At 37.4% G+C, this 57,671-nt stretch carries 57 protein-coding genes and 1 riboswitch (2 of these 58 cut by a window edge); of the genes, 39 read left to right on the forward strand and 18 right to left on the reverse strand.

What is annotated here, in order from left to right; all coding sequences use genetic code 11:
- The 3 genes in view from pnuC to AC3QLY_RS02815 are tightly spaced (at most 4 nt apart) and all read left to right on the forward strand, a layout consistent with a single transcriptional unit that may run on beyond the window.
- On the forward strand, window positions 1-239 hold the end of the coding sequence (gene pnuC / locus AC3QLY_RS02805) for a nicotinamide riboside transporter PnuC (protein WP_081301432.1). 400 nt of this gene lie to the left of the window's left edge; only the last 239 of its 639 coding nucleotides appear in the window; its start codon lies beyond the left edge, outside the window; the stop codon is at window positions 237-239.
- 4 nt (window positions 240-243) lie between these two features.
- Window positions 244-804, forward strand: coding sequence for a DNA-3-methyladenine glycosylase I (locus tag AC3QLY_RS02810; protein WP_074421216.1), 561 nt, complete (start codon window positions 244-246; stop codon window positions 802-804).
- Entirely contained in the window at window positions 786-1,334 is a 549-nt protein-coding gene (locus AC3QLY_RS02815; protein ID WP_287101010.1) for an AAA family ATPase, read from the forward strand. The genes AC3QLY_RS02810 and AC3QLY_RS02815 overlap by 19 nt, the downstream gene beginning before the upstream one ends.
- 34 nt (window positions 1,335-1,368) lie before the next feature.
- Here AC3QLY_RS02815 and mtgA read toward each other — a convergent pair whose 3' ends face one another.
- The 5 genes from mtgA to AC3QLY_RS02840 form a co-directional block, all read right to left on the reverse strand.
- Complete coding sequence (gene mtgA / locus AC3QLY_RS02820) at window positions 1,369-2,082, reverse strand: monofunctional biosynthetic peptidoglycan transglycosylase (protein WP_074421217.1); 714 nt, start codon at window positions 2,080-2,082, stop codon at window positions 1,369-1,371.
- Between the two features lie 12 nt (window positions 2,083-2,094).
- The gene (locus AC3QLY_RS02825; RefSeq protein WP_074421218.1) at window positions 2,095-2,643 is read right to left on the reverse strand and encodes a hypothetical protein; all 549 of its coding nucleotides are present in this window, start codon (window positions 2,641-2,643) and stop codon (window positions 2,095-2,097) included.
- Window positions 2,644-2,689: 46 nt separating this feature from the next.
- Entirely contained in the window at window positions 2,690-3,322 is a 633-nt protein-coding gene (locus tag AC3QLY_RS02830) for a LysE family translocator (RefSeq protein ID WP_074421219.1), read from the reverse strand.
- A 28-nt stretch (window positions 3,323-3,350) separates the two neighbouring features.
- The gene (locus AC3QLY_RS02835) at window positions 3,351-4,886 is read right to left on the reverse strand and encodes a GH3 family acyl-acid amido synthetase (RefSeq protein ID WP_074421220.1); all 1,536 of its coding nucleotides are present in this window, start codon (window positions 4,884-4,886) and stop codon (window positions 3,351-3,353) included.
- Between the two features lie 73 nt (window positions 4,887-4,959).
- Entirely contained in the window at window positions 4,960-6,885 is a 1,926-nt protein-coding gene (locus AC3QLY_RS02840; protein WP_218331122.1) for a glycosyltransferase family 2 protein, read from the reverse strand.
- A 104-nt stretch (window positions 6,886-6,989) separates the two neighbouring features.
- Between AC3QLY_RS02840 and AC3QLY_RS02845 the strand changes: the two genes are divergently transcribed.
- From AC3QLY_RS02845 to AC3QLY_RS02860, 4 genes are all read left to right on the forward strand, one after another.
- The gene (locus AC3QLY_RS02845) at window positions 6,990-7,769 is read left to right on the forward strand and encodes an inositol monophosphatase family protein (protein ID WP_218331123.1); all 780 of its coding nucleotides are present in this window, start codon (window positions 6,990-6,992) and stop codon (window positions 7,767-7,769) included.
- An 18-nt stretch (window positions 7,770-7,787) separates the two neighbouring features.
- Window positions 7,788-8,819 carry a thiamine-phosphate kinase gene (gene thiL, locus AC3QLY_RS02850; RefSeq protein WP_074421281.1) on the forward strand — a complete coding sequence of 344 codons (1,032 nt, stop codon included), beginning with the start codon at window positions 7,788-7,790 and terminating at the stop codon, window positions 8,817-8,819.
- Complete coding sequence (locus tag AC3QLY_RS02855) at window positions 8,812-10,326, forward strand: S41 family peptidase (protein WP_218331124.1); 1,515 nt, start codon at window positions 8,812-8,814, stop codon at window positions 10,324-10,326. The genes thiL and AC3QLY_RS02855 overlap by 8 nt, the downstream gene beginning before the upstream one ends.
- Window positions 10,327-10,642: 316 nt before the next feature.
- The gene (locus tag AC3QLY_RS02860) at window positions 10,643-11,872 is read left to right on the forward strand and encodes an MFS transporter (RefSeq protein ID WP_492990541.1); all 1,230 of its coding nucleotides are present in this window, start codon (window positions 10,643-10,645) and stop codon (window positions 11,870-11,872) included.
- A 52-nt stretch (window positions 11,873-11,924) separates the two neighbouring features.
- On the opposite strand, the gene AC3QLY_RS02865 is transcribed toward AC3QLY_RS02860, so the two are convergent.
- Both AC3QLY_RS02865 and AC3QLY_RS02870 read right to left on the reverse strand, forming a co-directional pair.
- Complete coding sequence (locus tag AC3QLY_RS02865) at window positions 11,925-14,468, reverse strand: helix-turn-helix domain-containing protein (protein ID WP_492990543.1); 2,544 nt, start codon at window positions 14,466-14,468, stop codon at window positions 11,925-11,927.
- A gap of 644 nt (window positions 14,469-15,112) precedes the next feature.
- Window positions 15,113-15,463, reverse strand: coding sequence for a single-stranded DNA-binding protein (locus tag AC3QLY_RS02870; RefSeq protein ID WP_074418216.1), 351 nt, complete (start codon window positions 15,461-15,463; stop codon window positions 15,113-15,115).
- A 216-nt stretch (window positions 15,464-15,679) separates the two neighbouring features.
- On the opposite strand from AC3QLY_RS02870, the gene AC3QLY_RS02875 reads away from it, so the two are divergent.
- From AC3QLY_RS02875 to AC3QLY_RS02915, 9 genes are all read left to right on the forward strand, one after another.
- Entirely contained in the window at window positions 15,680-16,060 is a 381-nt protein-coding gene (locus AC3QLY_RS02875) for a hypothetical protein (protein WP_074418207.1), read from the forward strand.
- A 441-nt stretch (window positions 16,061-16,501) separates the two neighbouring features.
- Window positions 16,502-16,592: riboswitch (TPP riboswitch) on the forward strand.
- 67 nt (window positions 16,593-16,659) lie between these two features.
- The gene (thiS, locus tag AC3QLY_RS02880) at window positions 16,660-16,863 is read left to right on the forward strand and encodes a sulfur carrier protein ThiS (RefSeq protein ID WP_068243955.1); all 204 of its coding nucleotides are present in this window, start codon (window positions 16,660-16,662) and stop codon (window positions 16,861-16,863) included.
- Between the two features lie 39 nt (window positions 16,864-16,902).
- On the forward strand, window positions 16,903-18,768 hold the full coding sequence (gene thiC / locus AC3QLY_RS02885) for a phosphomethylpyrimidine synthase ThiC (protein ID WP_074419447.1): 1,866 nt from the start codon (window positions 16,903-16,905) through the stop codon (window positions 18,766-18,768).
- 2 nt (window positions 18,769-18,770) lie between these two features.
- A complete protein-coding gene (locus AC3QLY_RS02890) occupies window positions 18,771-19,538 on the forward strand; it encodes a hydroxymethylpyrimidine/phosphomethylpyrimidine kinase (protein WP_074418215.1) in 768 nt (255 codons plus the stop codon).
- Window positions 19,535-20,167, forward strand: a complete 633-nt coding sequence (locus AC3QLY_RS02895) for a thiamine phosphate synthase (RefSeq protein ID WP_141676780.1) — start codon at window positions 19,535-19,537, stop codon at window positions 20,165-20,167. Before AC3QLY_RS02890 ends, AC3QLY_RS02895 begins: the two co-directional genes overlap by 4 nt.
- 20 nt (window positions 20,168-20,187) lie before the next feature.
- Window positions 20,188-20,964, forward strand: coding sequence for a thiazole synthase (locus tag AC3QLY_RS02900; protein ID WP_068243963.1), 777 nt, complete (start codon window positions 20,188-20,190; stop codon window positions 20,962-20,964).
- Between the two features lie 11 nt (window positions 20,965-20,975).
- Complete coding sequence (gene thiH / locus AC3QLY_RS02905; protein WP_074418214.1) at window positions 20,976-22,079, forward strand: 2-iminoacetate synthase ThiH; 1,104 nt, start codon at window positions 20,976-20,978, stop codon at window positions 22,077-22,079.
- Between the two features lie 12 nt (window positions 22,080-22,091).
- The gene (gene moeB, locus AC3QLY_RS02910) at window positions 22,092-23,153 is read left to right on the forward strand and encodes a HesA/MoeB/ThiF family protein (RefSeq protein ID WP_288072632.1); all 1,062 of its coding nucleotides are present in this window, start codon (window positions 22,092-22,094) and stop codon (window positions 23,151-23,153) included.
- A 98-nt stretch (window positions 23,154-23,251) separates the two neighbouring features.
- Window positions 23,252-24,211: a hypothetical protein gene (locus AC3QLY_RS02915; protein ID WP_074418212.1), complete on the forward strand. Its 960-nt coding sequence runs from the start codon at window positions 23,252-23,254 to the stop codon at window positions 24,209-24,211.
- A gap of 10 nt (window positions 24,212-24,221) precedes the next feature.
- Here AC3QLY_RS02915 and AC3QLY_RS02920 read toward each other — a convergent pair whose 3' ends face one another.
- The gene (locus AC3QLY_RS02920) at window positions 24,222-24,857 is read right to left on the reverse strand and encodes a thiamine phosphate synthase (protein ID WP_074419628.1); all 636 of its coding nucleotides are present in this window, start codon (window positions 24,855-24,857) and stop codon (window positions 24,222-24,224) included.
- A gap of 65 nt (window positions 24,858-24,922) precedes the next feature.
- Between AC3QLY_RS02920 and AC3QLY_RS02925 the strand changes: the two genes are divergently transcribed.
- The 8 genes from AC3QLY_RS02925 (at window position 24,923) to AC3QLY_RS02960 (ending at window position 32,097) form a co-directional block, all read left to right on the forward strand.
- Window positions 24,923-25,852 (forward strand): helix-turn-helix domain-containing protein, encoded by a 930-nt coding sequence (locus AC3QLY_RS02925; RefSeq protein ID WP_074419629.1) that lies wholly within the window; start codon window positions 24,923-24,925, stop codon window positions 25,850-25,852.
- Between the two features lie 190 nt (window positions 25,853-26,042).
- Window positions 26,043-26,732, forward strand: coding sequence for a hypothetical protein (locus AC3QLY_RS02930; RefSeq protein WP_074419630.1), 690 nt, complete (start codon window positions 26,043-26,045; stop codon window positions 26,730-26,732).
- 252 nt (window positions 26,733-26,984) lie between these two features.
- A complete protein-coding gene (locus tag AC3QLY_RS02935) occupies window positions 26,985-27,257 on the forward strand; it encodes a DUF4242 domain-containing protein (RefSeq protein ID WP_074419631.1) in 273 nt (90 codons plus the stop codon).
- 114 nt (window positions 27,258-27,371) lie between these two features.
- On the forward strand, window positions 27,372-27,731 hold the full coding sequence (locus AC3QLY_RS02940) for a cupin domain-containing protein (protein WP_074419632.1): 360 nt from the start codon (window positions 27,372-27,374) through the stop codon (window positions 27,729-27,731).
- A gap of 38 nt (window positions 27,732-27,769) precedes the next feature.
- Window positions 27,770-27,877 (forward strand): Pr6Pr family membrane protein, encoded by a 108-nt coding sequence (locus AC3QLY_RS02945; RefSeq protein WP_218331127.1) that lies wholly within the window; start codon window positions 27,770-27,772, stop codon window positions 27,875-27,877.
- Between the two features lie 217 nt (window positions 27,878-28,094).
- Window positions 28,095-28,604, forward strand: a complete 510-nt coding sequence (locus AC3QLY_RS02950; protein ID WP_074421121.1) for a peroxiredoxin family protein — start codon at window positions 28,095-28,097, stop codon at window positions 28,602-28,604.
- A gap of 78 nt (window positions 28,605-28,682) precedes the next feature.
- The gene (locus AC3QLY_RS02955) at window positions 28,683-29,072 is read left to right on the forward strand and encodes a DUF302 domain-containing protein (RefSeq protein WP_218331128.1); all 390 of its coding nucleotides are present in this window, start codon (window positions 28,683-28,685) and stop codon (window positions 29,070-29,072) included.
- Window positions 29,073-29,229: 157 nt separating this feature from the next.
- A complete protein-coding gene (locus tag AC3QLY_RS02960) occupies window positions 29,230-32,097 on the forward strand; it encodes an alpha-galactosidase (RefSeq protein ID WP_218331129.1) in 2,868 nt (955 codons plus the stop codon).
- Between the two features lie 65 nt (window positions 32,098-32,162).
- On the opposite strand, the gene AC3QLY_RS02965 is transcribed toward AC3QLY_RS02960, so the two are convergent.
- Window positions 32,163-32,924, reverse strand: coding sequence for an SDR family NAD(P)-dependent oxidoreductase (locus AC3QLY_RS02965; RefSeq protein WP_074421258.1), 762 nt, complete (start codon window positions 32,922-32,924; stop codon window positions 32,163-32,165).
- A 71-nt stretch (window positions 32,925-32,995) separates the two neighbouring features.
- A complete protein-coding gene (locus AC3QLY_RS02970) occupies window positions 32,996-33,919 on the reverse strand; it encodes a sugar phosphate isomerase/epimerase family protein (RefSeq protein WP_074421257.1) in 924 nt (307 codons plus the stop codon).
- 357 nt (window positions 33,920-34,276) lie between these two features.
- On the opposite strand from AC3QLY_RS02970, the gene AC3QLY_RS02975 reads away from it, so the two are divergent.
- Window positions 34,277-35,635 carry a 3-keto-disaccharide hydrolase gene (locus AC3QLY_RS02975; RefSeq protein ID WP_288072737.1) on the forward strand — a complete coding sequence of 453 codons (1,359 nt, stop codon included), beginning with the start codon at window positions 34,277-34,279 and terminating at the stop codon, window positions 35,633-35,635.
- Window positions 35,636-35,732: 97 nt separating this feature from the next.
- Window positions 35,733-37,046 carry a Gfo/Idh/MocA family protein gene (locus AC3QLY_RS02980; protein WP_492990552.1) on the forward strand — a complete coding sequence of 438 codons (1,314 nt, stop codon included), beginning with the start codon at window positions 35,733-35,735 and terminating at the stop codon, window positions 37,044-37,046.
- A gap of 43 nt (window positions 37,047-37,089) precedes the next feature.
- On the opposite strand, the gene AC3QLY_RS02985 is transcribed toward AC3QLY_RS02980, so the two are convergent.
- The gene (locus AC3QLY_RS02985; RefSeq protein ID WP_492990554.1) at window positions 37,090-38,166 is read right to left on the reverse strand and encodes a cbb3-type cytochrome c oxidase N-terminal domain-containing protein; all 1,077 of its coding nucleotides are present in this window, start codon (window positions 38,164-38,166) and stop codon (window positions 37,090-37,092) included.
- Between the two features lie 266 nt (window positions 38,167-38,432).
- On the opposite strand from AC3QLY_RS02985, the gene AC3QLY_RS02990 reads away from it, so the two are divergent.
- Complete coding sequence (locus AC3QLY_RS02990) at window positions 38,433-40,829, forward strand: alpha-L-rhamnosidase-related protein (RefSeq protein WP_492990556.1); 2,397 nt, start codon at window positions 38,433-38,435, stop codon at window positions 40,827-40,829.
- A 49-nt stretch (window positions 40,830-40,878) separates the two neighbouring features.
- Here AC3QLY_RS02990 and AC3QLY_RS02995 read toward each other — a convergent pair whose 3' ends face one another.
- Genes AC3QLY_RS02995 through AC3QLY_RS03005 form a run of 3 tightly spaced genes read right to left on the reverse strand, consistent with a single transcriptional unit; the run spans window position 40,879 to window position 43,490 of the window.
- Window positions 40,879-41,628 (reverse strand): ABC transporter ATP-binding protein, encoded by a 750-nt coding sequence (locus tag AC3QLY_RS02995; protein ID WP_492990558.1) that lies wholly within the window; start codon window positions 41,626-41,628, stop codon window positions 40,879-40,881.
- Window positions 41,629-41,640: 12 nt separating this feature from the next.
- Window positions 41,641-42,519, reverse strand: coding sequence for an ABC transporter permease (locus AC3QLY_RS03000; RefSeq protein WP_288096046.1), 879 nt, complete (start codon window positions 42,517-42,519; stop codon window positions 41,641-41,643).
- Window positions 42,519-43,490 carry an ABC transporter substrate-binding protein gene (locus tag AC3QLY_RS03005; protein WP_492990561.1) on the reverse strand — a complete coding sequence of 324 codons (972 nt, stop codon included), beginning with the start codon at window positions 43,488-43,490 and terminating at the stop codon, window positions 42,519-42,521. The genes AC3QLY_RS03000 and AC3QLY_RS03005 overlap by 1 nt, the downstream gene beginning before the upstream one ends.
- Before the next feature lie 297 nt (window positions 43,491-43,787).
- Here AC3QLY_RS03005 and AC3QLY_RS03010 point away from each other — a divergent pair, with 297 nt between their 5' ends.
- From AC3QLY_RS03010 to AC3QLY_RS03050, 9 genes are all read left to right on the forward strand, one after another.
- On the forward strand, window positions 43,788-44,159 hold the full coding sequence (locus tag AC3QLY_RS03010) for an ArsR/SmtB family transcription factor (protein ID WP_492990563.1): 372 nt from the start codon (window positions 43,788-43,790) through the stop codon (window positions 44,157-44,159).
- The gene (gene merTP / locus AC3QLY_RS03015; protein WP_492990565.1) at window positions 44,156-44,773 is read left to right on the forward strand and encodes a mercuric transport protein MerTP; all 618 of its coding nucleotides are present in this window, start codon (window positions 44,156-44,158) and stop codon (window positions 44,771-44,773) included. Before AC3QLY_RS03010 ends, merTP begins: the two co-directional genes overlap by 4 nt.
- Window positions 44,774-44,894: 121 nt before the next feature.
- The gene (locus AC3QLY_RS03020; RefSeq protein WP_492990567.1) at window positions 44,895-45,116 is read left to right on the forward strand and encodes a hypothetical protein; all 222 of its coding nucleotides are present in this window, start codon (window positions 44,895-44,897) and stop codon (window positions 45,114-45,116) included.
- A 156-nt stretch (window positions 45,117-45,272) separates the two neighbouring features.
- On the forward strand, window positions 45,273-46,976 hold the full coding sequence (gene merA / locus AC3QLY_RS03025) for a mercury(II) reductase (protein WP_492990569.1): 1,704 nt from the start codon (window positions 45,273-45,275) through the stop codon (window positions 46,974-46,976).
- Between the two features lie 290 nt (window positions 46,977-47,266).
- A complete protein-coding gene (locus tag AC3QLY_RS03030; protein ID WP_288072366.1) occupies window positions 47,267-47,644 on the forward strand; it encodes a metal-sensing transcriptional repressor in 378 nt (125 codons plus the stop codon).
- A 53-nt stretch (window positions 47,645-47,697) separates the two neighbouring features.
- A complete protein-coding gene (locus AC3QLY_RS03035; protein ID WP_288072364.1) occupies window positions 47,698-47,982 on the forward strand; it encodes a thioredoxin domain-containing protein in 285 nt (94 codons plus the stop codon).
- 45 nt (window positions 47,983-48,027) lie between these two features.
- Window positions 48,028-50,424: a heavy metal translocating P-type ATPase gene (locus AC3QLY_RS03040; RefSeq protein ID WP_492990571.1), complete on the forward strand. Its 2,397-nt coding sequence runs from the start codon at window positions 48,028-48,030 to the stop codon at window positions 50,422-50,424.
- A gap of 37 nt (window positions 50,425-50,461) precedes the next feature.
- The gene (locus tag AC3QLY_RS03045) at window positions 50,462-50,827 is read left to right on the forward strand and encodes a heavy-metal-associated domain-containing protein (RefSeq protein WP_081300511.1); all 366 of its coding nucleotides are present in this window, start codon (window positions 50,462-50,464) and stop codon (window positions 50,825-50,827) included.
- A complete protein-coding gene (locus AC3QLY_RS03050) occupies window positions 50,824-51,510 on the forward strand; it encodes a cytochrome c biogenesis CcdA family protein (protein WP_074418481.1) in 687 nt (228 codons plus the stop codon). The genes AC3QLY_RS03045 and AC3QLY_RS03050 overlap by 4 nt, the downstream gene beginning before the upstream one ends.
- 391 nt (window positions 51,511-51,901) lie before the next feature.
- Here AC3QLY_RS03050 and nagA read toward each other — a convergent pair whose 3' ends face one another.
- The 4 genes from nagA to AC3QLY_RS03070 are packed head-to-tail and all read right to left on the reverse strand — an operon-like array spanning window position 51,902 to window position 55,225.
- Entirely contained in the window at window positions 51,902-53,035 is a 1,134-nt protein-coding gene (nagA, locus tag AC3QLY_RS03055; protein WP_228733184.1) for an N-acetylglucosamine-6-phosphate deacetylase, read from the reverse strand.
- Window positions 53,004-53,795 (reverse strand): amidohydrolase, encoded by a 792-nt coding sequence (locus tag AC3QLY_RS03060; protein WP_074419876.1) that lies wholly within the window; start codon window positions 53,793-53,795, stop codon window positions 53,004-53,006. Before AC3QLY_RS03060 ends, nagA begins: the two co-directional genes overlap by 32 nt.
- Window positions 53,796-53,804: 9 nt before the next feature.
- Entirely contained in the window at window positions 53,805-54,746 is a 942-nt protein-coding gene (locus AC3QLY_RS03065) for a lipid A-modifier LpxR family protein (protein ID WP_074419877.1), read from the reverse strand.
- Window positions 54,743-55,225 carry a regulatory protein RecX gene (locus AC3QLY_RS03070; RefSeq protein WP_228733185.1) on the reverse strand — a complete coding sequence of 161 codons (483 nt, stop codon included), beginning with the start codon at window positions 55,223-55,225 and terminating at the stop codon, window positions 54,743-54,745. Before AC3QLY_RS03070 ends, AC3QLY_RS03065 begins: the two co-directional genes overlap by 4 nt.
- A 142-nt stretch (window positions 55,226-55,367) precedes the next feature.
- Here AC3QLY_RS03070 and dnaN point away from each other — a divergent pair, with 142 nt between their 5' ends.
- The 3 genes from dnaN to kdsB all read left to right on the forward strand — a co-directional run.
- Window positions 55,368-56,483: a DNA polymerase III subunit beta gene (gene dnaN / locus AC3QLY_RS03075; RefSeq protein WP_074419878.1), complete on the forward strand. Its 1,116-nt coding sequence runs from the start codon at window positions 55,368-55,370 to the stop codon at window positions 56,481-56,483.
- A gap of 100 nt (window positions 56,484-56,583) precedes the next feature.
- A complete protein-coding gene (locus tag AC3QLY_RS03080) occupies window positions 56,584-57,411 on the forward strand; it encodes a sterol desaturase family protein (RefSeq protein ID WP_081301272.1) in 828 nt (275 codons plus the stop codon).
- Between the two features lie 35 nt (window positions 57,412-57,446).
- Window positions 57,447-57,671 carry the 5' end (the start) of a 3-deoxy-manno-octulosonate cytidylyltransferase gene (gene kdsB / locus AC3QLY_RS03085; RefSeq protein ID WP_074419879.1) on the forward strand. It continues 510 nt past the right edge of the window, so the window shows 225 of its 735 coding nt (coding positions 1-225); its start codon is at window positions 57,447-57,449; its stop codon lies beyond the right edge, outside the window.

Here is a 57,671-nt window from a genome sequence, read left to right on the forward strand (position 1 = left end):
ATAGTACAGTACCGCAAGCCGATGCCTTTACCTCTGCTGCAGCTTTTACCGGTATGTATTTAATGAATAAAAAGAAAGTAGAAAACTGGTGGTGGTGGATTATTACCAATGTTGCCTCCATTCCCTTGAATTTTTATAAAGGATTGGTGTTTACCAGTTTTCAATACCTTGTTTTATTAATTTTGGCCATCATGGGTTTAACGAGTTGGATAGCCAAAGCAAAACAAACCCGTTTATAATAATATGTTGCCTTATTGCTCTTTTATTGATTCCGGCGATGAAAATGCCAATGGTTATGCTTTGCATAAATACTATCATGATCATTTGTATGGATTTCCGATTGATAGTGATGATGAATTATTTTGCCGGTTGGTTTTAGAAATTAATCAGGCGGGTTTAAGCTGGACGACCATTTTAAAGAAAGAGGTAGCGTTTAGAGCAGCCTACCATCAATTTAATATTGCAAAAGTGGCTGCTTATGGGCAAAAAGATAAAGAACGCTTGTTACAAAATGCCGGTATAATCAGAAATCGCTTAAAAATTGAGGCTGCCATTTACAATGCACAGGTCATATTGACGCTTCAGGAAGCTTTTGGATCTTTTAAACAATGGATAGAACATCATCACTCAAAAACAAAACAGGAGTGGGTGTTGTTGTTTAAAAATACATTTCGGTTTACCGGCGGTGAAATTGTGAATGAGTTTTTAATGAGTACGGGCTATTTACCAGGCGCACACGATGCAGATTGTATTATTTATAAAAAATTAATGAAAAGCAAACCGGCTTGGAGCAGAAAAACATAAAAAAAATAGTAGTGATAGGCCCGGAAAGCACCGGAAAAACAACACTATGCCAAAATTTGGCACATCATTTTAATACCCTTTGGGTTCCCGAATTTGCACGGGAATATTTAGAGGTGCATGGAAAGGAATATACCTTGGATGATTTGGAAAAAATTGCAGCCGGACAATTAGCACTGGAAGATGAAATTACCTTGAAACTTCAAACACAGTTACCGAAAGCATCTTGCCTATTGATAGATACCGATATGTATGTTATGAAAGTGTGGAGCGAATATGTATTTGGGCAATGCAGCCCGTTTATTTTAGAAGCCATAGCGGAACGCAGCTACGATTTGTACTTATTGTGCGATGTAGATGTGCCCTGGGTGAAAGATGATTTGAGGGAATATCCCGATGAGGGACCGAGGATAGAATTATTTGCTATTTATAAAGATATTTTAATACATCAACAAACCCCCTGGCAAATTATTTCGGGTAGTTATGCAGAGCGCACCGAAAAAGCCATTCAGGCAGTGAGATCAATATTATGAATTTGTGGTATGTATAAACGGAATGTCATTGCTGTTACTGTATAATTTTTTGAATATCCGCATCATCTTCAATATTCCGCATTTGCTGTACAATTTGCGGATAACGCCAGGCCACCCTGGTACTCATGGGCACTACCGTAAATTTTTTTGGATTGGGCAGACAGGCAATAATCATGGCGGCTTCGGTTCGGGTTAAATTTTTGGCAGGTTTATGAAAATATTGTTGTGCGGCAGCTTCAATACCAAAAATACCGGGCCCCATTTCAATGGTATTTAAATACACATCTAAAATGCGTTGTTTACCCCAAATTTTTTCAATTAAAAAAGTAAAATAAAACTCTAACCCTTTGCGCAGGTATTTAGAAAAGCCACTGCCCTGCCATAAAAAAACGTTTTTTGCCGTTTGTTGCGAAATGGTACTGGCAGCACCACCGAGCGGTATGCGGGTTTTCTTTTTCTTTTTTGGGTGCAGGCTTTTTTGAATGGCATCCCAGTCAAAGCCATTGTGGTCGGCAAACGACTGATCTTCGCTGGCAATTGCCGCCAGCTTTGCATTGTAAGAAATATTGTTCCAGGAAATATAATCTCTTTTCAATCCATAACTAAACACATTGCCCAACTGCGTAAGGGTAATGGGGGGCATGATCCATTTGCACGCAATTACATACAGCAGGGAAGAAAGAAATAAAAACAATACTACCCTTGTGGTCCATTTCCAACATTTGGATATCAACTTGTTTGCCGCCATGCTGGCAAGATACTATTTTGCCGGTGGCAGATGAATATATTCCAGCGTAAATTTTTTTCCGATTTTGTAACCCGGGGGATGTTTGTTTTTAAAAGGTTTAATGTATTGTGTGGCAAAATTAATGGCTAATGCTGAAGCAAACTGCGCCAGATAAATGGTAGGGACAGGAATGTTGAATTGGTTAACAACAGCAATGCCGCCAATAATAAATCCGGCTTTAAAAACAAGGTTGCCAATATCGGCCCCTGTCATTCTTTTGGCGGGAATTATGGCAATATCTTTTACTGCTATGGTAATAAAACCCATAAAAATACTATCTATGGTACTGCCAAACATGGTTGGTTTTAAACCCATGTAACCAAGGTGGATAATGATGCTGTCATCCCTGCAAAAAAACACAAAGCCCGAGTAGGTATTTTGGTTTTTGGTATAAACGGTGATGGGCTTGTCGTTGTAAAACCGATCAATGGTGTAGCCGTTTTTTTTCAATAATACAAAATCGTTTTGGCTAAACGATGGTAGGGTATTGATGCAAAAAATGAAGAGTAAAATATATTTCATCGAAGTAAATTAAGTTGCAAATTTTTATGATACAACTAAATTTTGGTTAAAAGCGATTGCTAAATTCCAAAGTACCCCAAATTAATGCCAGACCAAAGCCTATTAAAATTAAACCGGATATTTTATTGATGAGATGAATATTGTGTGGGGTTAATTTTTGGCGAAGTTTTCCTGCTAATAATACTTTGGCTATATCTGTACTTAGTACAAACAATAAGCAGGTACTAAACATAATGATACGGTAACCGCGGGAAAGGTCAACTACCGAAGTGGCTATCACCAACCAAAAACCAATTACGCCGGGATTCAGGGTATTCATAAAATATCCTGAGAAAAAAGTTTTAACATAGTCGCGTTTACTCATGGCAATCATCTGGCTGCCATCTTCATTTATTTTTACTTTTTTGAAGAAAAGAACAAAAATGCCAATGGCAATTAAAAGCATGCTGCCACCAATGCCAATTTCTTTTTTAAAATCGAGCAGGTACCGAAACAATTCTGTAAACAACTGGCTAATCAGCACAAGGGTAATATCGCTGGCACTTACGCCGGCAACGAAAGTAAAACCGCCTTTATGACCATTGTTAATGCTTTGTTTAATGATGGAAAAAATAACCGGGCCAACCGATATAGCCAGCATAATTCCCAAAACCAGTCCTTTTAAAAACGGTGCAATCATATCATAAAACTGGCTACTAAGATAATTCTTATTTACTGTGGGCCATTTGCTGTTGCATATATTCCTGCCATTCTTTTAACATATTGCCCTTTAAAACCCTTGGAAATTTGTGTTGTCCGCCCATTTTGCCTTTTTGTTGCATAAAATCAAGAAACTGTTGTTCACTTAACACATCCACAAAAACTTCTTTTAAAGCACTTCTTCGCTCAACAGCATAATCATCGTTTAATGTTTTCAGGTTCTCATCTATACAGCGTTTCAATTCATTTGCATCTACAGGTTCGTTACACGCTATGTACCAATGGTGCGCAAAAAAACTTTGGTAAGGAATGCCGGCTACGGTAAATTCAGGAATACAAATATTTAATTGTTCGCCTGCCAGTTGAATGGCTTTATTCATATTATCTACACTCAGGTGTTCGCCAACTAAGCTTAAAAAATGTTTGGTGCGGCCGGTAATAATAATTTCGCAGCGTTTTTTATCAACAAATTTCACGGTATCACCAATCAGGTAACGCCATGTGCCGGCACTGGTGCTAATGAGCAGCGCATATTCTTTCCCTTCCTCTACTTCATGAATCATGAGGGTTTCCGGGTTTTGAATCATGTCGCCATTACTATCAAAATTTTGTTCGTTAAAAGGCACAAACTCCAGAAAAATATGTTCATTGGTAACCAAACGCATGCCTTTAGCATATTGCCGATCCTGATATGCAATAAATCCCTCACTGGCCAAATAAGTTTCAATGTAAGTAATGGGTTTGCCCAACAATTTTTCGAAGCCTTTTTTGTAAGGTTCAAAACTTACACCGCCATGTACAAAAAATGCAAGATTGGGCCACATTTCATGAATGTTGTTGAGTTGATATTTTTTAATAATCATCTCAATGCACATTTGTATCCATGCAGGTACGCCTACAATAAAACCAATATCCCATTCCGGGGCTTTTTCTACTATTTCTTCTAATTTTTTATTCCAGTCGCGTTCTTTTGCAATTTTTTTACCCGGTTTATAAAAAGGTTGAAACCAAAGGGGTAACTTTTTTGTGGTAATTCCACTTAAATCGCCGGCATAATAACCCAGGTTTTTTTGCAGATCGGTACTGCCACCTAAGGTTAACCAGCCTTTTCCAATAGAACTAAAAGGAATGTTTTCGTAATTACGCAGGGTAAGTAATTGTTTAACCATCACCATTTTATTTCCCGCTAACAAATCGTTGGTAATGGGAATGTATTTGCTGGCAGCTTCTGATGTGCCGGAAGAAAGGGCATAATATTTTATTTTTCCGGGCCAGCAAACATCGGGTATGCCATCTAAAGTTTTGTGCCACCAATCGCGGTAAATGCTGCTATAATTAAAGGTGGGTACCTGTTGTCGGAATTTTTTGGCAGGGTTTTTACAAAGCAATATTTCATCGAACCGGTAAAACTGGCCAAACTCGGTAAAACGAGCCCTTCGTAATAATTTTTTTAAAACGCGAATTTGTTGGCGCTCCGGACTATTGCTGGGAAGGCGCAAAGCTTTTGCAACAGATTTAGGCAAGTGTATATCAATGATAGCCATTAATGGGGATATAATTTATTGATTCATAAATACATATATACAACCCATTCCAATTGGGTTCGTATGCTGTAAGTTAAGTATTTTTGAACAGTGCATTCAGGTGCTGAAACATAAAGATAATATCATTTGGCCATTCATATTGCTGGGCATAGACTTCATCTGTTTTTTGTATCAGGGTTAATGGCAAAGTTAGGGATTGACTGTTATTTCTGCCAAGTGTATTTATTACACCGGGTTTAAGCAGCGGCAGGCTGTTTGGTGTAGAGGCATATCCAATCCAGGTTTTTTTACCGATGAATACCAGCCATGCATTATGCAGTAAACTCAGACCCTGAGCACCTTTTAGTAAAATTAATATGCTGATACAAAAACAAGAAAAGGCAAACATAATATCCATACCTCGCTTCATTCTTTTTTGAGCGGGGAGGGCAATGTTATATTTTTTTTCAGATAAAAAAACAGCGCCTTTTTCTTTCCTGGTATCGCTGCCAATCATGGCATTGGCGCTTTTGTTGAAAAAGCGAAAGTAAAACCGCCCCGGCATGCTTTGCATCTGTTGCAGAATTAATTGAATGGGCAACCCATGACCCCAGCCAAAAATGAGGGTAGCTGCAGGCAGATATGCCCAGTCAGCTGCATCAGAACTTGCTATTTCCTGTGGTGTAAAAATTGCCAAAACGGAAGGGTGATGGGTAGATGAATTTAAAAATTGCTGTAAAGCGGGTTTTGTATCCGGCGAACAGAGGGCAATAGCCGAATTGCTTATTGAACCGGTCACCGAAATCCATTTGAGTTCTTGCAACAGCCTTCGGAACAAAAGAATAAATAATAAACCAATAAAACCTGACAGCACCACTACGCCTCTTGAAAAACGAATCTGCTCGGGCAATAAGGCATACAATGCTAAAAGTATCAGTATTGCCAATACCCCCGAACTTAAAGTTTGTGCAGGTTTATAAACGCCATCATACAACCCACCCATCCATAAAATACCTGCAAAAACAAATGCATACAATATTACAGCATAAGGCACAAAAAATGTGTGAAAGGGGATACCGTTATGAAAGGCATTTTTCCAAAAATAGAGGGCAGTAATATTGGCTGCTATCAACAATATAATATCAAAAAATACTATAGTATATTGGCGCAATTGTTTTACAATGATTGAGAAAATAGCGCTGCCAATAATTGCTATTTGCAGCAATACTGCCATCAATACCGCACGACTACCCCTATAATGCTTTTTTACAAATACTTGCATGGCTCCATAAAATTGCTGCACATGCTGCAGATAATCAGTTGGTTTGCTTTCGCCTTTAAAATGCAGAATGGTAACTTTTCCAAAATAATAATTATGAAATCCTACCTGTTCAATTCTATAACTTAAATCAATATCTTCCCCATACATAAAAAATTGTTCATCAAAACCACCGGTTGTGTCTAATACTTTTTTTGGAATGAACATGCAGGCACCCGATAAAACCGGTACGCGATGCAGTTCATTTTCCGGAAGATGGCCAAGTGCATAATAGTTAAAAAAGGACGATTTTGGGAAAATGGCTGCCAGACCACACAACTTAAACAGGGCATAGAGGGGCGATGGAAATGAACGTTTGCTTTCGGGTAAAAAATAACCGGCGCCATCAATCATTTTTACGCCTACAGCCCCGCAATTCGTTTGGCGTGATACAAAAGTCAATATTTCTTTAAAAAAATTTTCCGGCAACAAAGTATCAGGATTCAAAAAAAGGATAAATTCTCCGGAAGCTGCTGCCAGGCCTTTGTTATTGGCCTTGGCAAATCCTTCATTTTCGGTATTCGCCATCCAGTGTACATGCGGAATCTGTGGTTGTAGATCGGCAACCGTATCATCGGTTGAAGCATTGTCCACCACAATAATTTCTCCTTCAATACCCTGCAAAGCATTGTGAACAGAAAGCAGGCATTGTGCTAAAAAATAACGAACATTATAACTAACTATAATAACAGAGATGGTCATATATCAGCTAAACAGGATACACCCGTTATGTAAAAATAGGGTTTCGGGGCGTCCCCACCTGAATATGCCACAAAAATGAATGCAGGGAAGGTTATCTTTGTTGCATGTTAAAAGAAACACTTCTTCAAGCAGCACAGGCAGGTGCACGAGTTATGAAAATGTATTTTGAGCAACATTTTTCCGTTGCCTTTAAAAGTGAAGGGATGAATAATCTGGTAACGGAAGTAGATACCAAGAGTGAAGTGGCCATTATTGATGTTATTAAAAATGCGCATCCCATGCATGCTATTTTAAGTGAAGAAGCGGGCGCTTTGGTGCAAGACTCAAACTATAAATGGATAATTGACCCCATTGATGGCACTATTAATTATGCCAACGGCATACCTATTTGCTGTATAAGTATTGCCATTGAAAAAGAAGGTGAGATGATTTTAGGTGCTGTGCTGAACCCCTTTATGAATGAATTATTTGTTGCAGAAAAAGGAGAAGGTGCCACCTTAAACGGCAAAAAAATTCAAGTAAGTACTAAAGCAGCATTGTTAAACAGTTGTCTGGTTACCGGCTTTCCGTATAGTTATATAGACACCCCCAATGGTCCTATTCAGGTTTTTGAAAAATTAATACGCAAGGGGGTTCCCGTTAGAAGACTGGGTAGTGCCGCTATTGATTTGTGTTGGGTGGCTGCGGGTCGGTTTGATGGGTTTTATGAACACAAACTCAATGCATGGGATAGTGCAGCAGGATTTTTAATGGTGGAAGAAGCTGGCGGTAAGGTTACTGACTTTGCTGGCAACCCCTACAGTCCATACCAGCCCCATATTATAGCTACCAATGGTGTTATACACGAGGCATTGCAACAAGTAGTAAACGGTGGCACTTTATAAAAATGAATAAAAAATTATATGGAAAACAGAACTGAAATTTCGGAGTTAGGAGAATTTGGCCTGATAGAACATTTAACCAAAAATTTTGAGATTCAAAATGCATCTACCATTGTGGGTGTTGGAGATGATGCTGCCGTGATTGATCATTTCGGAAAACAAACGGTTATTACAACCGATTTGTTATTAGATGGCGTACATTTTGATTTAATGTATACCCCATTAAAACATTTGGGGTATAAAAGTATTGTAGTAAACCTGAGTGATATTTATGCCATGAATGCACAGCCTACACAGGTTACCGTAAGTATTGGAATCAGCAATCGTTTTAGTGTGGAAGCATTGAACGAATTGTATGAAGGCATTTATGCAGCCTGCGAAAAATATGGGGTTGATTTAGTAGGCGGCGACACTTCTACTTCTAAAAAAGGAATGGTAATATCTGTTACCGCCATAGGTGAAGTTGCGCCTGATAAATTTGTAAAAAGAAGTACCGCTCAAAAAGGCGATTTAATTTGTGTGAGTGGCGATTTAGGTGGCGCTTTCTTAGGCCTTACCCTCATGGAAAGAGAAAAGCGGATTTTTTTAGAAAACCCTAATATTCAGCCCAATTTAGAAGGCGAAGATTATATCGTGGGGCGTTTATTAAAGCCTGATGCTCGCCGAGATATCATCACTTTCTTTGAAAAAAATAATATAACACCCACTTCCATGATGGATGTTAGCGATGGGTTGAGTAGCGAGATTTTGCATTTATGCAAACAAAGCAATCTCGGCTGCAGGTTGTATGAAGATAAATTACCGATCAATGAACTTTCCCGTGCAGCTGCCTTTAAATTTGGTTTAGACCCAACGGTTTGTGCACTGAATGGTGGAGAAGATTATGAACTGGTATTTACGCTGAAGCAAGAAGATTACGAAGCCATTACCATTAATGAAGAAATTGCTGTAGTGGGTTATATGACCGGACCCGAAGAGGGAAAGAAAATGATTAGCCGCGGAGGAAATTTATTTGATATTACAGCACAGGGATGGAATGCTTTTCATGGGTAAGCAAGGCTACATAAAAAAAGAGATACCGCTCAAGCGCAAAATACCATTGTATGGTCTGCTGTTGATTGTATTACTACAAGGCTGTTCCGTTAGTAAGTATGTTCCCCAACAAAAAATACCTCCGCAACGTTTACAAAAAGATGTGGCTATTTTAAAAAAAACGTTGCAACAAAACCATCCGGGATTATATTGGTATGCCGATAAAACTAATATTGATGCAGCTTTTACAGCATTGCAACAATCGGTAATCGATTCATTAACCGAGCTGGCTTTTCATAACAAAGTGGCACAAATGGTAGCTACCATTGAATGTGGCCATACGGCAGTAAGATTTTCTAAACTATATATTCATTATTTGATGAACAACCGGTTCCCGATGTTTCCACTCTATTTGTATAATTGGAAAAATCATTTGTATGTATTTAAAAATATGCATGCAAAAGATACAATGCTCATTAAAGGCATGGAGGTATTGACCATCAATCAATTTTCGGCTGCACAAATTATCGACTCCCTTTATCAGTTCATCAGTGCCGATGCCAATAATCCATATTTTAAAGCACAGGTAATCAGCAACAATTTTCCAGCTTGGTATCGGTTGGTATTTGGTTTAGATAGTACCTATCAATTACAATATATTGATACCTCCGGAGCAAAAAAAACGGTATGCCTCAAAAATTATGTTCCTGAAAAAGATACAAGTGCGCTTCATGCTACTACCATAAGAAGCAATAAGGCCTATCCGTTACCTGCTAAAAAAATATCTGCATTGCAATTAAAACGTTCTTTGCAAATAGATACCCTGCATCGCTTTGCTTATATGTATGTAAGCAGTTTTAGCGGTGGCAGGTTAAGGAGGTTTTTCCGCAAATCTTTTCGCACCATAAAACAACAAAAAATTACTCATTTAATAGTTGATGTAAGGGGTAATGGAGGTGGTAATGTTAATAAATCGGTTTTGCTTACCAAATATTTAATTCGGCAGCCTTTTAAAGTGGCCGACACAGCAGTATCCTTGCACAAAACCATGTGGGATAAGCGTTACATTCTTCCTTGGTGGTTGTATTGGTTTCCCATGCAATGGGGTTCAGTAAAAGGGGCAGATAGGTTGTTTCATGCAAAAAGGATTGAAACCCATATTTATCGTCCTAAATTAAAAAAACATTTTAACGGTCATATCTTTTTGTTGCAAGATGGCTACACATTTTCTGCAGCCGCTATGTTTACCGGCAGTTTAAAGGGGCAGCCGAATGTACAAATTGCTGGAACACCTTCGGGAGGTGCGTATTATGGCAACAATGCACTGTTTTTACCTCATCTCAAATTACCCAATTCTAAACTACGCATTACATTGCCCATGTATCGGGTAGTATTAGATAGTGCAAGGCCTAAAAATGGCAAGGGCGTTTTGCCCGATATGTGGGTGCAGCCGCAGCAACGTAACCATTTAACCCTACCGCCCAATGCTTTACAACAGGTAATATTCAAAATAGTACAAAACAAGTAAACAAGTCTAACATTTCTTTTAGCACCCTCATGCTTTTTTGCAGAAATTTCATCTGATTTTTAGCTTTTTGTTTATTCAGAACATGCAAAACTCATAATTTTTTATTATATTGTGAACATGCCCAAAAACCCTACGTTACGATAACATTTTATCACTGTCTTGTGTTAACATTTGTTGAATTGTATTAAATGTTGCAAGCATGTTTTTGAATAAAGAAATTTTAATAAAGAAAAGGCTGGAATTAAGAATAGAGCGTGTTTTGATGTATTTACAGGAACCACGGCGATAGGTTGTGCAATAGTATTATGGGTATGCATTGGTTGGAATTATAGCTGCCGGATTAATTCCTATTTTATTGCCATTAATGGTGGCCGATTTATCGCATCAGGTAAGTTGGGTGGGAATTGTTTTGAGTGCTAATAATTTGGGGTTATTGTGTTCATTTATTTGGGGCCGACTGGCAGATAAGTATCAAATGCACCGATTGCTGTTTTTTTCGGGAATAGCGGTGTTAATGCTGGTAGGTTTTTGTATTACTTATTTTAATGCATTATGGATATGGATGCTGTTGGCATTTTTGGCAGGCGCCTCTGTTGATGCCACCACTACAGTTGCTACTCTTTTTGTGGTTGAGTTTAATCCACAGAAAGAATGGGAGCCTCGTATTGTCTGGTTGCAAACATTTTATGGGATAGGTCAGGTAACCGGCCTGTTAATGGCCAGTGCGTTTGTAGTGAATATACAGGTTGGGTTTATTGCTGCTGCCATCATATTAATACCGGCATTGCTGATTGTTAGAAAAAGTATTCCAAAACAACAAATGCCGCATATTGCATTAACTGGATTGAAAGAGAAATTACTGAAAATAACGGATATACATTTTCTCGGATTTTTTGCCAGAATAGAAATGTATAGCAACACGTTGCATTTTTCTTTTATAAAAATTTACGAAACGGTGGGCTCAATAAAAAGCAAAACAACCACTCCCTTTGGTTGCTTTATGGTTTCCTGGTTTTTATTGTGTTTCGGTATTTCTTCCTTCTTTGCTTATTTGCCGGTAACCTTAAAAAATGCGTATGCGGTATCTTCTTCATTAACCTCTTTTATTTATGGCTTGTTTTCTGCAGTCGCCATTATTTTATATACTTATGGCGGAAAGCTTTCTGCAAAATGGGGCAGCAATAAAGTTTACCGGGCAGCTTTATTATTGCGTTTTACAGGTTTTATGATGTTGTTTGGCGCTTTTTTCTTTCCTTTTGGAAAAGAATGTGTGGCAATTCCCGGGTTTATTTTATTGGTAATTACCTGGCCATTAATCAGTATTTCGGGTACTGATTTGGCAGTAAAACTTTCTCCCTATAATAAAGGCGCTACCATGGGCTTATTCAATGCAATTTTGGCCATTGCTTCTGTTTTGGGAAGCTTTGTAAGTGCGCCTTTGCAACACTATTTGGGATATGCATCACTTTCAGGTATTGGCATACTTAGTCTTGGTATTTCTTATTTAGTGGTAATAAAGGAAAATGTTACGCAGCAAAGCGAATGAATGTAATATAATAAATTAGCGGAAAGAACCCGAACACATTTTCCCGGTTGCATTATTTTGTAATAATTGTATTTTGTTTTTCTAAAAAAGTTTTCCAGGCAATGGCCATTCTAATATCGGCATAACTAATGTCAGCAACAACATTCTGCTTTATGAATGTTATGCCTTTTGCTATAGTATCATTTGTTAACAGAGGCAATATGGAATTGAGTTTTTTTTCGGGAAGAAAATCTGTAACCTTTAATTTTCCTTCTGCAACATAGTGCGATAAATGATTTTGGATGGTTTGTACCGTTAATTGCCGCTCTTCAGCAATGACGGCTATACTTTTGCCGGATTGGTATAGTTGGAAACTGATGAATTTTGTGTCAGGCTTTACTACTTTGTCTGATTTTTCTTTTCTTTCTTTTTTCACTTTTATTTGATCCATCAACGAAGGCAAATCATGTTCATTGCAATAGCGTTGAATAATATCTAAAAAAATCATGCCATACTGAGCGGTTTTAACGGTACCAAACCCGCTTATTTTTTTTAAATCGTTCAATGTTTGTGGAAGGTATTGCGCCATTTCATACAAACTATTGCTGCCTGCAACCATATAAATGGGCAGATTTTTGCTTTCGCAAAGGCTATCGCGTTGTGCTTTTAATAATTTAAACAATGCTGCATTCGGAACCGGTTTATTGGTGGTTTGTATTGCGGTTGCATATGCATTTACGGAAAAGAAGGGCATTGTATACGCTTTTTTCTTCTGCAAAAAAACATCCACATAAAAACCATTGTTGCATAATTGCAATTGGTATTGTTGTTTTGCTAATTGTGTATACAATTCCTTGATTAAATCATTGTAATGTAAAGCCTGCAATTTACTGTCTGTACTTACTGGTGAGATTTTTAAAAATTCTAACAGGGTTTGTATTTCTTTATCAAAATAAAGAGCGGCCTGCTGTATTCTTAGTTGTAAGGCTGGTATTGCCTCTGGCAGCTCATCTTCCTGAAACAATTGAATTAATTGCGGATGAAATTTTTTTCCTACTTCAATTAGTGCATCAATTTTTTCTGAAATTTTTTGTACAAAGTCTATTGCAGAATCATTAAAGGCAGTTTGTTGTTCTGTAATAAGTGTTTTTAAAGCAGCACACAGGTTAGTAGCAGTTTCAAAATTAAATAATGCAATAATTGTTTTTTGTTGAAATAACTTTTTTGATTGCTGTAAAGTGTAAGGTAAAGCTTCTGTTTTGCAACCTGCTGCAAAATTTACAATGCGTTGATCGGTATGTAAACTCTGTGCTGAAATCTTGCTATGAAGTACTACTCCCTGCAAACTGGTACATCGGCTTAGTGCTACATATACCTGTCCGGGTGCGAAAGCAGCGCCGGCATCAATAATGGCTTTTTCAAAAGTAAGGCCCTGACTTTTATGAATAGTGATGGCCCAGGCCAAACGCAGCGGATACTGTGTAAATGCGCCCACTACCTCTTCTTCAATTTGTTGTTTTTGTGCATTGTGTGCATATCGAACATGTTCCCAACGGTATTTTTTCACTTCAATTAAATCGGGTTCGTTGGCACAACGAACAAATATTTTATCTTCTTCCATTTTATCAATTATCCCAATTTTACCGTTGAAATAACGTTTGGCTTTATCCGCATCGTTTTTAATAAACATTACCTGTGCCCCTACCTTTAATTGCAATGCAACATCGGCAGGATAATTTTTTTCCGGAAAATCCTGTTCAATGCTGGCATGAAAGGTATGTAAGGGTTTGGTTAGCTTTTTTAATTGTTGCGCATTAATATGGTCTGCTTTTTCGTTGTGGGTGGTTAACATGATGTACCCGTCTGCATCTGCACTCTGAAAATCGGGCCGATAATGTTGGTGCAACAAGGTATAACCGTTATCGCTTAAGCAATTGTTGCGAATTTGATTCAATATTTCAATAAAATCAGCATCTTTTTGCCGGTATATTTTATCTAATTCAATATAAGCTGGTGGTGCTGCCTGTATAACCCGGCTGCTGAAAAAATAAGGGCTATCATAGTATTCCGATAAAATTTGCCACTCTTCCTGTTTGGCAACAGGCGGCAGTTGATACATATCACCAATCAACAAAACCTGAACACCGCCAAAAGGCTCGTAATGACGTTTTCTAAAATGGCGCAACACAGTATCTATAGCATCCAGCACATCAGCCCGAACCATACTAATCTCATCAATAATCAGTAGTTCCAGCTCATTAAAAATTCTTCTTCTTTCTGTATTTATTTTTATTCGGCCCAATAAATAATGCCGGTCCATCATTTTGGGCGATGCGTTTTTGACATTTAATTGAAAATAATTTTTTGTATTGGTTTCCGGGATAAATGGACTGAATGGCAATTGAAAAAAAGAATGAATGGTAACGCCGCCGGCATTTATGGCAGCAACACCCGTGGGTGCAACAATGGCTAATTGTTTAAGCGATTGTTCTTTTATATATTTTAAAAAAGTGGTTTTACCCGTACCTGCTTTCCCGGTTAAAAAAACAGAACGTTGGGTATATTGAATAAAATCACTTGCTAATTGAAAGGCTTTGTTGGAAGTATCTGTTACCATGAGGGAATAAAGATAATTGGATACAATTTGTTTTCAAAAACAGATGGTTGCAAAACCTTTTCCGGCATTTTTATAAATGAGCGGATAAAGGGATGGATTATTTTTCTTTTCATTTCAAATGAATGATTGTTTCAGGTGTATTTACAGAAAATTTGTAATTTTTAAAAGCCTACCCGGCACTATTGCAGCAAGCCTTTATTCGGGTAACATTTTTTAAAAAAAACTGCAATTTAATATACAGTTAAACAAGGGTTAACGTTTAAAATTACAAACAAATTAGCAGTTGCTTTTCTCTTACATCATTCCATTTATTGGTAACCGATTTTTGGCAACCAAATATCTGCTGTAATCATACAATTGCTGAATTCTGTTATTTTTCCAGCCCAAGCTTTATAAAAATAATACCACATAATACCACAGCGCAACAATCAATCTCAATTATCCTCCTTTGCAATCCGCTTTAGTTTAATTGCATAAAAATCCGAATTATGTTATACTAACCATGGCAAACCATTAGCATAAAGTAAACAAAACAATAGTTGTAAGGATTTGCTGAAAATATACTCTGTTGTTTAACCGGGTAAGTACAGGGAAGGTATATTCTATCGCCCTTCCCTGCTTGTATTGCATACCCGATGTTTGCATTAAGCCTTAACCCCCTGCTTTTCCCCTAACATTAATATTTCGTTTACCTGCACTTCGGTAATGTATTTTTTATTACCCGCTTTGTCGTTATAAGAACGGGAAACCAATTTGCCTTCCAATGCCACCTCACTCCCTTTTTGTAAATATTTCTCGGCAATTTCGGCCACCTTACCCCAAGCAACAATATTGTGCCATTGCGTTTCAGCAATTTTTTCGCCTTTTGCATTGCGATAGGTTTCACTGGTGGCTACACTAAAACGAGCCATTTTTTTGCCCCCATCTAAATTTTTAATTTCTGGAGCATTACCTAAGTTTCCGATTAACTGAACTTTGTTTTTTAAAGCGTACATAGTTTTACAATTTGTGCTGTATTGGTTTGAACAGCGATGATGAATTTTGTTTATTTCAATTAAAGCCGGCGACGTCATTCCCGCTTCAACAACACAAAATTGCAACGGTTCAAAAACAGGAGTCGGTTTTTAATTATTTCTAATCGTATATAAATGTGTTTAAACGTTTGCACACAGATAAATATTTACTATATTGTAGTTTAAAACCCTTTGCTGATGTCGTTATCCACTCCCATAAAAACCTGTTTGTGTTGTGGTAAGCCTGTGAAAGGCCGGGCCGACAAAAAATTTTGCGATGATGCCTGTCGTAATACTTACAACAACGAACTCAAAGCCAAAAGCCATTACAGCAGTTATGTGCGCAGCATTAATAACAGCCTGATTAAAAACAGGAAAATATTGGAAGAATTACTACCCCAAGCATTGGGTATGATAAAACTGCCGCAGGAAAAATTGGTACAAAAAGGATTTTCTTTCACATACCACACCCATACCTATACCAACAAAAAGGGCGATACCTATTTTTTCTGTTATGATTATGGCTATCTGCCATTAGAAAACAATTGGTATTTATTGGTAAAAAGAAAAGAGGCATAGTGGGGGCTACTCCTTTAATGGAGGTGGGTGGTTGTTGCCTCGATATAATAAAGAAAAGTGGACGCTACCTCTTTTTATACAATACACATTTGATCCGGTGTGCGGTTGGGCTAATTCCGAAGCATTGTTGGGTAAAGATACACTAAGCATACTTGTGTTCAGAAAAGGCTATGTAAATGAAAAGGGGCTTTTTGTAATTGTACAAGGAGCAGGAAGCCTCTGGTAGTAGGCGCTTATAAAACTATGCTATGCTATTGTTAACCAAGCAAAATAGCATTAGTTATTTTTTATAGAACTATCTAATACAATTGGGGTGTGATTCAAAAAAATAATTTTTGGAATAAGCTACTATAATTTATATGTAGTAAAAATTAATTTGCGATTTTTTAATCTGCAGTTTAAAATTTTAATTCTTTTTTATTGTTAGAATACACTACTTTTGAAATGCTTTAGGGGTGCCGAAATACGGCTGAGATGATACCCTTTACCTGATCAGGATAATGCCTGCGTAGGGAAAAGTAAATACTTCTTTTTTTGCTGCTTTTTTGTATTTCCTAAAGTTTATTGGTTCTTTTTTATTTCACCATTATTAATGGTATATGACTATTCATTTAAATGAGGCTCAGATAGAATTATCTGAAGGCCAAACTATTACAGCGCTACTAGATAAACTTGCAATTACTTCATACAATGGAATTGCAGTGGCAGTTAACAATACTGTTATTCAAAAAAAAGACTGGGACGAGTATCAATTACAACCAAATGATAAGCTTGTTTTGATTCGGGCTTCGCAGGGAGGATAATTTAATTATTTAATACTTTTATTCAACACAATTATAAATATGAATAAGGATAAAGAAACGAAAGCTGAAAGCGATCTGATTATAACAACTCCAATAAGTGGTTCAAAAAAAATTTATGTACCGGGTAAGTTGTTTAATATTCAAGTAGCTATGCGGGAAATTCAATTGGGCGATACAATTCATTCCTCATTGGGAAAGGAAGAAGTATTGTCTAATGCACCTGTAACAGTTTATGATACCAGCGGCCCTTATACCGATTCTGCAATAGAAATTGATATAAGAAAGGGATTACCCCGTATAAGAGAATCATGGATCACTGAACGCGGTGATGTAGAGTTATTAAACGATTTCTCATCGGAATATAGTAGACAGCGATTAAATAATCCGGATCTGAAAAGTCTGCAATTTCAACATATTCGAAAACCATATAAAGCAAAGGCATGCAGGAATGTAACCCAATTACATTATGCACGAAAAGGTATTATTACTCCAGAAATGGAATACATAGCAATTCGTGAAAACCAGCAAATAGAGGAAAGGCAAAATAATCCATTGCTTGATCAACAACATGCAGGTAATAGTTTTGGTGCAGGAATGCCAATAAAAAAAATAACGCCTGAATTTGTTAGAGATGAGGTGGCAGCTGGCAGAGCTATTATACCTGCCAATATTAACCATCCTGAAAGTGAACCGATGATAATAGGCCGTAATTTTTTAGTTAAAATAAATACCAATATTGGTAATTCTGCTGTTACTTCTTCTATTGAAGAGGAGGTAGATAAAGCAGTATGGAGTTGCCGCTGGGGAGGCGATACTTTAATGGATTTATCAACCGGAAAGAATATTCATGAAACCAGAGAATGGATCATAAGAAACAGTCCGGTACCTGTAGGAACAGTACCAATTTATCAGGCATTAGAGAAAGTAAATGGTAAAGCAGAAGATTTAACCTGGGAAATTTTTAAAGATACATTGATTGAACAGGCAGAACAAGGGGTAGATTATTTTACAATTCATGCCGGGGTATTACTGCGTTATATTCCACTCACATCCAAAAGGTTAACCGGAATTGTTTCAAGAGGTGGTAGTATTATGGCAAAATGGTGTTTAGCACACCATAAAGAAAGTTTTCTTTACACACATTTTGAAGAAATCTGTGCTATTATGAAAGCTTATGATGTAAGTTTTTCATTAGGAGATGGTTTGCGCCCCGGTTCTATTGCCGATGCAAATGATGCTGCACAATTTGCAGAATTAGAAACACTTGGCGAATTAACAAAAATTGCATGGAAACATGATGTACAAGTGATGATTGAAGGCCCCGGCCATGTACCAATGCACCTGATTAAAGAAAACATGGAAAAACAACTTAAAGAATGTAATGAAGCACCATTTTATACATTGGGCCCTTTAACAACTGATATTGCGCCGGGATATGATCATATTACTTCTGCAATTGGTGCTGCAATGATTGGATGGTATGGAACGGCCATGCTTTGCTATGTAACTCCAAAAGAACACCTTGGTTTACCAAACAAAAAAGATGTAAAAGATGGTGTAATTACATACAAAATTGCTGCACATGCGGCAGACCTGGCAAAGGGGCACCCCGGTGCACAATATCGTGACAATGCGTTAAGTAAAGCCAGATTTGAGTTTCGCTGGGAAGACCAATTTAATTTATCATTAGATCCCGATACTGCCCGTTCCTTTCATGATGAAACGCTGCCTGCTGATGGAGCTAAGATTGCACATTTCTGTTCTATGTGCGGTCCTCATTTCTGTTCCATGAAAATTACACAGGATATTAGAAATTTTAGCGAAGAACAGGAAAAATTACAAATAAAAGGTATGGAAGAAAAATCAAAAGAATTTAAAGCAACAGGAGCAGAAATTTATAGATAAGCATGACAGCTACAAGACCTTATATACTAACAATTGCAGGATTTGATCCGAGTGGCGGAGCCGGCATTCTCTCTGATATAAAAACCATTGAAGCAAATGGTGGTTATGGATTGGGCGTTCTTTCTGCCAATACCTGGCAAAATGATATTGCTTTTGAAAAAGTTGAATGGGTTTCTTTAAAAGACATGCAAGCACAAATAAATATTTTAACAAGTAGGTTTAATTTTAAATATATTAAAATTGGCATAGTTCAAAATCTGGCTGCATTGTATGAGCTTCTGCTGTTTTTAAGAAAAAAAATTCCAGATGCTATTATTGTTTGGGACCCTATCATGAAAGCAAGTGCAGGATTTTTATTTCATAACTGTATTGAAAAAAAATTATTAGAAAACATTTTAAATTCAGTAAATGTTATAACCCCTAATCTTCCTGAAGCAGAAATTTTATTTGGCGCTCAATATCTCCAATTGTTTAATGAAATCAGTAAATCTTGTGCAGTTTATTTAAAGGGCGGTCATACAACCAATCAAGAAGCAGTTATAGATATGCTTTACTACAATAAAAACAGCTATCATTATAAACACGAACGATTACCTAAGGGAAGTAAACACGGCAGCGGTTGTGTTCTATCATCAGCACTCATAACTGCATTGGCAAATGGTTTGAAAATAGAACAAGCTGCCGAAACAGCTGCAAAATATACACATCATTTCCTTTCCAGTAGCAATTCACTTATCGGATATCACTATTTAAGCAAAATCAATATATGATTCAGCCCGTACAATTTATTGCCACTTCTGCCGAACAGGCTGCTGCTGCATGCAGTGGTGGTGTAAAATGGATACAACTTCGTTTAAAGCAGGTAGATTATGCTCATTACAAAACAATTGCCTTAGCTGTTCAAAAGGTATGTAAACAATATGAGGCTGTATTTATTATAGATGATAATGTGGAGCTGGCATTTGATATTAAAGCCGACGGTGTTCATATAGGCAAAGAAGATATGCCAATAACAGATGCTCGAAAATTATTAGGAAATGATTACATTATTGGTTGTACAGCAAACACACTGGGCGATATCATTAATTTAGCTGGTAGTACTGCTAATTATATTGGATTAGGCCCTTTTCGATTTACCACTACAAAACAAAAACTCAGCCCAATACTTGGTATAGAAGGCTATAGAACTATTTTCAAAGAATTAAAAGCAAAGGGCATTAATGCGCCACCAGTAATTGGTATAGGAGGTATACAGGTTGAGGATATAGTTCCACTATTACAAACCGGATTGTATGGTATTGCGGTTGCAGGCGCTATTGCTAAAGAAAAGAATATGTTAAATGCAGCGCAAAGAATCATGCAGGAATGTCAGAAAATAATATCTGTAAATACATTTTGAACTATTAATATATAATTAAAATGAATGATTCATTAATAATAGCAGGAATGCCTTTTAATAGCAGGCTTTTAACGGGTACCGGAAAATTTGGAAATCATTTGCTCATGCAGGAGGCTTTATTGGCCTCGGGCTCCGAATTGGTAACGGTAGCGCTGAAAAGAATTGAAATTTTATCTGCCGACGAAGCAATTATACCCTATTTACAAAACAATCAGTTTCATTTAATTCCCAACACATCCGGTGTTCGAAATGCAAAAGAGGCTGTATTTGCTGCTCAGTTGGCACGTGAAGCGCTGGGAACAAACTGGCTTAAATTAGAAATTCATCCTGATCCAAAATATTTATTACCCGATCCCATAGAAACATTATTAGCAGCAGAAGAACTGGTGAAGTTGGGATTTATTGTTTTGCCTTATATACATGCCGATCCGGTATTGTGTAAGCGATTGGAAGACGTGGGCGTTGCTGCGGTAATGCCATTAGGTGCACCTATTGGCAGTAATAAAGGACTTTTAACCAAAGATTTTTTATCAATTATCATTGAACAAAGCAAAGTGCCTGTTATTGTTGATGCCGGAATTGGTTCGCCCAGTCATGCTGCAGCAGCCATGGAAATGGGGGCCGCAGCTGTACTAGTGAACACTGCAATTGCAGTAGCAGAAAATCCGGTAGCAATGGGCGCTGCATTTAAAAAAGCTGTAGAGGCTGGCAGAATGGCTTATTTGGCCGGACTGGCAGCAGAAAGCAGTATAGCAGAAGCAAGTAGTCCGTTTACACAATTTTTAGCTGCTTTATAAAAAATAAAATCATGTTTCAGGAACAATATAATTTACTAAACTGGGATGCATTAAAAGAAAGCATTTATAGTAAAACAGCTGTTGATGTTGAAGTTGCTTTACATAAATCTAAACGCAATTTAGAAGATTTTAAAGCATTGATTTCTCCCGCGGCACTCCCATATCTTCAACAGATGGCAGTACTAAGCCACAAATTAACGCAAAAACGTTTTGGTAAAACACTACAGTTATATATACCATTGTATTTATCAAATGAATGCCAAAATATTTGCACCTATTGTGGGTTTAGTTATAATAATAAGCTGGCAAGAAAAACGTTAACCCCAAATGAGTTGATGCAGGAAGCAATGTATTTAAAAGAACAGGGTTTTGAGCATATCTTGTTGGTTACCGGCGAAGCCAATAAAACAGTGGGAGTTCCTTATATTCAACAAGCAATTACTTTACTAAAACCGCATTTTGCCAATATTTCTATTGAAGTGCAACCTATGGATGAAAATGACTATGCCACTTTAATTGCAGCAGGCCTTCATACAGTACTTGTTTATCAGGAAACCTATCATAAAGCAGATTATCACCTACATCATACAAAAGGGAAAAAGTCAAATTTCGATTACAGGCTGGGAACACCCGATAGACTGGGTAAGGCCGGTATTCATAAAATTGGTTTAGGCGTATTAATTGGATTGGAAGACTGGCGAACAGATAATTTGTTTACTGCTATACATTTAAGCTATCTCGAAAAAACTTACTGGAAAACGAAATATAGTATTTCTTTTCCCCGATTAAGGCCAGCAGAAGGTTTAATAGAACCGAAAGTTGTAATGAGTGATAAAGAATTGGTACAGCTAATTTGTGCCTGGCGTATTTTTAATGAAGAGGTAGAGTTGTCTATATCAACCCGTGAAAATGAATATTTTAGAGATAATATCATTCAGCTTGGTATTACCAGTATTAGTGCAGGTTCTAAAACAAATCCAGGTGGGTATGTTACTTCAATAGAATCTTTAGAGCAATTTGAAATAGATGACAGCCGCACACCGGCAGAAATTGTAGCAATGATAAAAAGAAAAGGGTATCAACCGGTATGGAAAGACTGGGAGTCCTTTGTGTAGAAAATAATTTGTATGCTAACTACGCAAGAGCAAATACGTTATCAACGTCAATTAATTTTACCCGAAATTGGTGTGGATGGGCAATTAAAACTGAAGGCAGCTAAAGTGCTGATTATTGGTGCCGGAGGATTGGGGTGCCCCTTGGTTCAATATCTTGCTGCTGCAGGTATTGGATACATTACAATAATGGATGGCGATAAAGTAGAAGAAAGTAATTTGCAAAGGCAAATTTTATACACATCATCAGATGTTGGATTATTTAAAGCAACAGTTGCATCTCAAAAAGTAAAAGCAATTAACCCATTTGTGAATGTAACTCCCATCAATGAATTTATTACCCCAGAGAATGCGCTTTCTATTATTGAAGAATATGACATTGTGGTGGATGGTTCAGATAATTTTACTACCCGATATTTAGTGAATGATGCTTGTGTCATAAAAAATAAACCACTTGTTTTTGGTTCTATTTATAAATTTGAAGGCCAGGTATCGGTATTTAATTTTCACGATGGTCCTACCTACCGATGTATATTTCCGGAACCCCTGGAGGATGATGATATGCCAAACTGTGCAGAAATTGGCGTGGTTGCAACCTTGCCTGGAATTATCGGAACTATCCAGGCAAATGAAGTAATAAAAATGATCACTGGGCAAAAAGAAATACTTTCCGGTAAGTTACTGGTAATAGATATAACTTCCATGCAATTTCAACTATATCACTTTAAAGCTAATCCCCTTAATAAAACCATTACTGCATTGCATTCTGAACTGAAGCACTGTATTAAAAAGAATTATTTTATTGATTTAAATACATTGCTGGAATTATTAGGGCATAAAGAATTGCAACTGATCGATGTTCGTGATACCGATGAACACAATAAAGAAAACTTAGGAGGATTAAATATTCCTATAAAAAAATTAAAAGATCATTATAGAGAATTAAACCCGGAAGTAATAACAGTACTGTATTGTGCAGTAGGCAACAGAAGTAAAATAGCAATGGAATTCTTGCTGGAAAAGGGTTTTAAAGAGGTATACAGCTTAGAAAAAGGTATTAGAGGATATAAAAAATAAAACATATATCTATCCTTTACAAAAAATTATAAAGCAACGGAAATAATCTTTTTTTTATCAAATATTTTTGCTAATCCTATCAACTGTTAATTAAAAAAATGAAAAAGCTATTGTTGTTATTTTCTTTTGTTAATTTTTTCTCTATAGGCTATTCACAAAGCAATGCTAGTGATAGCAGCGGCAGTAAGTGGCATCCTTCGGTAGGAATTAATTTAGAGCCAGTACCTGTTTATGATATATCAGGAGCAGACACAAGTTTTGTAAATAGCTTTTCTATAGCTCCTTATTTTTCTTATAGAAATGATAATGGTATTGGTATTATGTATTCGCCAAAATTTGTAATGGGAGGGGCAACTCCAGGCATTTATGTGCATGTAATAACTGCAGGAATTGAACAATATGGTAAAAAAGTATGGGATTATGTTTTAGATTATAGCCACTATTTTTTTACTGGCAATACAAGTATTCCTTATACGCCATTAAATAATGAGATATATTCCTCATTAACTTATAAGAAAAGCTGGATCCGTCCATTCATTCAGGCTGGTGTAGGATTTGGAAAAGATACAGAGAATGTATCGTCAACCTCAGCTTATGATGTTGGCGCCACAATTGGTATAAGTCATGCATTCAGTTGGGATAAAAATAATGCCAGCTATTTAATTAGCCCTTCAGTTACTTTAAATGCCGGTACTAATCAGTATTTTTCACTATTAAATATTACAAAATACATAGGTAGAAGTACAAAGTTTACGCAAATAGTAAAAAACAGTGTAGCAGCCGCAGCAGCCACACGCTCTGCCACTGCTAACAGAAGGGGTAGAAATACCGGCGGAAGTTCTCCCACTGGCGGTGGAACCACTACCACCACAACAACATCCTCTTTTATACCTGCTGAATCTTTTAACCTTAATAATATTGGCCTAGGTATTGAATCTGAAATTGATCTTGGCTCATTTGGTATTCGTCCTACTGCTAATGTTTATCTTCCGGTTAGTTCTTTTGTCGGTATTGGCGCAATTAGCTATTGGCAGTTGTCATTTGAGTATAATTTTTAATGAATATATTTTATGGTTTCTTTTCTTTTAATATTGATAAACAATTTTTTAATAAAATAAATTGTTTTACGGGGTTTGGCATAAGCCAAATACTTCCTATTGCAGCAACACCATCAAAACCGGCATTGAATAACAAATGAAGATTCGTTTCTGAAATTCCTCCCAAACCAATAATTTTTGGACAAACCTTTTTTTGCGTAGTTATTTTTAAACGGGTAGCCTGTATGTCCGAAATATTAATATTTCCTGTATATCCAGATTTAGAAATACTGTTAAAAACGGGGCTGATAAAAATATATTCAAATGGATGATTGTTGTTTTCTAATTCCTTCCATGAATGAAATGAAGCTGAGATTATTCTTGGGGCATTTGAAAAAACAGAAGCCATTTTTGCAGGGTTTTGCAATGTGGTTCCTGTGCAATGATATCCGATTGATGTAAAACTTTTTATTAGCTCCGGATGTGCATGAATAGAAATGCGGGGGTAAAAAGAGGGGTCTATCTTTTCAATAAATTTATGGTAATCTTCTATACTTGCATTCGGTTTTCTAATATGAAGCCTCTGTAAGTCTAATTGAAACATCTGATGAATCATTTCTGTTTCATTGGATGTATTTTCAGGAGGAGTAATAACAATTAAGTCCATTTTATTCGATTCATCTATTTAAAGGATAAATGTACAATGATCAAACAGAATGACTAAATTTGAATATGTATAAACCTGTTATTGGTAACATTAAAAAAATACAACTCAACTCCGGCTTATACCAACTACATAAGAACGGAACAGGAAAAAATGCCTTCGGAATGGACAATTCTTCCGAATTACTTAATGGCGGCTTCGGCCTTTATTCAACAATAAATTTAAAGAAAAATATCGGACCCATTAAGACAGATTATTTCAGAATTGGATTAGTCAGGAAAGGTAATGCCACTTTTGAAATTGGATTTGAAAAATATTTGGCTAACAGGAATTGTATAGTGTTTGGTATTCCTGAACAAATTTTTTCACTTAACAATATTAGTAAGGACTTTTTTGCCTACTATTTGCTTTTTAGTGAACTATTTATTGCCGATGCACTTTTTAAATTAAATAAGAATCAGCACTTCCCTTTTCTCACGTATTCAGGTTTTCAATGTTTTAAAGTAAGTAATGATTCGGCTAACGAAATTGAGGCCCTTATTTTCAAGATGAACGATGAAATTAAAAGAAATAAAACGGAATGCATTGAGGTTATTTGCTTATACATTCAACTCATTCTTATTCATGCAAACAGAAATTATAGAGCATTGTTGCTCACTCAACTCAATACATCTAATACCCTGCAAAACTTGTTCTACTCTTATTCAAAATTAGTAAGTCAGCACTTTCTTACAGTTAGGAAAGTAGCGGATTATGCCAAGAAGCTTCATGTTTCGCCCGATCACCTGAACAGGGCAGTAAAATGCAGTTCCAACAAAACAGCACATGAACTTATTGATGAAATGATTTTGATGGAAGCAAAATCGTATCTCCTTTATTCTAACATGACAGTTTCTGAAATTGCTTATAAACTTGAGTTTGCCGACCCTTCTCACTTCATTAGGTTCATTAAAAAAAATTGCAACATAACACCAGTTGAATTTCGTAAGAAGTCGTAACTGTACTATTCAAAGTCGGGTTTATACTAAGTCATTATCAACACTATTAGCAATTTTATACTGTTAATTCAATAGCCATCTGAGTTACTATTGTGTAACGGTAAGATAATTTTTTTGTATATTATTATTAAAAGCAGTTTCAATAGTATAATTATAATACTCTTGTATTTTTCACCTAATCTGAATGAATATGAAATCAAAATCTATTAACGAAGCAACAACACCCCGTCGCAAATTTTTAGGTAGGCTCGCGGCAGGTGCAGCCAGCATTGGAATTGCTAGCATGTCGCCATCCATTCGGCTTGCGGCAGCCACTTCAGGAGCTGCAGAAACTGTAACTGCCGCCGATGACTGGTTTAAAAAAATTAAGGGGAAGCACCGCCAGGTATTTGATGCCACCTCTCCTCATGAGGGATTTCCACTGGCTTGGGCCAGAGTATTTCTAACCACTAATAATGAAACCGGAACTCCCGATAACGAGTTGTGTGCAGTGGTTATCTTGCGTCACAGTGCCATTCCCATTGCCATGGAAGACCGGCTGTGGGCCAGATACAAACTGGGAGAAATGGTCAATGTCAATGACCCCATAACCAAAGCTCCTGCAGTGCGCAACATTTATTGGAATTCTCAACCAGGCGACTTACCACTGCCGGATATGTCTGTCGATCAACTACAAAAAAGAGGTGCTCTGTTTTGTGTCTGCAACATGGCTATCACTGTTTACAGTGGCATGTTTGCCAAAAAGATGAACCTCGATGCTGATGTAGTGAAAAAAGAGATATTGGCGGGAATTTTACCAGGCATTCAGGTAGTTCCCTCTGGTGTTTGGGCAACCAATCGGGCACAGGAGCATGGGTGCTCTTACTGTTTTGCAGGATGATAAAACGTGTAAGGGATTCATAACGCAATTTTTATAGCAGCCGCTTGTTTTTAATAAAATTCAGAAATGAAGTGGTGGAGGTTATTGACACCAAATAGCTTGTTAAGCCATTCAAGTTTCATTGAGGGTTATACAGGTTCTGTTTTTCTTTTTCAATCAAATAATTACAAAAGTAGAGAAAGGGTGGCATCACCTAAAAAACAAGAAATGAAACACTAAACCATATAAGCAACTAAACTAAAATTATATTTTATGCCTAAGTATGTTATTGAACGGGAAATTTCCAATGCAGGTAAAATGACTACAGAACAATTAAAAATTATTTCACAAGCATCTTGTGGCGTGCTCAGCAATATGGGGCCTAAAATTCAATGGCTGCAAAGTTATGTAACTGGAAACAAAATTTATTGTGTATATATTGCGCCAAATGAGCAAATGGTTCGTGAACATGCAAAACAAGGAGGATTCCCAGCTAACTCCGTAAATGAAGTAGTGACAATCATTGACCCAACTACAGCGGAATAATATAAGAGGAAACCCCGTGATTAATAATTCCAATAATCGATTGAAGTGGTATACTAAAAGCATACCATTGCATGCTTTTATTGTACTATCCGCTTAAACTTAAAATACTTTCAAATGAAAAAATTCACACTTATTCTATTCATTATTATTTTCTCAACCCGTCATACTGTTAAAGCACAAGACCTGTGTTCCTACAATCCAAAATATTGTAAATTATTAAGTGATACGGCAGGAATCAAAATGATGTTAATTACACTTCCTCCGGGTGCTAAATTGTCTGAGCATACTCATCCAATAAATATGGGATATGTTATAAAAGGAAGCCTCTACAAGTGGGAATATACAACTGGTAAGATGGAAAGTGCAAATATGAAACCTGGCGATTCGTTTTATGGCGGGCCTGAAACGCCTCATCATTCGTGGAATGCCGGCAAGTCGGTATTGCAGTTCATACTAATCGAAAAACAGAAGTGACAAAATCGTGTGTAACATCTTATTTGTGTTAACAAATTTTGGGCTGGCTTATTTATCCATTGTTGTATTTGGTATACATTTTAATCAGAGGATCGTTTTCAGGTTTTTATCCTTATCCATTTGTGAATGTTTTACAAATTGGATAGCAACAAACCCTTTTGAATGCCTTGATTTTATTTTTTGTATTTGCAGGTCCGGGAGCGCTTTTTATATTTTTAGGAAAAATGTTTCCTAAAAGAAAAAGTTCCAAAACAACAATATTTTAAAAACAGATTATTTTATACATCTGCGGGAATATATTTTGGATGAAATGAAGAATTAATGTTAAATTGCTAGTGATGATGAACAAATCAATACCATAGTATGCTGCGCTTCCAAAGAAATATATTTTTAATACTGAGTTTATTAATGATGGCTGCTATGGCCGATGCGCAATTGCCCGCCCCGGCAAAATCGATTCCTGATTTTCAATTGTATCAATTTAACGGACAGCCATTTGTGCGTAATAACCTTCCAAAGAATAAACTGCTGTTTTTTATATTTTTTGATGTAACCTGCGATCACTGTCAGCATGCTTTCCGTGAAATAAATGCGCATTATAATGCCATGAAAGGTGTTGCGATGTATTTGATTTCTTTAGATTCTGAAGCCGGCATGGCCAATTTTATAACCAGGTTTGCACCTAATTTGGTGGGCAAACCCAATATTACATTGTTGCGTGATGTGCAAAATCAGTTTATACAACACTTTGCACCCCGAAAATATCCTTCTATGTTCCTGTACAATGCAAAAAGGCAGTTGTTATTGTATGATGACGAACCGGAACATTTTCAGCAATTTTTGCAGGCTATTCATTCAAATACACATGCATGAGTGAATATGACTTTTGTCACAGTTCATGGCCAAACTTTATTGTAGTTTTAAGCATTGTTTTACCTAAAATAACGGTGTATGTCTTACTATTTTTCAGCAATCGTGAACGACAGTTTCTCCAATACCATTCAAAGAGTAACCGATGCTTTAAAGGCGGAAGGTTTTGGCGTATTAACGGAAATTGATATGAAAGCTACTTTAAAGAAAAAATTGGATGTTGAAATTGCACCCTACACCATATTAGGTGCCTGTAATCCACCTTTTGCCTATCAGGCCTTACAGGCAGAAGATAAAATTGGCACCATGTTGCCCTGTAATGTAATTATACAGGAAAAGGGATCGGGAAAAGTAGAAGTAGCTGCCGTTGATCCTGCTGCATCTATGCAGGCCATTCAAAATGCGGAATTGGAAAAAATTGCCGGTGCTGTTCGCGATAAAATGCAAAAGGTGATTCAGCACCTTGTATAATTGTGTCGGCAATTTTCTAACTTCATAGTACTCGTTCAAAACAATGGGCAGGGCTTATTGTGCATCTGTACACAAACGTTTGTGCATGGTATGGCAATTGATTAAGTGTTATATTTGAAAACATCATTTCAATCATTGTTTTCTAAATGTTTGCCACATGTATTTACGGAAGAAAATTGTATACTTAGCATTACTCACTACTTCTTTTTATTCCTTTGTTCATGCGCAGGTTGTAACCCATTATCAACAAAAAGAACAACAACAAATTTTTACTTTGAGTAACACCAAGGTAACGCAACAAATTGTAGTAGACCATCATTTTTTACACGAAGATGCGCTATTGGCAAAAACGGATTGGCTAACAGCGTACCATAACACGCAAACACATGACGTATATACAGATGCTGATTTTGCTTTAAAAATGATGTGGACGGACTGGAGTGCGCCTGGAAAAGACTTTAATGGCGATTTGCAACTATCACTTACCAAAAGAGATTTTGTATTACAGCGATACGAATTTATTGCTTTACCCAACAATGGTAAGGAGCTCAATTTATATTTTACCCCGGTAAATAAAGAGAATTCCCTGCAACTGCGGATTACCTATCAGTTATTGGATCAGGCATTTTATGCCAGAAGAAAAATTGCAATACAAGATACATCGCTGCAAAAAAACTGGATTGAAGCCATTGTATCCAGAAGTGGTAAGATATTTACACAAAGCGGATACAATGCCGGCTATAGCATGCGGGAAGAAAACAGTGCATCCGCTCAGTATATTTCGTTACAACTACATCCGCAGGCAGAAACAGACAGAATTGTAAAACAGGGCGATTTTGGTCAGCCTTGTGCCATAAATTTTTCTGGCGGTGGTGTATTTTTCGGTATTGAATATCCGGCCGCCAATTCATCGGTAGTGCGCAACAGTGATATGAGTTTGCAATTAAACTGTAAAGAATTAATGGGTAAAGTAGTGAAACAAGAATGGATTGAAAGTAGTTGGGTAGTAGAAGGTCTTGCACCGAATCATGCCATTCAGGATTGGTTTTATGATTATATAAATGATATAAAAGCAGCACCTGACAAGCCTTATGCGTTATACAACAGTTGGTACGACTTGCGTTCACCATCCTATCCGCATGTGGAACCCAATCATGTAATGAATGAAAAAAATATTCTGCATATCATTGATTTGTTTAAAAAGAACATGACTGATAAATATGGCATACATCTGGATGCTTTTGTATTAGATGATGGTTGGGATGTATATGAAAGCAATTGGATGCTAAATAAAACAGCATTTCCAAATGGTATTCAACCTATTGTAAATGCCTTAAAGCCAATGGGTACTACGTTAGGAATTTGGCTGGGCCCTACAGGTGGTTATTCATTTAGAATGAAACGTATTAACTGGATGAAAGCACACGGATATGAAACAGTGGGTACAACGTCCAATGATGCCATGTTAGATATTGCAGGGCCTGATTACAGCCGTTTGTTTGAACAACGTGTTACTGATTTTACAAGGCAAGGGGTGGGCTATTTTAAGTGGGATGGTATTCAGTTCTCATCCAGTGAAGCGACAAATGGTCATCCCGTTGGGTATCATTCCAGAAGAGCTGCTGTAGAAAGTATTATTGAAAAGTGTAAGGCTGTACGCGCCATTAATCCGAATGAATATTTAAACATTACTTCAGGTACCTGGTTGAGCCCGTGGTGGCTGCAATATGCCAACCAAATCTGGATGCAAGGCGCTGATTATGGTTATGCCAATACACCCGTTATTAACGATCGGGATGCTGCCATGACTTATAAAGATATTGTATTGTATGATGATTTTAATCGGCAGAATGTTTGGTTTCCGTTGAATAATATGATGACACATGGAATTATTAAAGGAAATTTGGCCTCTATTGGCGGCAATGATGATCCGTTACATAAGTTTGCTGATGATGTGGTGTTTTATTTTGGCCGTGGTGTTACTATGTATGAATTATATCTTTCTCCCGACTTGCTGCATGCTGACGAATGGGAAGTGTTGAGCCGCTCTTTGAACTGGGCGAAGCAAAATTTTAGTGTGCTGGATAAAACTTACATGATTGGAGGTAATCCTGCAGTAGGTAACGCTTATGGCTTTGTGCATTTTAAAAATGATAGCGGTATTATTGCAGTTCGCAATCCGAAAATACAAACACAGCAGCTTACCGTTCAGTTATCTTCGCAACAGGGATTGGTGGATACTGCTGCTTCGTTGGTATTGGAAAGAGTATATCCTACGCATTGGATTGCGCCTGATTTATATGCAGCTGATGCTACCATCACCTTACCGGCTTTACAAGGATTTGAAGTAGCGGTGTATCAGGTTTATCCTGTACAAAATGCAAAAAAGCCATTATTGGCAAATGCAGTAATGAATATTGCTGAGCAGAATGGCCCTTCGCAACAACTTCGGGTAATGGCTACAACCGGCAAGGTACAACTATTAAATCCATGGATGGTGAAGGCTGTTAAGGTTTCAGAAAAAGAACAAAATATCAATGACATTCAAATTACACAACAATCTTTTCCTGCACCCATTGCAGCAGGCATACAGTTTTCGGAAAATACAGTAAGCGGCACTGTTACAATAGATGCACATACTACCACCACACGATTGGTGGTGATGCTGCAACCGGACAGCAGCAATATGGGCAAACCATTTCCTGACATACAATTCATGGTAAACGGCCAAAAATTGAATGCAACCAAACAACTACAAGATGGTCATTGGGGTAGTTATTCAATTGTACTTGAAAATACAGGCAAACATGATATTCGGTTTGAAATAGGTTCTACCGAAAAAGTACAGCAATGGAATGGAACAGCCTTTTTATGGGCCATTACTCAGCAGGTGCAGCCCATCATAAAAGTAACATTATCAACCTGGCAAGCCATAGATAAAGAATTGCTGTTGCCGGATCCTTATGCAAAAGGCGGCGCTTTGCCGCAAACCCAATTGTTGGCAAGCGGCCCAGTGAAATTATAAATGATTGGTGCTGATGAAAATCACCATTGTTGCAGGGAAACGATGGTGATTTTTGTTGTTGACGCTTAAATATTAATACCGCCACTTACTTCAATTCGCTGGCCATTTACCCAGCGTGCATCTTCACTACAAAGAAAAGCTACAACACCACCTATGTCTTCAGCAATGCCTACCCGTCCTAATGGTGAAAGCGATGCCAGTCTTTCTTTCATAAGCGGATTGTTGCGAATGGCAGCATGGTTAAAATCTGTTTCAACAGGTCCGGGAGCAACAACATTGGCCCTAATACCTTTATGGCCCAGCTCTTTGGCCAAATAACGTGTAAATACTTCTAAGGCGCCTTTCATCGAGGAGTAAACAGAATAACCTGGATTGCAATAACGGGTGGTACCGCTTGAAATATTGATAATGCAACCTCCATTGTTCATGAAAGGAACACAGTATTGCGTTAAAAAATAAACCGATTTAAAATGAACATTTAGAAACTCATCAAACAATGCTTCTGTAACCTGCTCAAATGGAACAGTAGCGCCCATGCCGGCATTGTTAATTAAAATATCAAAATGTGTAGTTTGAAAATGTGTTTGCAGCGAAGTTTTAAATGTTGCTACAAAAGCAGGAATAAATTTTGTATCTGAAAGATTGAGTTGTAGTGCCAATGCTTTCACATTTAATTCTTCCAGTGCCTGCACTGTTTGTAACGCCTGCTCTTTGTTTTGCTGATAGGTAATAATAACGTGGTTGCCTTTACGTGCTAAACTTAAAGCCATATCTTTTCCTAATCCTCGGCTGCCGCCTGTAACCAATGCTATTGAAGAATGATTCATAAAATGATTTTTGATGCATATAACAGTACAATTATTGTATGGTTTGCCTTAAATAACATTTTACCAGACATTTATGCAATACTATTCCAGATTTTTTTCAGGTTTTGCATGCTGGTAGTAATGCTTGCAAAAGGATCGGCGGGATTATCATGCTCCACAAAATAATATTGCATTCCTGAAGTTTTGGCATGTTCAAAAATATTCTTAAAATCAACAACACCGGTGCCAACGGGTTGTGGTTTTTCTAATGCTTTGTCAATATCTTTTACATGCCAAAGCGGAAAACGACCCGGATGTTGTTTAAAAAGTGTAACCGGATGTACGCCGGCTTTGGTAGCCCATGCCAAATCAAGTTCTAATTGTACCGGTGTTTCTTTTAAAATTACATCATAGGGCAATACACCATCCACTGCTTTAAATTCAGTGTAATGATTGTGGTAAGCAAAATGGATTCCAGCTTTTTTGCAGGCCTCATCTGTTTTGTTCAAAACATCAATCGACGATTTTATTTGCTCTGTAGTATTGAGTGGAATGCTGGCACATACCAAATAAGGTATACCACCTGCTGCGGCATCATCAACCAGTTCCTGCATATTGTCGCGTAAATTTTTCATGGGTGGAATGGTAATGGGTTTGCCATCTGGGCCGGTAGGCATCTTTCTGCCGGGCGGTAGTTGAAATGGTGCGCCCAATACATGGTGCGACTTCCAGGATAAACCTTTGTCTTTTACCAAGGCGGCAAATTCCCGTGGCTTCATACCATAATAGCCACCTTTTTTACTGAAAGCAGATTCAATATTTTGATAGCCAATGGCTGCAATTTTTTGTAAAGTGCCCGGTACATCTGCATCAATTACATTAAAAAAAGTGTATAATTGAACGCCGGCAGGCGGCATTGCCTCCCAATTTAAACCGGCGCCCAGTGTTTTAGAAATGGCTAAGCCGCTTAATGCAGCAATGCCTGTTGTTTTTAAAAAATCTCTACGTTTTAGCATATCGTTTGGTTTATATTTTAAAGGTAGATTTTTGTTTTGGTTTGTTGAAAGCCCAATTTTTTAAAATATTGTTGGGTAGTTGTTGAATAGAGTAGTTAAAACGCACTTTATCACTGCATTTAACAGTTTTTTATATGCAATGGCACACAATTTTTTGATAATTATCAAATACAAGCTTCAAGAACTATGGGTTTACATATCTTTAAAAAAATGGGTTCGCTATCTGAACAAATGATGAAATTGAATTTGAACGTGGTATTGAAAAAATGAAATGGCAAAAACATCATATTCATAAGCAATTTTTAATTGCAGAAATACGCATAACGTTGTACATTTCATTTCCTTAATTGCTGTCATATGAACAAAAATCGGTTCCTTTCAAAACTATTGTTATTATCATTTCTTATTACTACGAACCTACACGCACAACAATGGGTTTCATTGTTTAATGGAAAAAATTTAACGGGCTGGCAATTGGCAGCAGGAACTGCAAAGTATGCTGTTCAGGATGGGATGATTGTAGGAGAAACGGTAGCGGGCTCGCCCAATAGTTTTTTAAGAACCGAAAAAGAATACGACAATTTTGTTTTGGAATTAGATGCCAAATTACCCGACAGTACCTCCAATTCGGGTATACAGCTGAGAAGCCATGTAAATACTGCTGGAAGGGTTTACGGATACCAGTATGAATTAGACCCTTCTTCCAGAAAATGGACCGGCGGATTGTATGATGAAGCCCGCCGCGACTGGTTATATCCGCTCAGCCTAAATCCCGAAGCACAAAAAGCATACCTACCTGGCCAATTTAATCATATTAAAATTGAATGTATTGGCCATGAGATAAAAACATGGATTAATGGTGAACCCGCTGCTTATGTAGTGGATACGATGGATGCAAAAGGATTTATTGCCTTACAGGTACATAGTATTGGCAACAATACGGCTATGTCCGGCGAGAAGGTATATTTTAAAAATATACGCATTCAAACAGGAAATGTGCAGCCCACTCCTTTTCACAAACCCGTGTACGTTGTAAACAACATACCTAACTATTTGTGTAATGCAGAAAAGAAATGGGGCTGGAACTTATTGTTCAATGGAATAAACAGTGATGGATGGCGTGGGGCGTATAAAGACCATTTTCCTAAAACCGACTGGCAAATAAAAGATGGAATGATTACCGTTTTGTCATCACAAGGAAAGGAAGGAGGAAACGGTGGCGATGTGGTTACTTTGGGCCAATACAGTGCTTTTGATTTATCGTTTGAATTTAAATTAACACCCGGTGCCAACAGTGGTGTAAAATATTTTGTAACCCTTACCGAACACAATGAAGGTTCTGCTATTGGATTAGAATATCAGGTATTAGATGATGCCTTACACCCCGATGCCAAATTAGGCAGGGATGGCGACAGAACTTTGGCATCGTTGTACGATTTAATTCCTGCGCAAAAGCAGGCTCGGTTTGTACATCCTATTGGCAGTTGGAACACAGGGAGAATAGTGGTATATCCCAACAACCATGTTGAACATTATTTGAATGGAATAAAAGTGTTGGAATACGACAGAGGCTCACCGGCTTTTAGAGCGTTGGTAGCCATTAGCAAATTTAAAATCTGGAAAAATTTTGGCGAGGCAAGGCAAGGGCATATTTTATTGCAGGATCATGGCAATGAAGTAAGCTATAGAAGCATTAAAATAAAACCATTACAATAGTTGAAACAAATTAGCTGCATAGCGTTACAATAGTACAAGTGTGCGACGCAACAGCAGCAGCATAGCAATTTTGCAGCCGGGTTCATAAAAAAACAACATGCAACGAAGAAAATTTATTGAACAGGTATCACTTGCATCGGCAGGTGTAACTATTTTAAACTTTCCGGTTTTTGGCAAATTAGCCCCGAGTAATAAAGTGGTGGTGGCCGTTATGGGCGTAAACAGCAGGGGAGCTTATTTGGCAAAAAGTTTTTCACAATTGCCCAATGTTGAAGTGGCATACATCTGCGATGTGGAAGCCGGAGCTATTAAAAACGGATTAGATGCTTTAAAAAATGTCCAACGGAGGCCCATTGTAGTACATGATATACGTAAGTTGGTTACACAAAAAGATTTTGATGCTTTGGTAATTGCAGCTCCCGACCATTGGCACACACCGGCAGCCATTTTAGGCGTTCAAAACGGGAAACATGTGTATGTGGAAAAGCCGTGCGGACAAAATCCGCATGAAGGCGAAATGATTGTTACCGCCATGCAGCGGTATGGAAAACTCATTCAAATGGGTAATCAGCGCAGGTCTTTCCCAAGTTTAATAGAAGCAGTAAACTTAGTGCATGGCGGCATTATTGGTAATACTTATTTTGCCAAAGCATGGTATGCCAATAACCGTACCGGCATTGGCTACGGCAAGGTAGTACCGGTACCTGCTACATTAGATTATGATTTATGGCAGGGGCCTGCACCCAGAAAACCTTATCAGGATAATCTGATACATTATAACTGGCATTGGTTTTGGCATTGGGGAACCGGCGAAGCATGTAATAATGGAACGCATGAAATAGATTGTTGTCGTTGGTTTTTAAATGTTGATTATCCAACCAAAGTTTCGTCAAGTGGAGGGCGTTATGCTTTTAAAGACGATTGGCAAACCCCCGATACACAAGTAGCCGGATTTGAATTTGGCCATCAAAAAGCCATTACCTGGGAAAGCAGGAGCTGCAATATTTATCCTGTTGAAGGCGCCGGCAGAGGTTTTATTATTTATGGCGATAAAGGTACTTTGGTGAATAAAGGCGGTGGCGATTATGCTATTTATGATAACGATAATAAATTGGTGAAAGCAGTAAAGAGTGAGGTAGTAGCCGATCCTTCTAATCCGGTGAGTGCCAATGGTAATTTAGATTTTTATCATTTTAGCAACTTTATTCAGGCAGTGCGTGGCGAAACTAAAATCACCTCGCCGGTAACGGAAGGTAGTAAAAGTGTTTTACTATGTCATCTTGCCAATATTGCACAAAGGGTAGGCCGTACTTTGTATTGTGATGCCGGGAATGGCCATATTTTGGATGATGCTGAAGCTATGGCACTTTGGGGAAGGACTTATGAGCCAGGTTGGGCACCTGAAATATAATGTACTGTGTATTGCAATATCCGATATTTGTTTAATCAATATCCTAATGTTGGATTGACTGATTGTTTCTATTTACAAATGCCGGACGAATCAGCCAACTTTTCTTGGTGGGTTTTTTAAACACCAGCCACCAAATAAATATTACAATAATTGTTATCACAAAGAGGGTTACCACCCACTGTGGCAAGCTGTTTTTTAACGAAATCAATAACCCATCATTACTAAATTTTGAAAATCCAAATAGCTCCGGAATCCTGTACCAATAATAAATAGAAACACCTGCTGCTGCATACATTTGAATAAGTATTTCTGTTGATTTTTTGTCGAGAAAGGATACTAGAAACAGAAAAAGAATGATAGATGCTGTGGCGCCTATCCAGGGTAAACCATAGGTGCTCAAAGCATTAAAGTGAGGTATTGGAGATTGAATATCGGGCACTTGAAACCAACCCCAAATAAATCCGGGTAATCCGCCAATAATCAGTAAGGCATTTATTTTTTGTAGTAACGATTTGTGTGCTTTGCCTGGATGAAAATCAGGTGTAGAATCCGGACAAGGTAAAGAGCAGTTTGCACATGCGGTGCAATGTGCATTGGGTAATGTAAGCCATTGTTTTTCACCATATAATTTTTCTACACTATGAATGGGGCAAATGGTTGAACACCAGGCACTTTTCCATTCAAAGAAAAAACCCATCGTAATTCCAATAGCAATGAGCATCATTAATAAAATGGCAGTAGCATGCCCGTTATTGTTAAATATAGGATGCCGTAAAGGAACAATGATAAACAATAATAAGATAGAGACAAATTGTAACCTGGTTTGCCATTGTGCACTCATGCGGTTTCTTTTCGATAAATTAAAATATCTTGGTAGTAAAACAGTGGTAGATAACGGACAAACATTTCGCCATAAGCCGGTTGCAAATACCAATAAGGCAGGAGCAATCGGAATCAATATATTCCAAAAAATGAGCACACCTGTTTTAGGAAAAAAAACCAAAGCAAAGAAAATAGCCAATCCAATTATCCAAAATATAATTTGTATGAGTTTCCATATGCGATATGGCTTTTGATGTTGCAGAAAGTGCGTTTGCGAAATTTGCATATTTGTTTCCATATATTGTGAATGCGTTGTTGTGTATTATGAAAGCAATGTATTCTCTCCTCAAAATATAAAGTATGATGCTCGTCATATCACTAAGCCATTCCTCCCCGTTGCATTCTATTTTGTATTTGTTGTAGCGATATAGTGCTTACTTTTATTGATTGGAGCTAAAATAAAAAAATCGAAAAATTAAAATAGGGTGGTAAATTGAAGTAACTTTTAATGAAATTTTATGTGGTGAATGGGGTTGCATTTTTTCAATACCTAATTTTTTGAAGATGAAAAAACGAATTGCTTATGCTTGCTTATATCTGTTGCTAATAGGTAATGGGGTATATGCTCAACAAATTAATCCTTCTCTTTTAAAAAACACCTGGCCTGCTTATTGGATAGCAGCACCCAATACCCCGCCTACCGATTATGGGGTTTATTTTTTTAGAAAGCAAATCACTCTGCCATCCAAGCCCAATCAGTTCATCATTCATATTTCAGCCGATAATCGTTATCAACTGTTTATCAATGGTAAATTAGTAAGTATTGGCCCTGCCCGAAGCGATTTATATTTCTGGAAATTTGCCACGATTGATATTGCCCCCTATTTACAGCAGGGCATCAATACCATTGCAACTGCCGTTTGGAATGAAGGTCATTACCGGCCTGAAGCGCAAATTTCGCACCGTACCGCTTGGGTATTGGTGGGGGATGATGCATTAGAAAAAATGCTCAATACCAATAGCACCTGGAAGAGTTATCGGTGTATGGCTTATCGGCCATTGCCGGGTATTGACTACAGTGCATACTATGTTGCTGGTCCGGGCGAAATAGTTGATATGCATCAATTTCCGCTTCAATGGCAACAAAATAATTTTGATGACAGCCAATGGCAACCGGCTCAACAAATTGGCTGGTCGGGTGCTAAACCCAAAGGTATAGGTGATATTAACGAATGGATGTTGATTCCCGATCCATTACCTGCTATGGAATTAAAGTTGCAAAGAATGACTTCTATACGGAGTGCCATTGGTGTAACTATCTCCCATGATTTTTTAAGTGGAAAAGCTGCTTTTCAAGTTCCTGCGTACACTACTGCTACTATTTTATTGGATCAGGGTGTATTAACCAATGCTTATGTGCATCTTTTATTTTCAGGAGGAAATGGAGCAACGATAACCTGCACTTATGCAGAAGCATTGTTTGAAAAAGATAAAGAAGGAAAGCCCATACTTGAAAAGGGAAACCGTAATGATATTGCCAATAAAATAATATTGGGAAGAAAAGACAGCATCATTTCTTCCGGTGTTGCAAAGCAAGCGTTTAATTCATTGGCATGGCGCACTTTTAGATATATTCAACTCAACATAACCACACAAAACGAACCCATTTCAATAGAAGACTTTTATAATACTTTTATCGGATATCCTTATCAACAAAATGCAAGTGTGCAAACAACGGATACGCTTTTACAAAAAATACTGAACATAGGATGGCATACTGCCCGTTTATGTGCTATTGAAACATTTATGGATTGCCCTTACTATGAAGAGCTGCAATATATTGGCGATAGTCGCATTCAGGCTTTAATTGGTTTATACAATAGTGGCGATGACCGGTTGGTTAAAAATGCATTGAACCAAATAGACCATTCCAGAATTGCAGAAGGGATTACCTTAAGCAGGCATCCATCATTCACCCCGCAACAAATTCCCACCTTTTCGTTATGGTATATTGGCATGTTGGCCGATTATTGGAAATACCGTGGTGATAGTGCTTTTATTGCCAATAAATTGCAGGGAGTAAGAAATATTTTATGGTTTTTTCAGCAATACCAACAAGCAGACGGAACATTGCGTAAAGTGCCCTATTGGATGTTTACGGATTGGGTGGATGGTTATAAAGGCTGGAATGGTGGAACGGCACCGTATGGAAAAGATGGTTCATCTGCTATATTAGATTTGCAACTGTTATGGGCCTATCAATTAGCAGCATCATTAGAAGCACAATTGGGTATGCCGGCTTATGCAAAATTGTACAACGCAAAGGCTATACAGTTACAAACAACCATTCAAAAAAAATATTGGTATAACAATAAGGCATTATTTGCAGATACTGATGAGGGTGATTATTTTTCTCAGCACACCAATGCACTGGCTATCTTAACACATACTATCACAGGGAAACAGGCAACTGCACTGGCTCAGCAACTTTTACATAACAAACAATTGGCTCCTGCATCTATTTATTTTAAATATTACCTGCATCAGGCACTGGTAATGGCAGGTTTGGGAAACGATTATTTACAGTGGTTAGATATATGGAAAGAAAACATTGCAATGGGCTTAACCACCTGGGCCGAAACATCGGATATTAATGGTTCCAGATCAGATTGTCATGCCTGGGGGGCCAGTCCGAATATTGAAGTATATAGAACCATATTGGGAATAGATAGTGATGCACCTGCATTTAAAAAAGTAAAAATTACACCACATCTCGGAAATATAAAAGAAATAAGCGGGCAAATGCCGCATCCTAAGGGAATGTTACATGTGGCCTATAAAAAAAATGGTAATAAATGGACCATTACAATTGTGTTGCCTAAAACGGTTACGGGGCAATTGGTTTGGAAAAATAAAATATATGCCTTACAAAGTGGCAATAATGCGTTTGAGTTAGATTGAGCTACTGCTCTGTTATTATGTAAAATAATTAAACGAAAATTTTAAAGGCTTAACCAAACCATTCATACATGTTTTGTAATAATAGTTTATGCTTTTCTGCCGCATTCAAGTCACGCACTAATTTCCCCTGATGTATTTGTAATAGGCGGTTGCCATATTGCTGGGCATCTTTTAAATTATGTGTAATGAAAATAGCGGTTAATTGATATTCTTTAATAAGCGACTGTGCTACATTCAAAATAATATCAGCCGACTTTGGATCAAGGGCTGCAGTGGGTTCGTCTAATAATAAAACGGTAGTGGTATCCATAATGCTCATCAACAGGGTAAGTGCCTGCCTTTGCCCACCCGATAAGGTACCCATGGGTTGATTTAATTTATTTTCCAAACCCATTCCCAAACGTGCAATGGTATTTTGTACGCTCCTTTTAAATGCAGTATTGATGCCTATTTTTAATGGTTTGCTCTGTGTTCTTAATGCCGCCAGTCTAAAATTATCCAGAATAGTAAGGTCGGGTGCCGTACCATCAAACGGGTTTTGAAAAACTCTTGCAATCCATTTGCTTCTTTTATAATCCGGCAAAGTGGTTACCTCTTCTCCGGCAATCCATACTTTCCCTTTTGTTGGAATTACAGCCCCAGCAATGGTATTAAACAAAGTAGTTTTACCTGAACCGTTAGCGCCAATAATGATTACAAATTCACCCTGCTGAATATTCAGTGATACATTGTTCAATGCCATCACTTCATTCACCCTTCCGGGATTAAAAACTTTTGTTACTTGTTCTAATTGTATCATTCCCAAAAAAGATTATTCATTTTGATGCATTAGTACATTTTTTACCCTGGGTAAAGCAACAATTAACAATACAAAAAGGGCTGTAACCAATTTCAATATATTGGGATCCACACCCAATGATAAGGTAACTGCCAGTACCATTTGAAAAATAAAGCTGCCCGCAATAACCAGTACAATTTGCCAACCAATTGCAACAATATTGAGCCAAATGCGCAGAGCATCTGCAATTAAAACTGAACCCAAACCAACAATTACAATACCAATGCCCATATTAATATCGGTAAAACTTTGGTATTGAGCTACCAATGACCCACTTAGTGCCGTTAATGCATTGGCCATGGCCAGTCCAATTATTTTCATTCTGTTATTGTTAATTCCTAATGATCGGGTCATGCTACTGCTATTCCCGGTTGCCCGCATGGCAATACCAAAGTCTGTTAATAATATGAACCATAATAACAGTACAAAAAACCCTATTATCAATGCGCCGGTAAAAAGTGCGTTATAAGTTGAATTATTAAAAAAATGTATGTATGTAAATAAAGTGGGCAGATTAACCAGTGGAATATTAGAACGCCCCATAATTATTAGATTAATGGAATATAATCCGGTCATTACTAAAATGCCCGCCAATAAAGCATCAATTTTAAGTTTGGTATGAATATAGGCAGTGCAAATACCTGCGGTGGCTCCGGCCAACATGCTAATGAACATTGCCGGGAATAAAGGCCAGTGGTTTACCAATAACAATGCAGTAACAGCCGCACCTAACGTGTAACTACCATCGGTAGTAATATCGGGAATATTAAAGATGCGCATGGAAATAAAAACACCCATCGACATAGCCCCGAGGCACAACGATAGAACCAATGCAGATAAATAAAAGTCCATTATTGTATGGGTTTATAATCCGTAGGAAATTGTAAATGATACCTTTTAGCAACTGCAGGATTATATACCCTGTTTCTAATTTTTACCATTTGCCATTGCAAACCCTTTGTGCTTTTTGCTTGCAAAAAAGCCGCAGCCTGTTCACCGGCCTGATGCCCCCAATCATAAATATTGGCTCCAAAAGCTGCTACGGCTCCACGAGCCACCAATCCTGCTTCGCTCGTAAAAATAGGTACCTGTTGCTCGTTGCATGCTTTTACAATATTTTCAAAAGATGCAAAAACAGTATTATCGGGATTGGCAAAAAATGCATCAATGTGTTTTGATAAAAGCGATTGGGTTACTAATAAAACATCTGCACTGCTATTTACGGGTAATGAAGCCAATTGAATATGGTTAGCTGAAGCCAGGTTTCTAATACGATTAATGGCCTCAACCGATTGAGGTTCTGACTGATTGAAAATCATACCAACCGTTAATGGTTTATTGGCAGCAGAATGTAATATTTGTGGAATCAGTAAAAAGGAAGTATCGATATAATTTAAGTTTTCGCCCACGCCAAAAAGATTGGGTGGCATGTTGCCTTTGGCATCCGTTAATTTCATGAGTTGCGGCGTTGCAGCTACCATCATAAATACAGGAATGGTTTTAGTATTCTGAATGGCAGTAATGGCAGGTAAAGTGGCATTTGCTGCAATAAGTGTTACATTTTCAGTAATAAAATAGCGAATAATTTGTGTTAACATGGGTATGCTGCCTTGTGCATTGCGGTATATAATTTTTACAGTGCCTTTACTTTCATCAAACCCATGCGCTTTTAAGGCATCTATAAATCCGGTTTTTGCCTGTTCAATGGTATTATCCTCAAATGCATCAGCAAAACCTATAACAGGCAAGTTGCCTTTATGGTTGTTGCAGGCGGTTAAGAATAATATAAAAAATATAAAAGTGCAATATATTGAAAGCTTCATGCCTTTGGAAAATTTTAATAGCTTCATTAACAACAATTTTAATTCATTGTTTAAAATTAGGCCACAGAGTTGGTTTTTCCATATTTATCGAAAAAAACGCAATGAGTATTTATAAAGTGTACAATGCTATCAACGCATTTTCGTAATTAAGGCATCCGTTTTTTCTTTTGTCAGGAATTAAACCGTTCAACGACTATTGGGTATAATAAAATCTAAATAGCAGGGTTTAACAAAATTTTTATTTAAGTACTTGCTTAAATAATTAAAAAAGTGTAGTTTTGCTAAAATATCAACAATATGAGTATTTGTATTCGTTTATATGCCGATCCTGTTCAAATTAATCAGTGCAAAGAAAAATTAGAACAAACCCAGGAAGCATTCGATAGCATTTCGGGAGTATTGGCATTGGCCGGTAATGAAGCCCGTTTAAAGATTTTATATTTATTGGAAGAAGAAAAAGAATTATGTCCTTGCGATTTAAGTGATATTTTAGGGATGAGTATTCCGGCCATATCACAACACCTGCGAAAAATGAAGGATGGTGGTATTATTCAGGCCAGAAAAGAAGGGCAAACCATTTTTTATTCATTAAAGCCCGAGCATTTAAAAATGCTGCGCGGTTTATTTAAATACATTCAACAACTCAACCAACAAAATCAATTCGTATGAAACAGGAAAAATCAAACGGAAAAACCTGGATAGCCATATTGGCAACAGCTTTTATTGCCTCTTTATGCTGTATTACACCGGTGCTGGCTTTAATAAGTGGTGTTACCGGCATTGCATCTACTTTTTCGTGGATGGAGCCTTACCGCCCCGTTTTAATTGGTATAACGGTACTGGTATTAGCATTTGCCTGGTATCAAAAATTAAAATCTCGCAGTGCTAATGAAATTGCCTGCGATTGTGAAGAAGACAAACCTTCATTTTGGAAAAGCAAATCTTTTTTAGGTATTGTAACTGTTTTGGCTGTATTGCTAATGGCTTTCCCTTCCTACTCCTCTATCTTCTTTCCTAAAATAGAAAAAAAGGAAGTGGTGTATGTTGATAAATCAGCTGTGCGAACCGTAAAATTAAAGATTGAAGGAATGGATTGTGAAGCCTGCAGCTCAACCATTAATCTGGCTTTGTCAAAAGTGCCGGGAGTAATAAAGTTTGAAACCGCATTTAAAGATGCCAGCAGTACAGTAGAATACAATGCCGCTGAAACCAAATTAGATACCCTTGTAAATGCTGTAAACGCAACCGGATACAAAGTTTCAGGCGTATCGGCAGTTGAATAAATGTAGAAATATTTTTTAAAATTTAATTTATTACTATGAAATACACATTTATGGGTACTATCACAACCATTGGCTTAATAAACACATAAGTGGTTGCGGAGGAAGTTGTGCTGCAAAAGCAATGCATACAAACACCCAACAGGTTATGTTGCATACCCAAGATGATATTAAAACAGTTACGCTTAAGATTACAGGAATGTTTTGTGCAGAATACTCTAATCATATTCATTCCGAATTAGCTAAAACGAGTGGAATTATCAGCGATGTAATTCAATATCCTGGAAATATCGGCATCATTAAATGTGACGCTTCAAAAATTTCTAAAAAGCAATTATGGTTGTGATTGAAAAGACAGGATATAATGCAGTTGTAATGAAGGACAAAAGCATGACGCATACTGCTGATAACTAATATATTGTATATGAATTGTATTTAATAAAAAAAGTATGGGTATGCAAAATTACCTAACTATTATTCATCAATTAATTAATATATTTCAATGAGTTTCTTTAAAAAATCAAATGCCGATAACAAGTTAGATAATACGCAAAATGATGCGCAACAGGAAAAAATTTTGTTGAAAATTACTGGTATGACCTGCGAGCATTGTGCCCGTACTGTTGAAAAAATTATTCATTCTAATCCCGGAATTGTAAGCGCCAATGTTCAGTTTCAGGAAGGAAAAGGGGAAGTGGTTTTTAACCCGGAAACGGGGAGCGCAGATGCAATTATTGCTTCAATTAATCGTTCTGCAAGTTATCGGGCACAAAAGAATCAGAGTGTTTCCGGCGCTCATCATTTTGATTTGATTATAATTGGTGGGGGCTCTGCCGCTTTTTCGGCAGCTATTCAAGCAGAAAGTTTAGGTCTTTCTACTTTAATGGTCAATGCCGGCCTCCCTTTTGGCGGCACATGTGTAAACGTGGGGTGTGTGCCCTCTAAAACTTTAATCAGAGCTGCTGAAGCCGCTTATCATGCCTCTCATTCCAATTTTTCAGGCATCAAACCCAAAGGCTTTGACATTGATTTTGCGCAGGTAATCAAAGATAAAAAAGCATTGGTGCATACCCTGCAGCAAAAAAAATATATAGATGTAGTACAAGATTTTAAACAGCTTACCATGATCAATGGATGGGCAGGTTTTGAAGATGCAAAAACAATTGTAGTGAATGGAAAAGATAAATATACTGCCCTGAAATTTATTATAGCTACAGGTGCTACTACTAATGTTCCGAACATTGAGGGGCTGGATTCCATTGGTTATTTGACTAATGTTTCCTTATTTGATTTAGAAGAACAACCCACAAGTATTACCATTATGGGTGCCGGTTATATAGGATTGGAAATTGCGATGGCCTATAACCGTTTGGGAACAAAAGTGCGTATTATTGAATTTACAGATAGGGTTTTGCGTACCCAGACACCCGACATTAGCGAAGAAATTGAGAAGCACATGCGGAATGAGGGCATAGAAATATTGCCCAATTTCCGGGCTGTTAAATTTGAAAAATCGGGCAACAATACGATTATTCATTGCAAATGCCCGGATGGTTCTTTTACCCAATTGATTGAACCGGGTAAAGTGGTAGTAGCATCTGGCACAAAAGCCAATACAGAAAAATTAGGATTAGAAAAAATTGGGCTGCAATTAACGCCGAAAGGCCATATTCAGGTAAATGCAATGATGGAAACCAACCTACCCAATATTTATGCCGTTGGCGATGTGGCTAACACTCCCGCCTTTGTGTATACGGCTGCCTATGAAGGTAAAATTGCAGTTGAAAATGCATTTACCGGGAGTGAAAACAAAACCGATTATGCTGCTTTGCCCTGGGTAGTATTTACCGACCCGCAAATAGCAGGGGCGGGGTTAGATGAAGCGCAGGCTGCGGCACTCAATATTCCTTTTGAAGTTTCTAAACTAACATTAGATAATGTACCCCGTTCACTCGCAGCAAACGACACAAGAGGCTTTATTAAACTTATACGCAATAAGGAAACCGATGCTTTGATTGGTGCAAGAGTGGTAGCCCCCGAAGGCGGCGAATTAATTGAATTGCTAAGTATGGCTATTCAGCAAAAAACAACCATCAAAACCCTGGCAGAAAATCTATATCCTTATCTTACTTTGGGTGAGGGTATTAAATTAGCTGCCATAACTTTTGGTAAAGATGTGGCTAAGCTAAGTTGCTGCGCTAGTTGATAAAAAATTAAATAGGTAAACTTACCTTTTATCTAAGTTGAAGAGAATAAAACAATTTATCATAATACTCAAATTTTTAAGGCTAAACGCTTAATTTTTCTAAATAATAGCACGAATCCTTACATGCAAGTTAGCTAAGCCAAAATATTTATAGCACGACTGATAGTCCATTCATAATAATGATCATTCTGAATTGCTGTGGTTTAAGTTTTAAAAGTTTCTAAAAAATAAAATATATATTGATGAAGACCCCCCTGCACAATATTTTCGTTTCTTATAAATCTTAGTTTATGATTCCAAACGAACTAACAGGCGATTTAAAAAAACGCCTTTCCACTGTTAGAGGTCAAATAGAAGGTATTTTAAATATGATAGATAATGATACCGACTTTGACAAAATATTGGTGCAATTTAAAGCCGCTGATCAGGGATTACAAAAAGCACATTACTTATTACTTGATGAGGTATTTAGAAAAAGCCTTGCGTTAAAACTAGTGCAGGTAATGAATACCTGCCCTGGAAACTGCCAGGATGCTGAAAAAATAGAATTTATCAAAGAACAGTTTCCTATACTTGAACTTGATGAAATCACCTCTAAAATAAAAGAAATTAATGCTATCAATAAACGATTGGAAGAACACAATAAAAACATTTCTAAAAAAGATTAGGAGGACACCCACCTGCCATCTGAGCTTTGTTCTATAATCAAAATTTTAAAGTTATGAAAACTCAAACAAAAAGAAAAATTGAATTATTTACTGCCGGTTGCACTGTTTGTGACCCCGTAGTAGAAATGGTAAAGGCAATGGCTTGCAGTTCTTGTGATGTAATTATTTATAACATAGCTGAATCTTGCAATACAAAAGATTGTCTGAAAAAAGTAAAGTCTTACAGTATTAATACAGTACCAGCAATTGCTGTAAATGGTAAGCTATTGTCCTGCTGCCTTCATAATGGAATTTCTGTGGAAGAATTGAAAAGCGCAGGCATAGGGAAGTTAGCATAATTTAGCTACGCTTAATTAATTTATTTTACTCCTTAATTTACTTGTATGGCTACTGAAAGTGTTCAAATGAAAGTTTCCGGTTTGATGTGTTCTTTCTGCACTATGAGTGTTGAAAAAGCGTTAAAGCGCAATCCGGCTGTGAGAAGCGTGATGGTGAATCTTGTTCATGGTATTGTATTAGTAGAAGCGGATACATCTAAAATGAGCCGTGAACAACTGGCAGAAGCTGTGGAAAACCTGGGCTATAGTGTTTCATCTACCGAAGTGCAACAATATAAAACGGATGAAGATATTTTTAATTTAATAAAACAGCGTGGTACTATTGGGATGGTAGCTTCTGTAATTGATTTATTAGTTGATCCTTTAAATCTCTTTGGTTTACTCCAACTATATCGTGCATGGTTTAGTTTAGTTGTTGCTGCTTTTATTTTATTTTGGGTTGGATACCCGATTTTACGGAAAACCATCATGGCTATAGGGCAAAGGGTAATTAATGCCAATGTATTATTATCTGTTGGCGCCTGGGGTTCTTTTGCAGTAGGAGTTGCCTCTCTTTTCAATCAGGCACTACCCAATTTTTTGCCGGTAGCGGGCTGGTTAATGTCACTCCATTTGTTCTTTGCATATTTCAAGTTAGATACCCGTAAAAAAGCTTCTGATGCTGTTCGAAAATTAATTGATCTACAGCCGGCTAAAGCAAGGGTGTTGAGAGGTGAACAATTTGTAGATGTATTGACAAAAGATGTATTGGTTGGTGAAATTGTAGAAGTAAGACCAGGTGAAAGAATACCATTAGATGGTGTAGTATTGAATGGGGGTGCAAGTGTTGATGAAGCAAGTTTTACCGGTGAAAGTACACCCTCAAATAAAGAAATTGGTTCTACTGTAATAGGTGGCACACTAAATCTTGATGGAGCCTTACAAATTAAAGTTTCCAAGATTGGTCAGGATAGTTTTCTAAGCCAAATTGTTAGTTTAATGAGCCGCATCGCTGAAAAGAAACCGCCTGTTGAATTGTTGGCAGATAAACTCATGAACTATTTCGGACCGGTTGTATTTATTACTGCTACTATTGCCTTTTTTATATGGGGTTTAGTAACCGGTAATTACATTCAGGCAACGCTAGTATTACTTACTACCATCATTATGGGTTATCCATGTGCCTTAGGCATCACTACGCCGATGCTTGCTGCAATAGCTGGCGGTAAAGGAATTTCAATTGGGCTGCTTGTAAAAGCCAGTGAGGTATTTTACGGGTTATCAAAAGTTGATACCATTGTTTTTGATAAAACAGGCACACTTACTTATGGTAAACCTACCGTAACAGATGTACATGCTTTGAATGGTGATAAGATAGAACTTTTATCTGTTGCAGAGGCATTGGAAACTAAATCTGAACATCCTATAGGGCAAGCCATTGCTTTCTTTGCACAAAAGGAGGCTGCGCCTAAATTATCTGTAAATAATTTTAAAGCTATACCTGGCAAAGGTGTTGCAGGAAGTATAAATGACGAAACAATACTGGCAGGAAAACCTTCGTTTATAGAACAAAGTGGTATTAATATTTCAAAAGAAATAAGAATTTTAATAACAGCTTTAGGCAGTGAAGGGAAAACTACTGTGCTTGTTTGCAAAGGGAATCAGGTAATGGGGCTTATAGCTTTGCAAGACACACCACGACCCACAGGTGCTCAGGTAATAGCAAAGATAAAGCATAGAGGCATAAGAACAGTAATGCTTACAGGTGATACTAAACAATCGGCAGTTCCAATTGCAGAAAAATTAGGTATTGATGAAGTACAGGCCGAATTATTACCCGGTGAAAAAGCGAGCGCCATTGAAGCATTACAAAAGAAAGGCTTTAGAGTTGCAATGGTGGGTGATGGAATAAATGATGCCCCTGCTTTGGCTCAATCTGACGTAGGAATTGCAATCGGTGCAGGTACTGATGTAGCTATTGAAGCTGCGGGGGTTATTTTAATTGGCGACAAATTGATAGATGTATTGAATGCAGTTATACTAGGAAAAGAAAGTTATAAAACAATGACAAGTAATGTGATTATTGCCGTGCTATTTAATATTGCGGGAATGCTGTTGGCAGCATTTGGTTTTATAACTCCAATACTTGCTATTGTAATAATGATAATAAGTATTTTTTTTATATTAATTAATACGCTTCGCATAAGGTCTTTAAGGCTCGAAATCATTAAAGAAGAAGTAACTGCAGGGTTAACGGAAGCAAGATTTAAAGTTTCTAATATGATATGTGAAGGTTGTGCAGAAAAGATAACTACTTCCCTCGTTGCTTTACCAGGTGTAAAAGTTGTAAAGCCTAAAATTGTTCAGAAGCAAGTACAGATTAATTATTATCCTGAAATAACAAAGCATGAGGAATTGAAAAGTGTTTTGGAACAGCAAGGGTTCACAGCAGTTGAATTATAAATTTTTTAATATAAAAAGTTATATATAAAAATTATTTATGTTAAAGATAAAATTATTGCATATCAAGGAACTAATACCTTGCATAGTGATTATTGCCCTGTCAGTTTCTTCCTGTGTTCAACAACAAAAACAAGATGGAACTGTGAAGGTTAAAGAACAAAGAAAAACTGTGGTAATGCAAAAAGTAAAAATGCCGGTTGACGGTATGACTTGTAGTGCTTGTCAATCTAATGTAAAGCATGCAATTAAGTCAATTGATGGGGTTTCAGATGTAGAGGTAAACCTCGAAAAGAGATATGCTTACTTCACTTATGACCCGCAAAAAGTAAAAGTTGATCAGATACAAAAAGCGGTAAACGACAAAGGATATAAAGCTGGAAATCCTCAAGAAGTAAAACAATGAGTTTAGAACATTTTTTACAGCAGTTTAACCATGCACTTGCTAATGGATCTGTTTATAGTCTGATAATTGCTATGGGTGCAGGAATTATTACAACAGGTGTATGCCCATGTACTTTACCTGTGGGTCTTGGTATAGCAGGCCTTACAAGCAGCAATTCAGAAAAGAAATCTAATAAAGGTGTGATGATTGCCTTTGCATTCTTTTTTGGCATAGTCGTTTGTCTTTCTGTATTAGGAAGTGTAGCAGCGAAATTAGGTATATTTTTTACTGAAGAATTTGGTCAGTATTGGGCTTTATCTATGGCATTAATATCTGTAATTGCTGCTGTTGTTGCCTTTTATGGGCCTCAGCTCACCATATCTAAATTAACCTCTTTCCGTCGCCCTGGTATAAGTGGCTCTTTTGTTTATGGATTGATATTTAGTTTAGGAACCTCTGCTGCTCCTCTATTATTGCTTCTTTCAGTGGCCACTGCAACCGCAAATCCTCTTTATGGTGTTGTACTTGCTCTGGCCTTTGGTATTGGAAGAGGATTGCCATTCTTAATTGTTAGCATCTTTGCAGGTGCTGTTACAAAGTTTGCACAACTTACTTGGTTGAGAAGAAGCATACAAATAGTTAGTGGGTTTGCTTTACTTTTTGTTTGTTACTACTATATTAAAGTATTTATCGGTTTACAATAAAATTTTAATTAAAAATTATTAAGTTCACTCACAAAAAGCTGATTCAACAATTTAATTCCTAATGATTTCTAAATAAATTATATTAAATAAATAATGTATTTATGTTAATAGGATAAAAATTTTAGTATATAAATAATTAATTATATAATATTGAGCAAATGAATAAAATTAACAGTAATTGCTTTTGGTAAAGATACACACCTATATTGAGTTGCTGAGCCAGTTAGGCATGATGAAAAATAGAACGAAGCAGAAGTTTTAAGATAATGTATTAAAAGCAAAACGAAGGCATAGAAATTTCTGCATAAACGAAAATTTTCTCCATACCAATACCGAATAAAAAAAGGCGGTATAGTACTTTAAAGTCTCTCCCGATTCGATATTCCAAGATTCATTCAACTATCCAACTTTCGCCATTGAAACAATTCAACAGTTCATAATCTTCATCCATTACAATAAAACAGGCCTTGTATTTTTCTTTCAGTAAGCCTAAACCGTTATGTAATCCAAGCATTTTGGCCGGGTATAGGCTACACATATTCATAGCAGTTTCAGGACTTAGTTTTACTTCGTTTATTAAATTTTTCAGGGCCTTGTGCATGGATAAGGCAGAACCGCTTAAAATACCATTGCTTTCATATTTATCGCCATTTAAATAATGCTGATAAGGCCCGGAGTGGGTAGTGGTAACAGCATCTGTTATGGCAAACAATCGATCTTGCATCAGTTTTTGTGCTATTTGTACGGCCTCAAAACGCACATGGTGGCCATCAGGAATAATAGACGACATTACCGTAGAGTGCAATAAGGAAGCACCTACCAAACCTGGCTCGCGGTGTGCCAACGGACTCATGGCATTGTATAAATGCGTTACCGTTGTAATGCCGTTATTAAAAGCAGCTGTTGCCTGCTGATAGGAGGCATTGCTGTGACCGGCTGATACAATAATACCGGCTTGAAGTAATTGCTGTATGATACTGCTGTCACAAACTTCTGGCGCTAATGTTATCATTTTAATAATGTCTTTTCCATAAGCCAATAATTCATCTACTTCTTCGAAAGTGGGTGAATGAATGAGTGCTTCAATATGCGCCCCTTTTTTTGCAGGATGAATCCATGGGCCTTCCAAATGCAATCCCAAACAACCTTTGCCGCCTTCTTTCCAATAGGCTCTTACCGCATCAATACAGGCATACATCACTTCTTTGGTATTGGTGGCTACGGTGGGTAAAAAGTGCAATGCACCCCCTTTGCTGCAATAATCGTACAATGCCCATAAACTTTCAGAAAAAGGATATACCGATAATAACTGTTCATGTGCTCCGTAAATCTGTGCATCTATGAAAGCAGGTGCAATGATGGGGTAGATGGTAGCATTTTCAGCCACATCAAAAGCTTCAATTTTGGTAATCATACCATCTGTAATGTGTATACAATGATGTTGTAACCACTGGCTTCCAGTAAAAATTTTTTTTGCGTAAATAACTTGCTGGTTACGCATGGTGAATGGTAAATGTGTCGGCATCAGCTAAAAATGGAAATTTTGCACGTACCTCCTGTAAAAAAATTGCATCTAAAACAATATTACCAATAGCCTCATGGCCGCTTTCGTGCCATATTATTTCACCCATCGGGTTTATGGCCATGCTATCGCCACTATGTGCAATGCCATTACCGTCAGCCCCTACCCTGTTCACGCCAATAACATAGCATTGGTTTTCAATAGCCCTTGCCACTAATAAGCTTTTCCATGCGTGTATTCTTTTTTCGGGCCAATTAGCTACATACAACATTACATCATATTCTGGTGGGTGGGTAGATTGTTGATGGGCCCAAACCGGGAAGCGTAAATCGTAACAAATTTGAAGATTGATTTTCCATCCATTTACAGAGGCAATCAATCTGCTGTTTCCCGGAGTATAATGTTCATTTTCGCCGGCATAGGCAAAACAATGGCGTTTGTCATATTTCCCCATTTGTCCGTTTGGCAACATCCATATTAACCGGTTATAAAAATGATTGTTTTCTGTAATAATCATACTGCCTGTTACAATGGTTTTTTTTGTTGCTGCCATACGTTTCATCCATTTAATCGTAGTGCCTTGCATGGTTTCTGCAAGCCGTTCAGGTTGCATACTAAAGCCTGTGCTAAACATTTCGGGAAGTACCACCAAATGGGTACCGTTGGGAACACGGTTTATTTTTTCTTCCAATTGTTTTAAGTTTTCGGAAATATTTTCCCAAACTAAATCGGTTTGAATAAGACTGATATGTAAGGCTGTCATAATCATGTTTTAACGAAAACGATACGCTAATTGTAAAGATGCATAGCGTTGCGGCAAATACTGGGTAATACACTCTTTGGTTTGGTATACAATTTCTACTTTACTCATCCAACGGGCTTTGGCAAAAACCATTCCCCAACTTTGCTGGTACATCCATTGTTCAGGTGTGCCTGCAATGGTAGTAGTTGTGTTGCTGCTACTGCCCTGTATGGTAGCATTGTATCCCTGCAGTGTTACCTGAGGATAAAAATACACAAACCATTCAAATGAATGAGTATTGTTGTTGGGCAATTGGCTAATATCTGCATCCCAAAGTGCACTATTTTCGTTGTGGTGGTAAATACCCCAAACCAACATCATTCCTAATTTGGCATTGGTGTATACATTGCCTGCATTGAGTTCAATTACAGGAACAATTTTGGCAGATTTCTTCTCAGCTAATGCCGGAATAAATGGGGTGTAACGTATTCCTGCATTCAATGTAAAGGGTACCTGCACCTGTTTATACCAATCATTCACCGGATATAATCCCAGCGTATGATGCAAGCCATTTTGAAAATTTTGGCCTAATGAGTTATTTCCGATAGTGCCCACTGCCACATTCCACTGTAAACCATATTTTTTTTGTAAACGGGTATGTTTGTATTGCACAAATAAATAACCACAATAAGGCCTGTCTACACTATCGGGATAATAAGTTAGTAACCTTGGGGTATACAAAGCCTGCCCCGCTTCAAAGCCATGTATAATAGTGGCTGTTTGGTTTTTGCCAGCCCTATTGTACTGAAAATACAATCCATTGGTATAATATTTATCATTGCTTTGCAACAGGTAAGCATCATTATCCGTAGTAAAAGAGAATGACTGATGAAAGCTGTTTGTTGATGCCTCCTGCGAATAGGCGGCAGTTATCCAGCAACAGCAAATACCTATCCACCAAAAATATTTCATGCAGTTTTTGTTTGTTCTTTTAACAATTGTATTTGCTGTGCAATGAGTGCAGGCTCATATCCTTTTTGTTGTAAATAGACCCGTGTTTTGGCCATTTTGGCAAAGTAATGATCACCCTGAAGGCTTTGCCATTTTTTTGAAACCAACTCCTGCAGTGTTTGCCGGTATTGGGTTTCATCAATGGAAGCAAGTGCTTTTTTAATATTATAGGCACTTACTTTTTTTTGTTTTAGTTCAAATTCAATTTTTTTACGCCCCCATTTTTTTTGTCTGAAATGGCCGCCTGCAAATAAAATAGCAAAACGACTTTCGTTTAAATAGTTTTCTTCAATTAAACCGGTCATTATTTTTTCTATATCGGTTGTATACAGTCCAAGGCCATACAATTTTTGTTTTACCTCATCATGGCTGCGTTCGCGATAGGCACAATAATGCTTTACTTTTTGAAGGGCCTGTTCCGGTGTAAGTTTTTGCTGCATGCTGTTCATTTCTGCTTTGCTGTTCAAAACTAAATCATTCAAATTGGAATAGCCGCAATTATGTTAATAACCGGAAATAATTTCTGTATGAAATATTAACAAATTACAGTAGGTTTGTTGCCATTACAAAATTGAGAAAAATATGAAGTTTATTGTATCCTCATCCTCCCTTTTAAAGCAATTGCAACATATAAGCGGGGTAATTAGCGCCAATACCGTATTGCCCATTCTGGAAGATTTTTTGTTTGAAATAGAAGGGAAAAAACTGCATGTAGTAGCCACTGATTTGGAAACTTTAATGCGGGTGCAATTAGAAGTAGAAAGTAAAACCAACGGAAAAGTCTGCATTCCTGCTAAAATTTTAATGGATACATTAAAAAATATTGCTGACCAGCCACTCACTTTTGATATTGATAAAAATTATGCAGTTGAAATTACCAGCGATAATGGCAAGTATAAAGTAATGGGCGAAAATCCGGATAATTTTCCCAAAGAGCCGGTGGCAGATGATGCTACTGCCTTTACAATGACCAGTAGCGCCTTAGTTACTGCCATTAATAAAACCCTGTTTGCAGTTAGTAATGATGATTTAAGGCCGGCTATGACGGGTGTTTTTTTTGAATTAGGTTCAGAATCAGTTCAGTTAGTAGCTACAGATGCTCACCGATTGGTAAAATATAAACGTACCGACGCCAAAGCATCTGCCGATGATTCCTTTATTGTTCCCAAAAAACCATTGAACTTATTGAAAAATGCGTTGCCGGATAATGAAGATGAAATTAGCCTGAGTTATAACAGCAGCCATTTATTTGTAAGTCATGGACAAATACAAATGACCTGCCGCTTAATTGATGCACGTTTCCCCGATTATAAAGTGGTGATTCCTGTTGATAATCCATATAAACTGATTGTTAACAAGGCCGATTTTCAGAATGCGTTGCGCAGGGTGAGTGTATTCTCCAACAAAAGTACCAATCAGGTAGCCCTCACCATTAGCAGTAATGAGTTGCATTTAATTGCCCAGGATGTTGATTTTAGTTTTGAAGGCAATGAAAGAATGGCTTGCCAGTTTGATGGAGGCGATTTACAAATTGCTTTTAATGCACGGTTTATGATTGAGATGCTGAATGCTGCCGATACTACCGAAGTGGTCATAGAATTATCTACCCCCACCAAAGCAGGTATTATTAAACCATCTGAACAGGCCGAAAATGAAGAATTGGTGATGTTGGTAATGCCATTGATGCTGAATAATTAAACCTTCTTACATTTTTTCTAATATACAGCCCCGCCAACTGCGGGGTTTGTTTTTTATACAATTGCAATTTTTTGTAAATTGGGTACAATTGTTTGCCATTATGATAGAAAACCTCATTGAACATTTTCAAACACTTGACCGGCATCCGGTAGAGCGGATGGTGATTTTAGTGGCCGGTTTATTGTTTTTCTGGATTTGGGAAGGTGCTATACCCTTGGTGCCCCTTCACTACAAAAAAAATAAAGTACACCATGCCGGCGTAAATTTTGCATTTACAGTTATTCATTTAATCATTCATACCTTCTTAGCTGTTTTTATTATTGAACTAAGCGATTGGTGCGCAGCCAGAGGTTTTGGTTTGGTATATTGGGTACATGCAGGAATTTGGGGAACCATTTTAATTTCATTTTTGGTATTGGATTTTTTTGGCGGATGGCTGGTGCATATTACACAACATAAAGTTGCGTTTCTCTGGCGTTTTCATGTGGTGCATCATGCCGATAATAATGTAGATGTTACCACCGGCTTACGCCACCATCCTGTTGAAAGTGTATTGCGTGGCTTGTTTTTCTTTTTGGGAATTGCAGCCAGTGGCGCACCCATGTATGCGGTGATGATTTTTCAAACCATATTGGTAGCCGATACCGCATTTACACATGCAAATTTACGGTTGCCCGGATGGTTAGATAAGGGTATGAGTTATGTACTCGTTTCGCCCAATATGCACAAAGTACACCACCATTGGCAGCAGCCGTATACCGATAGTAATTATGGTGCCATAATTTCTATTTGGGATCGGTTATTGGGCACATTTAAAAATTTGGCCCCAAATAAAATTAAATATGGGTTAGATAAATATTATCCCAATCAAAAAGATGAAGATTTTATGCAGCTCCTAAAACAACCTTTTCAAAAAATTAAAGAGTAGTTTTCTAAATCTGCCATCTTTGTAAAAAAAATTGCATGAAGATTGTTGCACTAATCCCTGCCCGTTATGCTGCTACCCGTTATCCTGCCAAATTAATGCAGTTGCTGGGCAATAAAAGCGTCATTCGCCATACTTACGACAATACTGTTGAAACCCAGTTGTTTGATGAAGTTTGGGTAGTAACAGACAGTTCTGCTATTCATAATGAAATTGTAGCGCACGGAGGAAATGCCATGATGAGCAAAAAAAATCATGAAAGT

This window comes from Hydrotalea sp. GW822-HT8A01 (genome assembly GCF_058798575.1).

Coding starts and splice junctions, on each gene's coding strand:
- AC3QLY_RS02810 (WP_074421216.1), top strand. CDS start 244: ATGTTGCCTTATTGCTCTTTTATTGATTCCGGCGATGAAAATGCCAAT.
- mtgA (WP_074421217.1), bottom strand. CDS start 2,082: ATGGCGGCAAACAAGTTGATATCCAAATGTTGGAAATGGACCACAAGG.
- AC3QLY_RS02825 (WP_074421218.1), bottom strand. CDS start 2,643: ATGAAATATATTTTACTCTTCATTTTTTGCATCAATACCCTACCATCG.
- AC3QLY_RS02830 (WP_074421219.1), bottom strand. CDS start 3,322: ATGATTGCACCGTTTTTAAAAGGACTGGTTTTGGGAATTATGCTGGCT.
- AC3QLY_RS02835 (WP_074421220.1), bottom strand. CDS start 4,886: ATGGCTATCATTGATATACACTTGCCTAAATCTGTTGCAAAAGCTTTG.
- AC3QLY_RS02840 (WP_218331122.1), bottom strand. CDS start 6,885: ATGACCATCTCTGTTATTATAGTTAGTTATAATGTTCGTTATTTTTTA.
- AC3QLY_RS02845 (WP_218331123.1), top strand. CDS start 6,990: ATGTTAAAAGAAACACTTCTTCAAGCAGCACAGGCAGGTGCACGAGTT.
- thiL (WP_074421281.1), top strand. CDS start 7,788: ATGGAAAACAGAACTGAAATTTCGGAGTTAGGAGAATTTGGCCTGATA.
- AC3QLY_RS02855 (WP_218331124.1), top strand. CDS start 8,812: ATGGGTAAGCAAGGCTACATAAAAAAAGAGATACCGCTCAAGCGCAAA.
- AC3QLY_RS02865 (WP_492990543.1), bottom strand. CDS start 14,468: ATGGTAACAGATACTTCCAACAAAGCCTTTCAATTAGCAAGTGATTTT.
- AC3QLY_RS02870 (WP_074418216.1), bottom strand. CDS start 15,463: ATGTACGCTTTAAAAAACAAAGTTCAGTTAATCGGAAACTTAGGTAAT.
- AC3QLY_RS02875 (WP_074418207.1), top strand. CDS start 15,680: ATGTCGTTATCCACTCCCATAAAAACCTGTTTGTGTTGTGGTAAGCCT.
- thiS (WP_068243955.1), top strand. CDS start 16,660: ATGACTATTCATTTAAATGAGGCTCAGATAGAATTATCTGAAGGCCAA.
- thiC (WP_074419447.1), top strand. CDS start 16,903: ATGAATAAGGATAAAGAAACGAAAGCTGAAAGCGATCTGATTATAACA.
- AC3QLY_RS02890 (WP_074418215.1), top strand. CDS start 18,771: ATGACAGCTACAAGACCTTATATACTAACAATTGCAGGATTTGATCCG.
- AC3QLY_RS02895 (WP_141676780.1), top strand. CDS start 19,535: ATGATTCAGCCCGTACAATTTATTGCCACTTCTGCCGAACAGGCTGCT.
- AC3QLY_RS02900 (WP_068243963.1), top strand. CDS start 20,188: ATGAATGATTCATTAATAATAGCAGGAATGCCTTTTAATAGCAGGCTT.
- thiH (WP_074418214.1), top strand. CDS start 20,976: ATGTTTCAGGAACAATATAATTTACTAAACTGGGATGCATTAAAAGAA.
- moeB (WP_288072632.1), top strand. CDS start 22,092: ATGCTAACTACGCAAGAGCAAATACGTTATCAACGTCAATTAATTTTA.
- AC3QLY_RS02915 (WP_074418212.1), top strand. CDS start 23,252: ATGAAAAAGCTATTGTTGTTATTTTCTTTTGTTAATTTTTTCTCTATA.
- AC3QLY_RS02920 (WP_074419628.1), bottom strand. CDS start 24,857: ATGGACTTAATTGTTATTACTCCTCCTGAAAATACATCCAATGAAACA.
- AC3QLY_RS02925 (WP_074419629.1), top strand. CDS start 24,923: ATGTATAAACCTGTTATTGGTAACATTAAAAAAATACAACTCAACTCC.
- AC3QLY_RS02930 (WP_074419630.1), top strand. CDS start 26,043: ATGAAATCAAAATCTATTAACGAAGCAACAACACCCCGTCGCAAATTT.
- AC3QLY_RS02935 (WP_074419631.1), top strand. CDS start 26,985: ATGCCTAAGTATGTTATTGAACGGGAAATTTCCAATGCAGGTAAAATG.
- AC3QLY_RS02940 (WP_074419632.1), top strand. CDS start 27,372: ATGAAAAAATTCACACTTATTCTATTCATTATTATTTTCTCAACCCGT.
- AC3QLY_RS02950 (WP_074421121.1), top strand. CDS start 28,095: ATGCTGCGCTTCCAAAGAAATATATTTTTAATACTGAGTTTATTAATG.
- AC3QLY_RS02955 (WP_218331128.1), top strand. CDS start 28,683: ATGTCTTACTATTTTTCAGCAATCGTGAACGACAGTTTCTCCAATACC.
- AC3QLY_RS02960 (WP_218331129.1), top strand. CDS start 29,230: ATGTATTTACGGAAGAAAATTGTATACTTAGCATTACTCACTACTTCT.
- AC3QLY_RS02965 (WP_074421258.1), bottom strand. CDS start 32,924: ATGAATCATTCTTCAATAGCATTGGTTACAGGCGGCAGCCGAGGATTA.
- AC3QLY_RS02970 (WP_074421257.1), bottom strand. CDS start 33,919: ATGCTAAAACGTAGAGATTTTTTAAAAACAACAGGCATTGCTGCATTA.
- AC3QLY_RS02975 (WP_288072737.1), top strand. CDS start 34,277: ATGAACAAAAATCGGTTCCTTTCAAAACTATTGTTATTATCATTTCTT.
- AC3QLY_RS02980 (WP_492990552.1), top strand. CDS start 35,733: ATGCAACGAAGAAAATTTATTGAACAGGTATCACTTGCATCGGCAGGT.
- AC3QLY_RS02985 (WP_492990554.1), bottom strand. CDS start 38,166: ATGGAAACAAATATGCAAATTTCGCAAACGCACTTTCTGCAACATCAA.
- AC3QLY_RS02990 (WP_492990556.1), top strand. CDS start 38,433: ATGAAAAAACGAATTGCTTATGCTTGCTTATATCTGTTGCTAATAGGT.
- AC3QLY_RS02995 (WP_492990558.1), bottom strand. CDS start 41,628: ATGATACAATTAGAACAAGTAACAAAAGTTTTTAATCCCGGAAGGGTG.
- AC3QLY_RS03000 (WP_288096046.1), bottom strand. CDS start 42,519: ATGGACTTTTATTTATCTGCATTGGTTCTATCGTTGTGCCTCGGGGCT.
- AC3QLY_RS03005 (WP_492990561.1), bottom strand. CDS start 43,490: ATGAAGCTTTCAATATATTGCACTTTTATATTTTTTATATTATTCTTA.
- AC3QLY_RS03010 (WP_492990563.1), top strand. CDS start 43,788: ATGAGTATTTGTATTCGTTTATATGCCGATCCTGTTCAAATTAATCAG.
- merTP (WP_492990565.1), top strand. CDS start 44,156: ATGAAACAGGAAAAATCAAACGGAAAAACCTGGATAGCCATATTGGCA.
- AC3QLY_RS03020 (WP_492990567.1), top strand. CDS start 44,895: ATGCATACAAACACCCAACAGGTTATGTTGCATACCCAAGATGATATT.
- merA (WP_492990569.1), top strand. CDS start 45,273: ATGAGTTTCTTTAAAAAATCAAATGCCGATAACAAGTTAGATAATACG.
- AC3QLY_RS03030 (WP_288072366.1), top strand. CDS start 47,267: ATGATTCCAAACGAACTAACAGGCGATTTAAAAAAACGCCTTTCCACT.
- AC3QLY_RS03035 (WP_288072364.1), top strand. CDS start 47,698: ATGAAAACTCAAACAAAAAGAAAAATTGAATTATTTACTGCCGGTTGC.
- AC3QLY_RS03040 (WP_492990571.1), top strand. CDS start 48,028: ATGGCTACTGAAAGTGTTCAAATGAAAGTTTCCGGTTTGATGTGTTCT.
- AC3QLY_RS03045 (WP_081300511.1), top strand. CDS start 50,462: ATGTTAAAGATAAAATTATTGCATATCAAGGAACTAATACCTTGCATA.
- AC3QLY_RS03050 (WP_074418481.1), top strand. CDS start 50,824: ATGAGTTTAGAACATTTTTTACAGCAGTTTAACCATGCACTTGCTAAT.
- nagA (WP_228733184.1), bottom strand. CDS start 53,035: ATGCCGACACATTTACCATTCACCATGCGTAACCAGCAAGTTATTTAC.
- AC3QLY_RS03060 (WP_074419876.1), bottom strand. CDS start 53,795: ATGACAGCCTTACATATCAGTCTTATTCAAACCGATTTAGTTTGGGAA.
- AC3QLY_RS03065 (WP_074419877.1), bottom strand. CDS start 54,746: ATGAAATATTTTTGGTGGATAGGTATTTGCTGTTGCTGGATAACTGCC.
- AC3QLY_RS03070 (WP_228733185.1), bottom strand. CDS start 55,225: ATGCAGCAAAAACTTACACCGGAACAGGCCCTTCAAAAAGTAAAGCAT.
- dnaN (WP_074419878.1), top strand. CDS start 55,368: ATGAAGTTTATTGTATCCTCATCCTCCCTTTTAAAGCAATTGCAACAT.
- AC3QLY_RS03080 (WP_081301272.1), top strand. CDS start 56,584: ATGATAGAAAACCTCATTGAACATTTTCAAACACTTGACCGGCATCCG.